General features: G+C 37.0%; 55 protein-coding genes, 1 tRNA gene and 2 pseudogenes (1 of these 58 running past the window's edge). 43 read left to right on the top strand and 15 right to left on the bottom strand.

The annotated features are described in order from the left end of the window. Positions 1-291: the start of a DeoR/GlpR family DNA-binding transcription regulator gene (locus CP367_RS04965; protein WP_023487972.1), read on the bottom strand. The gene continues 474 nt to the left of window position 1, outside the view; 291 of the gene's 765 nt are visible here — the first part of the coding sequence; the start codon lies at positions 289-291; its stop codon lies off the left edge, out of view. A 300-nt stretch (positions 292-591) separates the two neighbouring features. On the opposite strand from CP367_RS04965, the gene CP367_RS04960 reads away from it, so the two are divergent. Beyond that, the gene (locus CP367_RS04960) at positions 592-2,991 is read left to right on the top strand and encodes a phosphoketolase family protein (protein ID WP_089145885.1); all 2,400 of its coding nucleotides are present in this window, start codon (positions 592-594) and stop codon (positions 2,989-2,991) included. A 67-nt stretch (positions 2,992-3,058) separates the two neighbouring features. After that, positions 3,059-3,907 carry a patatin family protein gene (locus CP367_RS04955; RefSeq protein ID WP_089145886.1) on the top strand — a complete coding sequence of 283 codons (849 nt, stop codon included), beginning with the start codon at positions 3,059-3,061 and terminating at the stop codon, positions 3,905-3,907. Positions 3,908-3,962: 55 nt separating this feature from the next. Here the strand turns inward: CP367_RS04955 and CP367_RS04950 are convergent, their stop codons facing one another. Continuing rightward, positions 3,963-4,769, bottom strand: a complete 807-nt coding sequence (locus tag CP367_RS04950) for a Cof-type HAD-IIB family hydrolase (RefSeq protein ID WP_057726555.1) — start codon at positions 4,767-4,769, stop codon at positions 3,963-3,965. 611 nt (positions 4,770-5,380) lie between these two features. On the opposite strand from CP367_RS04950, the gene CP367_RS04945 reads away from it, so the two are divergent. From CP367_RS04945 to CP367_RS04905, 9 genes are all read left to right on the top strand, one after another. After that, positions 5,381-7,261, top strand: coding sequence for an alpha-glucoside-specific PTS transporter subunit IIBC (locus tag CP367_RS04945; protein ID WP_005724271.1), 1,881 nt, complete (start codon positions 5,381-5,383; stop codon positions 7,259-7,261). Positions 7,262-7,322: 61 nt separating this feature from the next. Then, positions 7,323-8,132, top strand: coding sequence for a MurR/RpiR family transcriptional regulator (locus CP367_RS04940; protein ID WP_005718549.1), 810 nt, complete (start codon positions 7,323-7,325; stop codon positions 8,130-8,132). Next, the gene (locus tag CP367_RS04935; RefSeq protein WP_013086011.1) at positions 8,119-8,616 is read left to right on the top strand and encodes a hypothetical protein; all 498 of its coding nucleotides are present in this window, start codon (positions 8,119-8,121) and stop codon (positions 8,614-8,616) included. The genes CP367_RS04940 and CP367_RS04935 overlap by 14 nt, the downstream gene beginning before the upstream one ends. Before the next feature lie 20 nt (positions 8,617-8,636). Continuing rightward, complete coding sequence (locus tag CP367_RS04930) at positions 8,637-9,122, top strand: PTS glucose transporter subunit IIA (RefSeq protein WP_005718553.1); 486 nt, start codon at positions 8,637-8,639, stop codon at positions 9,120-9,122. 118 nt (positions 9,123-9,240) lie between these two features. Further along, the gene (locus CP367_RS04925; RefSeq protein WP_005718555.1) at positions 9,241-9,507 is read left to right on the top strand and encodes a hypothetical protein; all 267 of its coding nucleotides are present in this window, start codon (positions 9,241-9,243) and stop codon (positions 9,505-9,507) included. Positions 9,508-9,578: 71 nt separating this feature from the next. Continuing rightward, complete coding sequence (locus CP367_RS04920) at positions 9,579-10,235, top strand: nitroreductase (protein ID WP_013086012.1); 657 nt, start codon at positions 9,579-9,581, stop codon at positions 10,233-10,235. A 102-nt stretch (positions 10,236-10,337) separates the two neighbouring features. Then, positions 10,338-11,696, top strand: coding sequence for a hemolysin family protein (locus tag CP367_RS04915; protein WP_057726554.1), 1,359 nt, complete (start codon positions 10,338-10,340; stop codon positions 11,694-11,696). A gap of 106 nt (positions 11,697-11,802) precedes the next feature. Next, a complete protein-coding gene (hpt, locus tag CP367_RS04910; protein WP_013086014.1) occupies positions 11,803-12,372 on the top strand; it encodes a hypoxanthine phosphoribosyltransferase in 570 nt (189 codons plus the stop codon). Between the two features lie 172 nt (positions 12,373-12,544). Beyond that, positions 12,545-14,314 (top strand): FAD-dependent oxidoreductase, encoded by a 1,770-nt coding sequence (locus CP367_RS04905; protein ID WP_089145887.1) that lies wholly within the window; start codon positions 12,545-12,547, stop codon positions 14,312-14,314. Positions 14,315-14,393: 79 nt separating this feature from the next. Here the strand turns inward: CP367_RS04905 and CP367_RS04900 are convergent. Next, a pseudogene (locus CP367_RS04900) lies at positions 14,394-15,225 on the bottom strand (transposase). A 322-nt stretch (positions 15,226-15,547) separates the two neighbouring features. On the opposite strand from CP367_RS04900, the gene CP367_RS04895 reads away from it, so the two are divergent. Next, positions 15,548-17,428 carry a flavocytochrome c gene (locus CP367_RS04895; protein ID WP_089145888.1) on the top strand — a complete coding sequence of 627 codons (1,881 nt, stop codon included), beginning with the start codon at positions 15,548-15,550 and terminating at the stop codon, positions 17,426-17,428. 51 nt (positions 17,429-17,479) lie between these two features. Here the strand turns inward: CP367_RS04895 and CP367_RS04890 are convergent, their stop codons facing one another. Then, on the bottom strand, positions 17,480-18,781 hold the full coding sequence (locus tag CP367_RS04890; RefSeq protein WP_089145889.1) for an APC family permease: 1,302 nt from the start codon (positions 18,779-18,781) through the stop codon (positions 17,480-17,482). 108 nt (positions 18,782-18,889) lie between these two features. On the opposite strand from CP367_RS04890, the gene CP367_RS04885 reads away from it, so the two are divergent. From CP367_RS04885 to CP367_RS04870, 4 genes are all read left to right on the top strand, one after another. After that, a complete protein-coding gene (locus CP367_RS04885) occupies positions 18,890-19,597 on the top strand; it encodes a GH25 family lysozyme (RefSeq protein ID WP_005724267.1) in 708 nt (235 codons plus the stop codon). Between the two features lie 2 nt (positions 19,598-19,599). Further along, the gene (locus CP367_RS04880; RefSeq protein WP_089145890.1) at positions 19,600-20,844 is read left to right on the top strand and encodes a DEAD/DEAH box helicase; all 1,245 of its coding nucleotides are present in this window, start codon (positions 19,600-19,602) and stop codon (positions 20,842-20,844) included. Continuing rightward, entirely contained in the window at positions 20,841-22,169 is a 1,329-nt protein-coding gene (locus CP367_RS04875; RefSeq protein ID WP_065988994.1) for a PTS sugar transporter subunit IIC, read from the top strand. Before CP367_RS04880 ends, CP367_RS04875 begins: the two co-directional genes overlap by 4 nt. 49 nt (positions 22,170-22,218) lie before the next feature. Then, positions 22,219-22,291, top strand: a tRNA-Arg gene (locus CP367_RS04870). A 70-nt stretch (positions 22,292-22,361) separates the two neighbouring features. Here CP367_RS04870 and CP367_RS04865 read toward each other — a convergent pair. Next, positions 22,362-22,550 (bottom strand): hypothetical protein, encoded by a 189-nt coding sequence (locus CP367_RS04865; RefSeq protein WP_005724266.1) that lies wholly within the window; start codon positions 22,548-22,550, stop codon positions 22,362-22,364. Positions 22,551-22,655: 105 nt separating this feature from the next. Between CP367_RS04865 and wecB the strand changes: the two genes are divergently transcribed. Continuing rightward, on the top strand, positions 22,656-23,798 hold the full coding sequence (gene wecB / locus CP367_RS04860) for a non-hydrolyzing UDP-N-acetylglucosamine 2-epimerase (RefSeq protein WP_005724265.1): 1,143 nt from the start codon (positions 22,656-22,658) through the stop codon (positions 23,796-23,798). 18 nt (positions 23,799-23,816) lie between these two features. Here the strand turns inward: wecB and CP367_RS04855 are convergent, their stop codons facing one another. Beyond that, complete coding sequence (locus CP367_RS04855) at positions 23,817-24,344, bottom strand: GtrA family protein (RefSeq protein WP_005718582.1); 528 nt, start codon at positions 24,342-24,344, stop codon at positions 23,817-23,819. Further along, on the bottom strand, positions 24,337-24,783 hold the full coding sequence (locus CP367_RS04850; RefSeq protein ID WP_005718584.1) for a flavodoxin domain-containing protein: 447 nt from the start codon (positions 24,781-24,783) through the stop codon (positions 24,337-24,339). Before CP367_RS04850 ends, CP367_RS04855 begins: the two co-directional genes overlap by 8 nt. A gap of 212 nt (positions 24,784-24,995) precedes the next feature. On the opposite strand from CP367_RS04850, the gene map reads away from it, so the two are divergent. The 6 genes from map to CP367_RS04820 all read left to right on the top strand — a co-directional run bounded on the left by map (position 24,996) and on the right by CP367_RS04820 (position 31,366). Further along, complete coding sequence (map, locus tag CP367_RS04845; RefSeq protein WP_005721525.1) at positions 24,996-25,823, top strand: type I methionyl aminopeptidase; 828 nt, start codon at positions 24,996-24,998, stop codon at positions 25,821-25,823. Between the two features lie 8 nt (positions 25,824-25,831). Next, entirely contained in the window at positions 25,832-26,755 is a 924-nt protein-coding gene (locus CP367_RS04840; protein ID WP_005725308.1) for a YihY/virulence factor BrkB family protein, read from the top strand. Positions 26,756-26,815: 60 nt separating this feature from the next. Next, complete coding sequence (gene galU / locus CP367_RS04835) at positions 26,816-27,718, top strand: UTP--glucose-1-phosphate uridylyltransferase GalU (protein ID WP_005718590.1); 903 nt, start codon at positions 26,816-26,818, stop codon at positions 27,716-27,718. A 110-nt stretch (positions 27,719-27,828) separates the two neighbouring features. Then, complete coding sequence (locus tag CP367_RS04830) at positions 27,829-28,992, top strand: thiolase family protein (protein WP_068813571.1); 1,164 nt, start codon at positions 27,829-27,831, stop codon at positions 28,990-28,992. After that, positions 28,989-30,200 carry a hydroxymethylglutaryl-CoA reductase, degradative gene (locus CP367_RS04825; RefSeq protein ID WP_089145891.1) on the top strand — a complete coding sequence of 404 codons (1,212 nt, stop codon included), beginning with the start codon at positions 28,989-28,991 and terminating at the stop codon, positions 30,198-30,200. Before CP367_RS04830 ends, CP367_RS04825 begins: the two co-directional genes overlap by 4 nt. Next, complete coding sequence (locus CP367_RS04820; RefSeq protein WP_023487986.1) at positions 30,200-31,366, top strand: hydroxymethylglutaryl-CoA synthase; 1,167 nt, start codon at positions 30,200-30,202, stop codon at positions 31,364-31,366. The genes CP367_RS04825 and CP367_RS04820 overlap by 1 nt, the downstream gene beginning before the upstream one ends. 27 nt (positions 31,367-31,393) lie before the next feature. Here the strand turns inward: CP367_RS04820 and CP367_RS11185 are convergent, their stop codons facing one another. Beyond that, positions 31,394-31,678: a hypothetical protein gene (locus CP367_RS11185; RefSeq protein ID WP_005722686.1), complete on the bottom strand. Its 285-nt coding sequence runs from the start codon at positions 31,676-31,678 to the stop codon at positions 31,394-31,396. Between the two features lie 93 nt (positions 31,679-31,771). On the opposite strand from CP367_RS11185, the gene CP367_RS04810 reads away from it, so the two are divergent. Beyond that, entirely contained in the window at positions 31,772-32,692 is a 921-nt protein-coding gene (locus CP367_RS04810; RefSeq protein WP_179210795.1) for an alpha/beta hydrolase, read from the top strand. Between the two features lie 439 nt (positions 32,693-33,131). On the opposite strand, the gene rlmD is transcribed toward CP367_RS04810, so the two are convergent. Next, positions 33,132-34,520, bottom strand: coding sequence for a 23S rRNA (uracil(1939)-C(5))-methyltransferase RlmD (gene rlmD / locus CP367_RS04805; RefSeq protein WP_089145892.1), 1,389 nt, complete (start codon positions 34,518-34,520; stop codon positions 33,132-33,134). Positions 34,521-34,644: 124 nt separating this feature from the next. On the opposite strand from rlmD, the gene recX reads away from it, so the two are divergent. Together recX and CP367_RS04795 are read left to right on the top strand one after the other, a co-directional pair. Beyond that, positions 34,645-35,457 carry a recombination regulator RecX gene (gene recX / locus CP367_RS04800; RefSeq protein ID WP_065990305.1) on the top strand — a complete coding sequence of 271 codons (813 nt, stop codon included), beginning with the start codon at positions 34,645-34,647 and terminating at the stop codon, positions 35,455-35,457. Positions 35,458-35,465: 8 nt separating this feature from the next. Beyond that, positions 35,466-35,948, top strand: coding sequence for a hypothetical protein (locus CP367_RS04795; protein ID WP_005722693.1), 483 nt, complete (start codon positions 35,466-35,468; stop codon positions 35,946-35,948). Here CP367_RS04795 and CP367_RS04790 read toward each other — a convergent pair whose 3' ends face one another. Beyond that, positions 35,949-36,410, bottom strand: a complete 462-nt coding sequence (locus CP367_RS04790) for a hypothetical protein (protein ID WP_005718600.1) — start codon at positions 36,408-36,410, stop codon at positions 35,949-35,951. A gap of 102 nt (positions 36,411-36,512) precedes the next feature. Between CP367_RS04790 and CP367_RS04785 the strand changes: the two genes are divergently transcribed. The 7 genes and pseudogenes from CP367_RS04785 to CP367_RS04755 all read left to right on the top strand — a co-directional run. After that, complete coding sequence (locus tag CP367_RS04785; RefSeq protein WP_005726242.1) at positions 36,513-37,379, top strand: hemolysin family protein; 867 nt, start codon at positions 36,513-36,515, stop codon at positions 37,377-37,379. Beyond that, the gene (locus CP367_RS04780; RefSeq protein WP_089145893.1) at positions 37,379-38,950 is read left to right on the top strand and encodes a peptide chain release factor 3; all 1,572 of its coding nucleotides are present in this window, start codon (positions 37,379-37,381) and stop codon (positions 38,948-38,950) included. Before CP367_RS04785 ends, CP367_RS04780 begins: the two co-directional genes overlap by 1 nt. 14 nt (positions 38,951-38,964) lie before the next feature. After that, the gene (locus CP367_RS04775; RefSeq protein ID WP_013086029.1) at positions 38,965-39,774 is read left to right on the top strand and encodes a helix-turn-helix domain-containing protein; all 810 of its coding nucleotides are present in this window, start codon (positions 38,965-38,967) and stop codon (positions 39,772-39,774) included. A gap of 101 nt (positions 39,775-39,875) precedes the next feature. Continuing rightward, the gene (locus CP367_RS04770) at positions 39,876-41,444 is read left to right on the top strand and encodes an ABC transporter ATP-binding protein (protein WP_013086030.1); all 1,569 of its coding nucleotides are present in this window, start codon (positions 39,876-39,878) and stop codon (positions 41,442-41,444) included. A gap of 123 nt (positions 41,445-41,567) precedes the next feature. Next, the gene (locus tag CP367_RS04765; protein ID WP_013086031.1) at positions 41,568-42,311 is read left to right on the top strand and encodes a hypothetical protein; all 744 of its coding nucleotides are present in this window, start codon (positions 41,568-41,570) and stop codon (positions 42,309-42,311) included. 366 nt (positions 42,312-42,677) lie between these two features. Continuing rightward, positions 42,678-42,842 (top strand): transposase, encoded by a 165-nt coding sequence (locus CP367_RS04760; RefSeq protein WP_089145894.1) that lies wholly within the window; start codon positions 42,678-42,680, stop codon positions 42,840-42,842. 51 nt (positions 42,843-42,893) lie between these two features. Beyond that, positions 42,894-43,411, top strand: a pseudogene (locus tag CP367_RS04755) (IS5/IS1182 family transposase); the annotation flags it as partial. A gap of 258 nt (positions 43,412-43,669) precedes the next feature. On the opposite strand, the gene CP367_RS04750 reads toward CP367_RS04755, so the two are convergent. After that, a complete protein-coding gene (locus CP367_RS04750) occupies positions 43,670-43,951 on the bottom strand; it encodes a DUF1827 family protein (RefSeq protein ID WP_089145895.1) in 282 nt (93 codons plus the stop codon). A 145-nt stretch (positions 43,952-44,096) separates the two neighbouring features. Then, positions 44,097-46,289 (bottom strand): ATP-dependent Clp protease ATP-binding subunit, encoded by a 2,193-nt coding sequence (locus tag CP367_RS04745; protein WP_089145896.1) that lies wholly within the window; start codon positions 46,287-46,289, stop codon positions 44,097-44,099. 204 nt (positions 46,290-46,493) lie between these two features. Here CP367_RS04745 and CP367_RS04740 point away from each other — a divergent pair, with 204 nt between their 5' ends. The 6 genes from CP367_RS04740 to CP367_RS04715 all read left to right on the top strand — a co-directional run bounded on the left by CP367_RS04740 (position 46,494) and on the right by CP367_RS04715 (position 51,181). Next, complete coding sequence (locus CP367_RS04740; RefSeq protein ID WP_005721524.1) at positions 46,494-46,676, top strand: hypothetical protein; 183 nt, start codon at positions 46,494-46,496, stop codon at positions 46,674-46,676. Positions 46,677-46,788: 112 nt separating this feature from the next. Further along, positions 46,789-47,055, top strand: coding sequence for a phosphocarrier protein HPr (locus tag CP367_RS04735; RefSeq protein WP_005718606.1), 267 nt, complete (start codon positions 46,789-46,791; stop codon positions 47,053-47,055). Beyond that, positions 47,055-48,788 (top strand): phosphoenolpyruvate--protein phosphotransferase, encoded by a 1,734-nt coding sequence (gene ptsP, locus CP367_RS04730; RefSeq protein ID WP_005718607.1) that lies wholly within the window; start codon positions 47,055-47,057, stop codon positions 48,786-48,788. Before CP367_RS04735 ends, ptsP begins: the two co-directional genes overlap by 1 nt. A 223-nt stretch (positions 48,789-49,011) precedes the next feature. After that, positions 49,012-49,410 carry a transcriptional regulator SpxA gene (gene spxA, locus CP367_RS04725; RefSeq protein ID WP_005718608.1) on the top strand — a complete coding sequence of 133 codons (399 nt, stop codon included), beginning with the start codon at positions 49,012-49,014 and terminating at the stop codon, positions 49,408-49,410. Between the two features lie 104 nt (positions 49,411-49,514). Then, a complete protein-coding gene (locus CP367_RS04720) occupies positions 49,515-50,261 on the top strand; it encodes an adaptor protein MecA (RefSeq protein ID WP_089143531.1) in 747 nt (248 codons plus the stop codon). 71 nt (positions 50,262-50,332) lie between these two features. Further along, a complete protein-coding gene (locus CP367_RS04715; RefSeq protein WP_089143530.1) occupies positions 50,333-51,181 on the top strand; it encodes a competence protein CoiA in 849 nt (282 codons plus the stop codon). Positions 51,182-51,188: 7 nt separating this feature from the next. Here the strand turns inward: CP367_RS04715 and CP367_RS04710 are convergent, their stop codons facing one another. Beyond that, positions 51,189-51,806, bottom strand: a complete 618-nt coding sequence (locus CP367_RS04710; protein ID WP_061204538.1) for a DsbA family protein — start codon at positions 51,804-51,806, stop codon at positions 51,189-51,191. Positions 51,807-51,892: 86 nt separating this feature from the next. Beyond that, on the bottom strand, positions 51,893-52,501 hold the full coding sequence (locus tag CP367_RS04705) for a CYTH domain-containing protein (RefSeq protein ID WP_013086040.1): 609 nt from the start codon (positions 52,499-52,501) through the stop codon (positions 51,893-51,895). A 76-nt stretch (positions 52,502-52,577) separates the two neighbouring features. Between CP367_RS04705 and CP367_RS04700 the strand changes: the two genes are divergently transcribed. The 4 genes from CP367_RS04700 to CP367_RS04685 all read left to right on the top strand — a co-directional run bounded on the left by CP367_RS04700 (position 52,578) and on the right by CP367_RS04685 (position 56,789). After that, on the top strand, positions 52,578-53,210 hold the full coding sequence (locus tag CP367_RS04700) for a GTP pyrophosphokinase family protein (RefSeq protein WP_005718615.1): 633 nt from the start codon (positions 52,578-52,580) through the stop codon (positions 53,208-53,210). Continuing rightward, positions 53,207-54,010 carry an NAD kinase gene (locus CP367_RS04695; protein WP_005718616.1) on the top strand — a complete coding sequence of 268 codons (804 nt, stop codon included), beginning with the start codon at positions 53,207-53,209 and terminating at the stop codon, positions 54,008-54,010. The genes CP367_RS04700 and CP367_RS04695 overlap by 4 nt, the downstream gene beginning before the upstream one ends. After that, the gene (locus CP367_RS04690) at positions 54,003-54,908 is read left to right on the top strand and encodes an RluA family pseudouridine synthase (protein ID WP_089145897.1); all 906 of its coding nucleotides are present in this window, start codon (positions 54,003-54,005) and stop codon (positions 54,906-54,908) included. The genes CP367_RS04695 and CP367_RS04690 overlap by 8 nt, the downstream gene beginning before the upstream one ends. A 105-nt stretch (positions 54,909-55,013) precedes the next feature. Further along, on the top strand, positions 55,014-56,789 hold the full coding sequence (locus CP367_RS04685) for an oleate hydratase (RefSeq protein WP_005722702.1): 1,776 nt from the start codon (positions 55,014-55,016) through the stop codon (positions 56,787-56,789). Between the two features lie 34 nt (positions 56,790-56,823). Here CP367_RS04685 and CP367_RS04680 read toward each other — a convergent pair whose 3' ends face one another. Continuing rightward, positions 56,824-57,516, bottom strand: coding sequence for a TVP38/TMEM64 family protein (locus tag CP367_RS04680; RefSeq protein WP_089145898.1), 693 nt, complete (start codon positions 57,514-57,516; stop codon positions 56,824-56,826). Positions 57,517-57,671 lie beyond the last annotated feature (155 nt).

Below are 57,671 nucleotides of genomic sequence, written 5' to 3'. Positions count from 1 at the left end.
GATGAAATCACATTGACCTGGATGAACAAATCTCTTTGCCATTCTAGCCATTTTCATCTTAACCGGTGATTGTACTTGATTTCTTGCTAAAAAATCAGGTACGCTGTTGCAATTAATTTCCATCAAACCACCATGAACTCTAATTGCTTGACCAGTTTCAGTTAGATGAATTACATCTCGTCTTGCCGTATCAAATGATACATTGAAGTGAGCTGCAATCTGTCTAGTTGATAATTGGTGCTTTTTTTCAAGTAACTGTTTAATTTGTATTAATCTTTCTTCTTGGGTCATCTCATGCCCTCCATTTAGTAATTTAACATGAATGAATAATTTTGCACTGATTATGTCAGTATTTGATATTTGTTTATCTGTACTTATCAGTATTTAAGCAATTAAATACTTATATCAAAGCATTAAAAGGTTGATATAGCAACAAAAAAGGGATGCAATTTTAAATTAAATACTTATTTTTTAAATTGGTAGGATCCAATTATAAAAATAGTTGAACTTTTTAGATAATTTGGTATGATATAAGTGTAAACAAAAGAACAAATGAACAAGAGCACTCTTAAATGCTCAAAGGAGAATAAGATGGCAGTTGATTATGACTCAAAAGACTATTTAAAGAGCGTTGATGCATATTGGCGCGCAGCCAACTACTTGTCAGTTGGTCAATTGTTCTTGATGAAGAATCCGCTTCTCAAGACTCCGTTGGTGGCAGAAGACGTTAAGCCTAAGCCAATTGGTCACTGGGGCACGATTGCACCACAAAACTTTATTTATGCTCACTTGAATCGTGTGCTTAAGAAGTATGACTTGAACATGTTTTATATTGAGGGTTCAGGTCACGGTGGTCAGGTAATGGTTTCTAACTCATATCTTGATGGTTCATATACTGAACGTTACCCAGAGATTACCCAGGACGAAAAGGGGATGGCTAAGCTATTCAAACGCTTTAGTTTCCCAGGTGGTGTTGCTTCTCACGCTGCTCCTGAAACTCCAGGTTCAATTCATGAAGGTGGGGAATTAGGCTACTCACTTTCACACGGTACTGGTGCTGTTTTGGATAATCCAGATGTTATTGCCGCTGTTGAAATTGGTGATGGTGAAGCTGAAACTGGTCCCTTAGCTGCTTCATGGTTTAGTGACAAGTTCATTAACCCAATTAAAGATGGTGCAGTTCTGCCAATCTTGCAAATCAACGGCTTTAAGATTTCTAACCCAACCATTGTTTCTCGCATGAGCGATCAAGAATTAACCGAATACTTCCGCGGCATGGGTTGGGATCCTCACTTTGTTTCAGTCTTTAAGGGCGGCCGTTTTGACGGTGAAAAGGACCCAATGCAGGTTCACGAAGAAATGGCTAAGACCATGGATGAAGTCATTGAAGAAATCAAGGCTATTCAAAAGCATGCCCGTGAAAACAATGATGCTACCTTGCCACATTGGCCAATGATTATTTTCCAATGCCCTAAGGGCTGGACTGGTCCAAAGAAGGACTTGGATGGCAACCCAATTGAAAATTCATTCCGGGCTCACCAAATTCCAATTCCAGTTGCTCAAGGCGATATGGAACACGCTGATATGCTTACTGATTGGCTGGAAAGCTACAAGCCAGAAGAATTGTTTAATGAAGACGGTTCACCTAAGGAAATCGTAACTGAAAACACTGCTAAGGGTGAACATAGAATGGCCATGAACCCAATCACTAACGGAGGTCTTGATCCTAAGCGGCTTAACTTGCCAGACTACCGCAAATTTGCTTTGAAGTTTGACAAGCCAGGTTCAGTTGAAGCCCAAGACATGGTTGAATGGGCTAAGTACTTGGATGAAGTTGCTAAGCTCAACCCAACTACTTTCCGCGGCTTTGGTCCAGATGAATCTAAATCAAACCGCTTGTTCCAATTACTTGATGATCAAAAGCGCCAATGGGAACCAGAAGTTCATGAACCAAATGATGAAAACCTGGCTCCAAGTGGCCGTGTGATTGACTCACAATTGTCAGAACACCAAGATGAGGGCTTCCTTGAAGGCTATGTTTTGACTGGTCGTCATGGCTTCTTCGCTACTTATGAAGCCTTTGGCCGAGTAGTTGACTCCATGCTCACGCAACACATGAAGTGGTTAAGAAAAGCTAAGGAACAATACTGGCGTCATGATTATCCATCACTTAACTTTGTCGCAACTTCAACTGTATTCCAACAAGACCACAATGGTTACACTCACCAAGATCCAGGTATCTTGACTCACTTGTATGAAAAGAACCGTCCAGATCTTGTTCATGAATACTTGCCATCAGATACTAATACGCTTTTAGCAGTTGGCGATAAGGCCTTGAAAGACAGAGAATGCATCAATGTCTTGGTAACTTCTAAGCAGCCTCGTCCACAATGGTTCTCAATTGAAGAAGCCAAGAAGTTGGTAGACAAGGGCTTAGGCTACATTGATTGGGCTTCAACTGACAAGGGCGTTAAGCCAGACGTTGTCTTTGCTTCAACTGAAACTGAACCAACTATTGAAACTTTAGCCGCAATCGATATCTTGCACAAGAAGTTCCCAGATTTGAAGATTCGCTACATTAACGTAGTTGATGTTATGAAGTTAATGGATCCTAAGGACAACAAGAATGGTCTTTCAACTGAAGAATTTGACAGATTATTCCCTAAGGATGTGCCAGTAATCTTTGCATGGCATGGCTACAAGAGCATGATGGAATCCATCTGGTTTGCTCGCAAGCGCTACAATGTTCATATTCACTGCTATGAAGAAAATGGTGATATTACTACCCCATTTGACATGCGTGTCTTAAACCACCTTGACCGCTTCGATTTGGCTAAGGATGCGGTTGAAAGCATCGATAAGCTAAAGGGCAAGAATGCGGACTTCATTAGTCATATGGATGACTTGCTTGAAAAGCACCATCAATACATTCGTGACAATGGTAAGGATATGCCAGAAGTAACGGAATGGCAATGGTCGGGCTTGAAGTAAAATTAAAATAAGAATAAATTAGACCTATGCGAAAAGCGTAGGTCTTTTTTTGATAAAGAGGGAAAATATGAAAAGTGGGTTAGTACTTGAAGGTGGAGCAATGCGTGGGCTGTTTACAGCTGGCGTAATTGATGTGTTTTTAGAAAATGACATAACCTTTGATTTAGCAATTGGCGTTTCAGCCGGTGCTGCCTTTGGCGTAAACTTGAAGTCGGAGCAAAAGGGAAGAGTATTGCGCTACAACATGCGCTTTGCGGGGAAACCATATTATGCTAGTTGGAAGTCATGGCGGCGGTCAGGCAATTTGTATGCGGCTAACTTTTGTTACCATATTTTGCCTGATAAGTTGGATGTTTTTGATAAAGAAAAATTTATGACTAATCCAATGGACTTTTGGTGTGTTGCAACTGATGCTGCAACAGGTGAGCCGGTTTATCATCAATTACATGATGCAGGTTATGTTGACTTAGAGTGGATTAGAGCCTCGTCGTCGATTCCATTTTTTGCTCATCCAGTTGCAATTCAAGGGCATTATTACTTTGATGGCGGTGTATCTGATTCAATTCCGTATGATTTTTTAGAGCAGCAAAACTGTGATAAAAAGGTAGTCATTGCTACACAGCCGAAGTCTTATCGCAAAAAGCAGAGTAAGCTCTATCCACTGGAAAAAGTAATTTTAAGGAAATACCCCGTAGTAGTAAAAAAATTGGCTACTAGAGCTGAGGATTATAATGCGGTGCTTGATCAGATGGTAAAAGATGAAGCTGCTGACCAAGCTTTTATTATTCGTCCACCGTTTCCGCTTGAAATTGGCACTTTAGAAACAGATAAAAAAGAGATGCGACGAGTGTATGAGGTCGGACGAGTTGAGGCGGAGAAAGTTTTGCCAGCTTTGCGTGAATATTTGAACAAATAATAAAACAAGTATCTAGGAAAGATTAATCACTTCTCAGATACTTGTTTTAGGTTGTTCATAAAAATTTCTCAAAAGCATTGCTGATGCCATCTTCGTCATTTGAAGTGGTAACATAATCAGCATGCTTTTTCGCTTCTTCGGAGCCATTACCCATGCAAACAGCTGTTCCAGCAAAGTCAAACATGGTAATATCATTTCTTTCGTCTCCAATTGCCATGACCTCTTCTGGAGTAATGCCAAGTTTTTCAGTTAATTCTTTTAATCCGGTTCCTTTATTAACATTAGGGTGAAGTAGCTCTAAGAAGCAATCGTCGGCACGAACAATATACAGCTCTTGCCCAAATTCTTGGCGAATTTTATCCTCCCATTGGTCTAACAACTTAGCTTTAGTGGCAAAACAACCTTTAGCAATTTCAAAATCACTAGGCAATTCATCTGGCTCTCTAATGTATAAAGTCGCACTATTTTCGTAAGCTTGAGTATAAACCATTAAATCAACATCATGATCTCCTGTAATTATTTTTGAATCAGGGGAAACAACGTTAAAAGGTAAATGATGCTCGTTAGCAAAAGCATACATTTTACGATAAAGTCGATTAGAAACTAGATCTTTAGTCATTATCTTGCCATCTGCTGTGCGGGTAATTGCGCCATTAAGAGTGATAGCATATTGATCAGGTCCAATAATTCCTAATTCGTCCATAAAATGTTTTAATCCTGCGATTGGCCGACCAGAACATAAAGCAACTTTTATTCCTTGGTCTAAAGCTGTTTTAACTGCCTTTTTTGTACTGGGCAAAATCTTACCTGTTGAATTAAGCAAGGTACCATCGGTATCAAGTGCAATAAATTTGATTGTCATAATAATTCCTCCTGTGCATTTAACTTACCGTTAATTATGCCAGACTTTGTGTTATTTCAGTAAGCAAAGTAGTTCATCTTGGAAAGGAAAAAGGTTTTATCACTTGTTTCGTTTCATGAAATGAAATATATTGCAGAGGATTTTATGTGTATAAATAGAGAATGTCTATAGCATATTTATTGACATGTTATTTTTGTATGTAAAGTAAATGATTAAACATAGGCGCGACAAGCAAAATAAAGGGGGGTATAAATATTGGTATATACATCATTGAAGGGCTGAAATAAATTTCATGAAATGAAATATCATCTTAACTTTATGAAACAATAAGTCATAGTTTTAAAAAACGCTTACATTAGCTTAAAACTATGGTATAAATAAAAATGTAAGCTAGCTACTAAGATAGAGTTAAGTTCAGAATTTGATATCAACTGGACGTTTTATCTTAAAACATTTTTGAGGAGTAAATATTTGTGTGAAGCACAAATGGCAAAAGTCAATTGTATGAGCACCTTGCGGTTGACTTGATCTGATGAAATAAAGATGTAGATGCAGGTGTAGATGTAAGAATAAGTTATTGATTTAATTTTTTTCTTCAGAGGTAAACGATTATGATGCAGAAAATACAGCGGTTTGGGGCCGCTATGTTCGTCCCAGTTATGCTGTTCTCGTTTGCGGGTATTGTCGTAGCTTTAGGTAGTTTGTTCAATAACCCGACTCTGTTTGGTTCAATTGCCAACCCGGGAACTACATGGAACTCAGTTTGGGACACAATTTCAGCTGGTGGTTGGACAGTGTTCAACCAAGAAGGTATTTTGTTTACTGTAGGTTTGCCAATCGGTTTAGCCAACAAGGCTAGAGGTAGAGCAGCCATGGAAGCAGTTATTGCTTACTTGACTTACAACTACTTCATCGGTGCAATGCTTACCCACTGGGGTGCAGCATTTGGTATTCCTAACTTTGACAAGATTCAAATTGTTGCTAACGCTACTAACCACGGTTTAACTAACATTGCTGGTATCAAGACTCTTGACACTAGTATCTTAGGTGCCTTGGTTGTTGCTTTGATTGTTGTATGGCTACACAACAAGTACTTTGACAAGAAGTTGCCAGACTGGCTTGGTACTTTCCAAGGTTCAACTTATGTCTACGCTTTAGCATTCTTCGTAATGATTCCTTTAGCACTCATTACCTGCTGGGGCTGGCCAAAAGTTCAAATGGGTATCACCAGCATGCAACACTTCATCGTAGATAGTGGATTTATCGGTGTTTGGATTTACCAATTCTTGAACCGTGTATTGATTCCTACTGGTCTTCACCACTTGGTATACATTCCATTCCAATTCGGTCCAGCCGTTGTTGCCGGCGGTTTGCAACCATACTGGTTGAAACACCTTGCTGAATACGCTGCAAGTACTAAACCACTTTCACAAATCGCTTCAGTTGAAGGATTCCAACTTTACGGTAACGAAAAGGTATTCTTAGTACCATTTATCTGTCTTGCCTTCTACGCAACTGCTAAGAAGAACAAGAAGAAGCAAACTTCAGCTTTGCTTATCCCAGCTGCTTTAACCTCAGTATTAGCTGGTATTACTGAACCTATCGACTTTACTTATTTGTTTGCTGCTCCAGTTCTTTGGGTAGTTTACTCAGTATTGTCAGCCACGATGAACACAGTTATGTGGGCCTTTGGTTTAAGAGGATTCATGTCAGATGGTGCGATCGGTATCGCTTCAATGAACTGGATTCCACTTTGGCAAAACCACTGGAAGACCTACGTCATGGAATTTATCGTTGGTATTATTTTCGGTATTATCACTTACTTCGTCTTCAAGATCATGATCGAGAAGTTCAACTACATTACTCCAGGTCGTGAAGCCGATGATCAAGATGTTCACCTTCTTTCAAAGAAAGAATACAAGGCTAAGAAAGCTGCAGAAGCTGCTGGTAAGGACGCTAATGACCCTTACATTGAAAGAGCAACTGCTTACCTTGAATTATTAGGTGGTCCTTCAAACATTACAGAATTGAGTTCATGTGCTACTAGATTACGTGTATCTGTTGCCGATCCAAATAAAGTTGCTTCAGATGCCGCATTTAAAGCAAACAAGGCTGTCAATGTCGTACACCACGGTAAGGCTATCCAAGTTATCGTAGGTTTGGACGTACCTCAAGTTCTTGATGAAATGAACACTTTAATGCAACAACAAGGTGGCGACGCTAAGGTATCAACTGAACAAGATAATCCTTATATTGAAAGAGCTACTGGTATCGTTGACTTGCTTGGTGGTGACTCCAACATTCAAGATGTCATTGCTTGCTCAACTAGAGTAAGAACTCATGTCGTTGATCCTAAGAAGGTCGCTCCAGATTCAGAATTCAAGAAGATCGCAGATTCTTACGAAGTACAACATAAAGATAACAACGAGGTTGACATCGTTGTCGGATTGGATGCCGATCAAGTTGTTGATCAAATGAAACAATTGCTATAATCTGAAAGCGCTTGTGTTATCATTAATATATAAATTATATATTGATAAGGGCACAGGTATTATGGCAAATTTGAGATCAATGGTCTATGACAATAGTCATAAATTGAACGATTCTGAAAAACAGATAGTTCAATATGTTCTAAATAATCCGAGAGACTGTAGCAAATTAAGCTTAGCCAAATTAGCTAAAAAGCTTTATGTATCCGAATCCGCAATTTTCCGGTTATGTAAAAAGCTAGGACTAAGTGGCTACAGTGAGCTTAAATTTGATTTGGTTGAATTAGCCGAATCGAAGCAAAAACCAATCAAAATTGAAAATAATTTTGCGCGGGAACTTAGTAAAGTAAATTCAGACGTGTTGAAGTATTTCAAACAACGTGATTTCAATAGCTTGTATCGCGATTTAGATAATGCAGGGACAATTTACATTTACTCTACTGGTTGGCAACAAGAGTTAATTGCACAATATTTGGCTCATGAATTGTTTGTAGTTGGCAAGCATGCAACTGTTTTGCCATCAGCATTAGAGGAGTTAAAAGCTGCGGGACGCTTTGCTCAAAAAGGCGATGTTTTGTTTATTATCTCGTTTACGGGTGATAATAAAACGATCAATGAGGAAATCACTAAGTTGGAACTAGTGAATGATAAATTCAAATATGTTTCGTTCACTAACCTGAAGCAAAATAAATTAGCTTCATTAGTGCAGCACAACATTTATTTTCCAACGATTGCCTTTACTGATGATGCCGACTTTAAGAGTGGGAAGGTTGCCTTTACCCCAGCGTACTTCTTAATTGATTTGGTAATTAGTGAATATGTAGCTTGGCAACAGAGTCAAGGAGAGGATGTAGAGATCAATGTGGGCAATTAGTAAACGAAAAGTTGGCAACTTTATCGATCGAATAACCGAAAGCATGCACTTGGATACTAAGAAGATTTTGACTTGGTATTCATACGTACTTTTCATTGCTCCACTATTGTTTTGGGCGATGATTGCACTACGAAGCGGTGCTTCTGGTCAATCGATTCGGATGATGATTATGAAGCAGCCGATGATTGCGATTAGTACAATCGTTGCTATCGTTGACTTCATACTAGGCTACTATATGTTGTTAAACCACAAGCAGTTTTTAATCAATCGACAGACTTATCGCTTCTTGATGGGAAGTCAGATGATTGCTCAGCTCTTTGTTGGCAACTTGCTTTGCGTAGTATTAGCTATCTTAGGTTTTTATCGAGCAAAAGCTTTGAAGAAAACGCAAGATGGTGTTAGTCGAGTAATAATCGCAATTTCACTTACTGCAGCTGGTTTATTACTCGCAAGCTTTATGTTGATATTATTACTTGAATTTTAGAAATCCAGAGGTTATTAATTATGTTTAATTTCTTTAAGAAAAAGAATAAGGGTATTGAAGTAGATGCGGTAGTTGATGGCGACATTATGCCAATTACTGATGTAAAAGACGATGTCTTCTCAACTAAGATGTTAGGTGATGGCTATGCTATCAAGCCTAAGGATAATCATATCTATGCACCAGTTGATGGTAGTATTTCCACACTTTTCCCAACTAAACATGCTATTGGTATCACGAATGACCAAGGTATTGAGTTTTTGATTCACTTGGGTCTTGATACTGTTGAACTAAAAGGTGCTCCGTTTACAGTGAATGTTAGTCAAGGCGATAAAGTTAAGAAAGGTCAACCCTTAGCCACAATGGATTTCCAAATGATTACAGACAAGGGATACGATGACAGCTGCATCGTTGTCTACACCAACATGGACCTGATTAAGTCAGTTACTCCGATTGAAAAAGGCAGTGTTGAACATTCCCAAAAAGTACAAACTATCGAACTTAAATAGTCAACTTTCCCCTCTCTCATGTAAAAATTTAACGACTATTTCTCTAGTTTTCGGCTTAGCTTCTACGTTGAAGCTAAGCTTTTTCTGTTAGAATGTTAATTAAGAAAGAAGGGCATTTATGAAAAGATATCGACCGAACACTAAGGCAGTCATTGTGGGTATAGTTTTGATGTTAATTGGTATAGCATGCTGGGTAATTAAGGCATCATTTATTCCTAAGGGAGCAGACTTCTTGTTTCCGATTGGCTTACTTGTGATTTGTCTTGGCGGATTAACTTTAACCATTACTGCGTTTATTGCTATGCGAAAAAATGATCTTGCAATGAGTGCTTATTTAAAAAAACAGGCAGCAGAAAAGAAAAAGCAAGAAAAGAGCAATAATTAAGCTTTTTAACAGTTTTTTACTATAATAAAATATAGATTGTTATTATATAAGCAAAAAGGAATTGAGGAAAAATGAATTTTAAGGATGTTTATGAAAAGGAACATGTAACGCGGAAGTTTACTAATAGAAAATTACAAGAAAAAACAATTGCTGGAATCGTTAAAATGGCACAGCAATCACCTTCATTGCTTAATTCTCAGCCATGGCGTGCATATGTTTTGATGGGGGATGCTTTAAGCAAGTTTAAGGCTGCTTCAGCTAAAAAGATTGATGATAAAGAAGCTGCACATGAAGATTTTGCTTCAATGCTATCACTAGACTGGGATACTTATCCAAGTCGTAATATGGCTACGATGGGTGCATCCCAAAGTTTCTTTTTCAGAAATAAGCTTCAATTATTTAATGATGCGAATAAAACAATGTTCAATGCACCAGCAATTATCTTTTTAACGGTTCCGAAGAAATCTCCAGCTTGGTCCGTTTTTGACTTAGGAATTTTTGCACAAAGTATCATGCTTTTAGCCATTAACCGTGGCTTAGGTGTGATGCCAGCTCACTCAATGGTTTCATACCCAGAATTGGTTAGAGAATATGCCCAAATTCCAGATGATGAAGCTGTCGGAATGGCAATTGCAGTTGGCTATATCGACAAGAATGCTGAAATTAATGATCCTAAATTTATTCCAAAGCGTGTACCGTTTAATGAAATTTACAAGGTGGTCGAATAAATTACAAAAAACCGTTATCCCTTGTGTAAAACTGCACTATTTTAGGCAAGAAATGGTAAAATAGGTTTTAGTAATATATTTGTAAAAAAAGGTGATAATACTTTGAGTCCAGCTCAAATAGTAACTAATTTAGTTGCAACATTATTAATATTTATCGTTGCATCATTCTTTGTTGCTGCGGAATTTGCGTTAGTTCAAACTAGACCAAGTCAGCTCGAAGATATGCTTGCTAAGGGTCAAGGAAATAAGAAAAAGTTGCGTCGTGCTTTGCATATGACGCACAACTTGAATGAGTATTTGTCAACTACTCAGGTTGGTACCACTTTGGTTGGTGTAGTCTTGGGTTGGTTCTCGGCTGATACATTCGCAACCATCTTGGAAGATCTTTTCCATTTGACGCCAATGAATGAATCACTCATCAAGTCAGTTAGTGCAATCTTAGGCGTAGTTTTATTAACTTATTTGGAAGTTGTCTTAACTGAAGTTGTGCCTAAGAATATTGCGATTGACAAGCCAGTACCGATGATGATGGGGATCGTTACGCCACTTCATATTTTCCATACGATTGTTTATCCATTCGTTTGGCTATTAAATACTAGCTCCAATGGAATCTTAAAATTGATGGGCTTTACTCCAGCTGATGAAGAAAATGAAGTTTATTCACAATCTGAAATCATCAAGTTGTCGCGTAATGCGGTTCATGGTGGTTCGCTTGATAAAGAAGACTTAACTTATATGGAAAGAGCCTTCGAATTAAACGATAAGGTTGCTAAGGACATCATGACTGACAGAACAAGATTGTCAGTACTTGATTCAACTGATACAATTGCCTATGCCTTGAAAAAATACTTGGAAGAAGGCTACAGTCGTTTTCCAGTTGTGCGTGATAATGATAAAGATGACGTTGTGGGTTATGTTTATGCGTACGACATTGTGCAACAAAGCCAAATTGATGGCAACGTACCAGTAACAAGAATTATTAGAACTATTATCACGGTACCTGAATCAATGCCAATTCAAGATATCTTGCACTTGATGATTTCTAAGCACACACCAATTGTCTTAGTAGTTGACGAATATGGTGGTACTAGTGGGATCGTTACTGATAAGGATATTTATGAAGAGCTTTTCGGTTCTGTTAAGGATGAAATTGATGATGTTTCAGATGATTACATTATCAAGGACAAGGATGGTCAAGTTCATGTTTCAGGTAAGACGACTTTATATGACTTTGAGCGTTTCTTCCATACAGATCTGAAGGCCTTTCAAGATAGCGATATTATTACCATTGGTGGTTACATGATGGAACATTATCCTAACTTGAAAAAGGGTGAATCAATTGAACTTGAAGGATATAAGTTTACCTTAGACAGTATCGAACAAGGCTTTATGCGCTGGTTTATCGTTGAACCGATTAAGGATAAAGATCAAAAAGGCGATCAATCAAAGGATGAAAATTAGAAATTATTCAGAGGAAGCGTTGAAAATGACGCTTTTTTTGTTTAAAGATGTTATAATTCTTTTTATTAGGAATAATATATGTAAATTGAATTGAAGGGTAGATTAAATGGCAAAAGGCGACAATATTGACCAAATTATAGATCACAAATTATTCACAGAAGATGACATTCATGAGATGTGCGTCCGTTTAGGTAAGCAATTAACTGAGGACTATGCTGGTAAAAAGCCGGTAGTTGTTGGGGCTTTGAAGGGTGCAATTTACTTCTTGACTGACTTAACTCGACAAATGGACGTAGCACATCAACTGGATTTTCTCGATGTTTCTAGTTATGGTGATGGCTTTGAGTCAACTGGTAAGGTCAAGATAGTATCAGATTTGGTAACTGACGTGAAGGATCGCGATGTTTTAATTGTCGAAGATATCGTTGATACGGGTTTAACTTTGAAATTCATGAAAGAACACATTATGGCACGTGGCGCTAAGAGCGTTAAGTGTTGTGCAATGCTAAATAAGGAAGCCAGAAGAACTATCGATGTTGAATTAGAATATTATGGTTCAAAGGTTGGCAATGAATTCGTAGTGGGTTATGGTTTGGACTTTTTAAATATGTATCGTAACCTTCCTTATGTTGGGGTATTGAAGCCAGAAGTTATTCAACATTACGCTAATAAATAAGGATGAAAATTAGATAAAGAATCAAGCGAGTGAGAATGATCACTCGCTTTTATTTACTGCTTTTGATAAAAAATTTTATTAAAATATCAAATTAAATTTATTTTTTTAGATTTAATATTGTGGTTATAATGTAGGCGGTTTAGTAAGAAGAACAAGTAAAGGAGTAGTTTTTATGACCAAACAAACTATTAAAGCTCAAGCAGATGGTCGCAATGGTCAAATTGATTTTGAGATTGATTTAGAAAACAATAAAATTAGCGATGTCAAAGTAACCAAGAATTCGGAAACTCCTGCAATTTTTAATCAAGCTTTTGGTAAATTAAAGAAAAATATTATTGATAATCAAAGTTTTGACGTGGACGCTGTTTCTGGGGCATCATTGATGACTCAAGCAATGCTAGATTCTGGTAAAAAAGCATTAGCCGAAAATAACATTGCTCTTGACGGAAAAAAGCCAGAAGTCGTACATGAAGAAAGGCAACTAAATGTTGATGTGGCTGTAATTGGCTCCGGTATGGCCGGGTTAATGGCGGCAAGTCGTGCTCTTTCGATGGGTAAAAAAGTAGTTGTACTTGAAAAAAATGGCTATTTAGGTGGAGCAACTATTTTAAATGGCTCAAATGTTGTAGGAACTGGCTCTAAAGTTTCTGCAGAATTATTTGGTGAAACGGCAAAGAAGGATTCGCCAAATAGACTAGTTCAAGATATTACTCGTGAATGCCGCGGTACCAATTATCCAATGTTGTCAAAGTTATTAGCTAACAATATTGGTAGGGCCGTAGACTTTATTACTGAATTTGCAAATTTGACTTATCAAAAAGCGGAAACCCAAACAGTTGAACATAGTGTAAATCGTCAAATTGAAATGCCTAGTGAAAGCTCATATGAATTAGTGACTAAGGTGGCTGAGGCATTTGAAAAAAAAGGCGGACAAATTATCTTAGATGCCCGTGTTGAAAAGTTGAATAAAGATAAGGCTGGCAAACTGGTATCTTTAACCGCTGAAGGCAAGCACCAGACAATTAATGTCAATTTCAAGTCACTTGTTTTAGCTGCTGGTGGTTGGGGTGCACGTGATTATCAGGCTCATAAGACTGATATTCCATATTATGGTCCAATGACTTCAACTGGTGATTATTTTGATTTTGCCAAAAATATGAATTTGGTTACTCGTAACTTAGACTGGTATAAGGTATATCCACATGGATTGGAAGTTGAACCTGGTATTGCTAAGCTAACAACTTATTCAACTAAAGAAGCGACCGATATGGGGGCTATTTTTGTTAATACTGATGGCAAGAGAATAGTTAACGAATCTGCACCTTATACGCATTTTAGGGATGCGATTGCCGAACAAAATGGTAAGGTAGCTTACATTGTCATGGATCAAAGAACCTGGGACCGTTTCTATGAATTAATGCTTAAGTATGGCTTTACCAAAGAAGAAGTTCAATCATTCTTTGATTTGGATGGCGAGAAGAGTCCAGTTCTGGTCAAAGGCGACTTGAAGACCGTGGCAGAAAAAGCAGGTATTGATTATCAAACGCTGAAGGAAACTGTTGATAACTATACTGAAGATGTTAAAGCAGATTATGATCCTGAGTTTGGTAGAGACAAGAAGTTTATGCATGAGTTCGAAGGCGATACATATTATGTAATTGAACAAAAACTTCTGTTCTGCACAACTTTGGGTGGATATGAAACTACTGATCAAATGCAGCTTCTTGACAATGATATGAATCCCGTAAGTAACTTCTATGCTGCAGGAGAAATTGTTGGTGGTGCTAATGGTCATGATTCAATGCCAAGTATGATGAATTCTTGGAGCTATGCTTCTGGTTTTGTTGCAGGTACGACTGCTGCAGATAATACCAATTATAATTATTCTACTGTTTCAAATGAACAAGAAGCAGATGCTGTATCAGGCGCCTCTGAAGCTTAATTTAAATACTGAAACTTGAAAGTACCAAAATCAAGCTCAAGTCCTGTCACTATTGAGCTTTCTTAGACGTAATTAGTTTTTATATGATCTGTTTCAGTGCAATTTGTATGAATCGTGGCAGTTGGTTAATAAAGTCATTGATTGCTTCATCTATCTTTTCAAAACTAGTCTGCTTAAGCTCTTTTAATTCTGAAATCAAGTAGACCAATGCATCTACGAATTTAATATCAGGCAAGGATTCGTTCATTAGATAGAATAAATCTCCGATTGTCCTATCATCTGTATTTTGTCTTTCCTGCCAGGCCAATAGATCATAAGTTATTACTGTAACTGCGATATAGCCACATTATCCATCATAGCTTTGAACTTGAGATTTATCTAAAGCAAGATATTGCTTAGACGTCTTAAAATATGTTTCAATTTGCCATCTACGACCATAGAGCTGGATGATTTCTTCAGGTCTAAGCTTTGTCTGAGTAGTAGCTAAAATCGAATGCTTGTTCTTGCTTCTACGGTTGGAGACAAAGACGAGCTTTAATAAAAAGCTATGTCCATGATATTGAGCCTCAACTATGCTTGAATAAAGATAATGTTTCTTTTTACGGATGTTTGAAGCAGCCAATGAGCCAAGCTGCAATCAAGCATAATAGTTTTTGCCAGTTGATTCTTCCATCGTTAAGTACATTGCGAGCAGTTCTAACGGAAAAACGCTTGTCACTCTTAGCTCTGAATAAGGAAAGCCGAGCAAAGTGTACTGACATCAACCAAGAGATGATCATGGTTAATGAAACGGTAGATTTACGCTTAAAGTTGACTTGTTTAGTTAACTTAGCTAGACCAATTAGTTTAATAAATGAAGAAATTAAGGATTTGGTATCGTTTTCTGTGTCGATTTGTTCTATACTGTTCATTGCGTAGGATTTTCAGGTTGACATTTAAAGTATAACGCAGAGAGATCCTGCGTTTTTATTTTTGATAAGAAAAAGCCAAGAGGCGCGGGGAAGGAGCGTTAATCTTAGCTTTCAAGTTTCAGTTTATTAATTAAAGCATGCAATTAAAAAGTTTAATGTGGATAACTATTTGCATTAAGCTTTTTTTATTTGGAGAACGAAACATAGTTATTTCATAATAATTTTGTTATGAAAGTATAGTGAAATTGATATTTGATACATCAACAGATGACGCACTAATATTAACTTGTGGATAAAATTAAACTTATTAGAGGTGTAAACAATGAAGTCAGGAAAATATCAAGTAAAAGCTAAAGGTCATGGTTCCGAATCAATGCCAATGGAAGTTGACATTGATGGCGATAAAGTTACTTCAATCAAAGTAGATTCATCAGGTGAAACTAAGGGAGTAGCCGATGAAGTATTTAGACGTTTGCCTAAAACAATTGTGGAAAATCAAACTTTAAACGTTGATGCGGTCAGTGGCGCGACTATTTCCAGTCATGGTGTGATTGATGGCGTAGCCGAAGCAATTGATGAAGCAGGCGGCGATTCAACCGAATGGAAAAACCGTGAAAAGCCCGCTGCTACAAAGGTAGAAGATGAAGAAATTACTGTTGATGTAGCTGTAGTTGGTGCAGGTGGCGCTGGTCTAGCAGCTGCAGTTCGCTCAATTCAACATGGTGAAAGGGTGGCTGTTCTCGAAAAGTATCCACAGATCGGTGGTAATACTAGCCGTGCTGGTGGTCCAATGAATGCGGCTGAACCAGAATGGCAAAGTAAATTTAAGGCTCTTCCTGGTGAAAAACAGACTTTAGAAGACTTGGCTAATACGCCAATTGAACAAATTGATTTAGAATACCGCTTTGATTTTGAAAAATTACAAAGACAAATCAAAGAATATATTGATTCTGGTACAGATTATTTATTTGATTCGACTTTACTCCATGAAATTCAAACTTATTTAGGTGGTAAAAGGACGGATTTAAAAGGTAACGAAATTCATGGTAAATATGCTTTGGTACATGAATTGGTAACTAATGCTTTAAATTCTGTTAAATGGCTCCAAGATTTGGGTGTTAAGTTTGATAATTCTCAAGTTACAGAACCAGTTGGTGGTTTGTGGCGCAGAGGTCATAAGCCAGTAGAGCCATTAGGTTATGCCTTTATTCACGTTTTGGGTGATTGGATAAGAGAGCATGGTGTCGATCCATATCTTGAAACTCGTGTTGAAAAACTAATTATTGAAAATGGCAAAGTACGCGGTGTAATTGCGACACGCGCTGATGGTAGTACTTTGACTGTGCATGCTAAGGCAGTAATTTTAACGGCAGGTGGCTTTGGTGCCAATACTAAGATGGTTCAAAAATACAATACCTATTGGCCAAACATTGCAGACGATAGTACAACAACTAATTCACCTGCAATTACTGGCGATGGGATTAACTTAGGTCTTGAAGCTGGTGCAGACTTATTCGGTATGGGCTTTATCCAATTAATGCCAGTAGCTGATCCAAAGACCGGTGAGCTTTTCACTGGTGTTGTAACTCCGCCTGCTAACTATATTATGGTTAACAAAAAGGGTAAGAGGTTTGTTAATGAATTTGCGGAACGGGATGTTTTGGCTAAGGCAGTTATCGAAAATGGTGGTTTGATTTATCAAATTGCGGACGATAAGATTAAGGACACTGCTTACAATACAACCCAAGAGTCACTTGATGCGCAAGTTAAGGCTGGAACCTTGTTTAGAGCTGATACGCTTGAAGATTTGGCAAAACAAATTGGAATGAATCCAGCAGTTTTGGTTAAAACTATCCAGGATTATAATTCTTACGTTGATCGTGGCGAGGATCCAGACTTCCATAAGAATGTATTAGGCCTCAAATGTGAAGTTGCACCATTCTATGCTACTCCGAGAAAGCCTGCTATTCACCACACTATGGGCGGCTTAGTAATTGATACTAAGGCACATGTTTTGAATAAAGATGGTCAAATTATTGATGGTCTATATTCTGCTGGTGAAAATGCTGGTGGCATTCATGCTGGTAATCGTTTGGGTGGTAACTCCTTGGCAGATATTTTCACTTTTGGTCGAATTGCTGCCAATACTGCCTATGAAGATCATCAAGAAAATGATGCAACTAGCGGTGCTTCACAACATTAATAAATATATTTACTTAAACAAAAAGTCGCCCAAAATCGGCGGCTTTTTTCGTTAATTATTTTTCTTTTGCATGTAATAGTAAGTTGGCAGTCCTAACAATGTTAAACCAATACCAATAATTGAAAGAACAAATTGATTGATAATTGTTGAGACAACGATGAAGATACCACCGATCACGGAAATAATTGGAATGATCGGATACCATGGAACCTTAAATGGACGTTTTAATTCTGGCTCACGCTTTCTCAAAATTATTACGGCAACTGACAACATTGTGTTGAAAGTCCACATAACGAAGACTAGCATGTCAGTTAAAACAGTAAAATTACCTAGTAGAATCATGACAATTGCAATAGCATCAACAATAAACGCGCCAACTACTGGAACACCGGTATGGATATTAGCCTTGCCAATTTTATTGGAGAATGGCAATAAATTGTCTTGAGCCAAGATATAAGGCGTGCGCATCCCTGTCAGCATGAATGCGTTAACCGCACCGTAAACAGAAATTAAAATTCCCACAGTGACTAGTTTTCCACCAAATTGACCAAACAATTTCATTGAAGCTTGAAACGCGGCATTATTGTTATTAGTTAATTGATCAATAGGTAAAACGGTCATGAAAGTATAATTGATTAAAACATAAATCAATGTAATTGCTGAAAGACCTAAAATAATTGCCCGTGAAAGGTCTTTTTCTGGATTTTTGACTTCGTTAGCCAAATTAGTCACTACAATCCAGCCTTCGAAGGCGAATAACGCAGAAAGTAACCCTTGACTAATAGCGGTTGGAAATGAATGTCCAGTGCCGACTGTTAACGGAATAATTGGTGCAGGTATTTTGACAGGATTAAATAATCCCCAAATAATAATTAAAGCAATTGGAATGATTTTTAGGATAGTGATGACCGACTGCATTTTGCTAGAAAATTTAGTTCCGATTAGATTAATTCCTAAGAGAAAAAGCACTAGCAAGATAGCTATTAGGTTAGAATACCTCGCCTTAATTCCAAATAAGGAGACAAACTGAACGCCAAAAATTGAGCTTAGGGCACCAATTTGAGCTGGAAAATAAACAATCATTTGTGCCCAGCCAAAAAGAAAACCCCACACGCGGCCGTAAGTGTAATCAAGATACTTAATGGCACCATTAATTTTTAAGCTGGCGGCGATTTCTGAAATGGTCAAACCTGATGCAATTGAAATGATCCCAGCTAAAATCCATACAAACAGGGTCATTGAAGTGCTGCCAGTTTGTGCAGTAATTGTTCCGATCTTGAAAAATACGCCAGCTCCGATGACAGAACCGACTACGGTAGCCAATGCTTGGCCGAATGAGATTTGTCGTTTCATATTTATTTGTTGCCTTTCGTTTACATTATTTAAATTTTAGCACATCGACTGGAAATGTTTGTATTGATAGGCTTTTCGGTTAAAATAATTAAGGGAGGAATTTAGCCGATGAAAAGATTTCAGCATAAGTATACTTTGCCAGCGATTTTGACTTTATTAATTCTGGCGATTGCATTTCTTTTGATTGGCTTTTTCAATTTTAAGCGGCAAACAACTTTACCGCCAGATGCTAATTCAAGTGCGATTGGGATTGAGTTAAATCAAGATATTGACTATGTTGATTTACATAAATTGCAATCTAATGGCGTTTCCTTTATATATTTGAAAGCAACCCAAGGCAGATCATATTTTGATGAAAACTATCTGTCTTATCGTGACCAAATTTTAGGAACGAACTTGGCATTTGGTAGTGAGATTTCCTATAGCAATGAATCGACTCCGATGCAGCATTACCGCTACTTTTTTAAGCAAGTAGGACAAAATACGGGCTCGCTGCCAATTCTAATTGTACCGGCAGTGACTACTCGTTCAGCGAGATATTTGCGGTCAATGGGGCAGTTTGCGGCTTTATTGCAAGCAGCTGGCAAAAGAGTCATGGTGAAAGTTGATCATAAATATCAACATTACTTTAATCCGCAAACGTTATTTATGTCATCAGATAGTAAGGCACCGAATAAATTAAAGTATTCATTTTGGTGCTACACTACTAACGGACGCGTAAGGAATGTTTCAGGCTTAGAAAGCCAGGTAACGATGTACGCGTATAACGGGACCGTTGGTCAATATAAGCAAAAGTATGGGCAATTAACACAGTAATAATGTATCAAGAAAAAATCAAACAAGTTTTAATTAGAGAACACAAGGACCAGCCAACTTTAATTCAAAAAGAAAGCTATGATGCCATTCGCAATGGTGCGAGCCTGGTTGGATTGGCTAAGACAGGTACGGGTAAGACATTGGCTTATGCACTTCCTAGTTTGGAAAAAGCACAGCCAGGTAATGCTAACAGCGTGGTAATTATTGCGCCAACGACTGAATTAGCTGTACAAATTCGTCATGCAATTAATCCTTACATCCACGCTTTAGGATTAAAAGGCGTCAGCTTGGTTGGTGCTGGCAATAGAAAGAGACAAGAAGACAATCTGAAGAAAAAGCATCCTGAAGTGGTCGTAGCTACACCAGGCCGTTTTTTTGACTTCTTCTCAAGTGGTCGAATTAAAGTAAACCAGATCAAGACTTTGATTATTGATGAAGCCGATGATATTTTAGAATTTACTAAAATGGAATTGTTATCAGCATTAGGGCAAAATCTGGGTCCAGACAGTCAAATCTTATTATTTGGAGCAACAGATTCTGAGATTACACGGGATGCGGAGCAAGTTTTTAACCGTCATTTCTTGTTAGTAGATGTCAGAAATGAACAAGCTTCAGCGACTAAACATTATTTTTTGCAAGTAGACAATCAACACAAGATTGAATTTTTGCAGCGAATGACTAAGTTGGATCACTTTAAGGGAATTTTGTTCTTTGATTCAAATAAAACGATGATGCGCTTTGCTGGTATTTTTGGGCATACTAAGACTAAGTTCGAATTATTAGCTAATGAATTTGGTAAAGAACGCCGTGAAAAAGCCTTAAATGACCTAGCTACTGGTAAGACGAAATTGCTGCTGGCAACGGATTTGGCTGCGCGTGGGTTGGACATTCCAGGCCTTACCTATGTGATTAATTTTGATATTCCGAGCGAGACTAATACTTACATGCACCGGGCAGGAAGAACAGGTCGAATGAACGCTGAAGGTTATGTGGTTACTTTAGGCGATGATCACGATTTTCGTGATTTGAAGAAATTATTGGCAGATCAATTACAAATAGAGCGTGTCTACTTTGCAGGCTATCATTTAACAACTGAAAAGCCTAAACTCAAGAAGGAAAAGAAGCAGGCTAAAGAGCAGCCCATTAAGACTTCGACTAAGAAAAATAAAACTAAAAAACGCAAGAAACGCAAGAAACGTAATAAGAACAAGGGATATCATCCACATTACTTGAAAGGAAAGAAATGATTCGTTTAGTTAGATGGCTAGAGGACTATGTTTTGCCGCTAGCTAGTAGATGGGGTCAGATAAGATGGCTAGTTGCTTTACGGGATGCATTTGTCTCATTAATGCCAATTACAATGGCAGGATCATTAGCAGTTTTAATTAAGAGCTTAATTGAAGCAGCTCATGATCATTTAGGCTGGTATGCCTTTGCTTTTGCGATGCAGCCATTGGTAGCAATCAGTAATTTAGTTTGGCGAGGAACATTTTCATTATTTGCCTTTTTCTTAGCATTGGCTTTAGGCTATCAACTAGCAAAAGCTTTTGAAGGAAATAGACTTGCTGCTTCAATTGTGGCATTATCTTCTTTTGCACTAAGCATTGCCAATATAGCTAAGATTAAATTTCATGGTGATAATGTTACACTGCATAATGCATTTGACATTAGTCAGTTCTCAACTACTGGCCTCTTTACTGCTATTTTGTTTGGCTCATTAGGCTTTTTTATTTATTATGCTTGCTATAAAGCAAGGATTATGTTGCATGTGACATCGAACTTGCCCCATGCTGAACAAGCTGCTTTTGATTCTTTATTACCTGCAATGATTGCAATATTTGGTGTAGGCGGAATTAATTATTTGTTCCAAATTCTTACCGGTAAATATTTTGGAAATTGGTTGCTTACCACAATTCAAACTCCATTAGTAAAGTGGGGACAAGGCTTTGGTACGGTAATTGTCATTACTTTATTAGTGCAGTTATTTTGGTTTTTTGGAATTAATGGTATAGGGGTTCTATCACCAATTTTGGATTCAATTTGGATGACTGCTCAAAATGATAACATCACAGCGATTAGTAATGGAAATATTCCACCATATGTATGGGTACGTGGCTCATTTGATGTCTTTGCCTGGTTTGGCGGTGCTGGTGGAACCTTAATGCTAATTGTGGCGATTTTAATGTTTTCTAAACGCAGTGATTATCGCACAATTGCCAAAATCTCACTAGCTCCAGGAATTTTTAACATTGGCGAACCAATTCTCTTGGGCCTGCCTGTAGTGCTAAATCCAGTGTATCTAATTCCATTTGTATTAGCGCCACTAGTTAATGTTGCCTTTTCTTATTGGGTTAGCATTATGGGATTGGTTAATCCAGTTCAAGTGGCAGTACCTAGCATCATGCCACCAGTTATTGGCCCATTTCTGGCTTGCAATTATGATTGGCGTGCAATTGTTTTAAGCATTTTAAATATGATTGTTGCTTTGCTAATTTGGATGCCTTTTGTTAAAGCAGCTGATAAGATTGCTGATACCAACCATCCGAAAACATTTTTTAATCCACAATTCTAAAAAAAGGTTAACTATTACCACTTTTTTTGGTAAAGTTAATCTTAGGTTTGACCCCGTAGTTCATCTGGATAGAACAATGGTCTCCTAAACCGTAGAGGTGAGTTCGAATCTCACCGGGGTCATAGAAAAAAGCCTGCAAGTATTTAACTTGCAGGCTTTTTACATGCTTTGGTTATCCAAAAGATATCTTTATTATCCTAAGGGTTGAAGCATAATTGCAGTAATTAAGCCCCAAACTAGGAAAACACAGATTAGTGCAGTATAAAGTAAATATTTTCTAGTTTTAGCGGGTCTGTTTTTGTCCATACCAAAAACAAGGCAAAACGTTCCAATCAAAATAATTAAACCAGTTGTAATTAATAATAGTAATGATGAATTCATGCATCGACCAACTTTCAATTTAATACTTCCATTAAAACACAGAAAGCGGGTGCAAGATAGTCTAAAATCAGGTATAGTAAAATAGTTAAGCGGAGGAATTTTTTAATGAGGAAAATTAAGGTAATGACTGTTTTTGGAACGCGTCCAGAGGCAATCAAGATGGCACCACTTGTTTTGAAACTAAAAAAAGATGATCGTTTTGAAGAAGTAACGGTCGTTAGCGCACAACACCGCGAAATGTTGGACCAAGTGCTAGATATTTTTAAAATTAAACCAGATTATGACTTTAATATTATGCACCAAAATCAAACTCTAGAAGAAATTACTTCTAAAGTGATGATTGATTTATCTAAGGTGATCAAAGAAGAGAAACCAGATATTGTCTTGGTTCACGGTGATACGACGACTAGTTTTGCGGCTTCTTTAGCTACTTTTTATCAGCAAACTACATTGGGACATGTGGAGGCAGGTCTGAGAACTTGGAATAAGTATTCACCATATCCTGAAGAAATGAATCGGCAGATGACTGATGATTTAGCCGATTTATATTTTGCACCGACCGAATTGAGTAAGGCTAATTTACTGAAGGAAAATCACCATTCTGATTTTATTTTCGTTACTGGAAATACGGCAATCGATGCTTTAGCACAGACTGTACAACAAGATTATCATCATGAGGTAATGGACGCAATTACTCCTGGTAATAAGGTGATTTTGGTTACTATGCACCGTCGAGAAAATCAAGGTGAGCCAATGCGCCGAGTATTTAAAGTAATGCGGCAAGTAATTGATTCGCATCCTGATGTAGAAATTATTTATCCAGTTCACTTATCTCCACGAGTACAAAAAGTGGCTAATGAAGTGCTTGGTGGTGATCCAAGGATTCATTTGATTGAGCCGCTTGATGTAGTAGATTTCCATAACTTAGCTAAACGTTCATACTTTATCATGACTGATTCAGGTGGCGTACAAGAAGAAGCTCCTAGTTTAGGTAAACCAGTTTTGGTTTTACGTGATACGACGGAACGTCCTGAAGGCGTAAAGGCCGGTACCTTGAAGTTAGTTGGAACTGAAGTCGACAAGGTGCGTGAAGAAATGCTAGCTTTGTTAGAAAACAAAAACGAATATGATCGGATGGCGAATGCCAAAAATCCATATGGAGATGGACATGCAGCTGATCGAATTATGGATGATATTTATTATTACTTTAATCAAGATAGTGAAAGTAAACCAAAAGATTTTGAGTAAAAAAATAAAGAGACAGTTTTAATTTTTGCTATCTCTTTTATTTTTTTGTTCTTGAATGCGCATTTTTGCACGTTCAATCATAGTATGTTCTTGCTTTTGAAAGACTGATCTAGTAGTTAAGTAATTGAATACACCGACTAAAATTTGGTCGATAATTTTGACTAGTAATGCGTTTAAATGCAGCCAGGATAAGCCGACTAACATAATTAATGTATCAGGGATTAAACTGATGACGCGATAAGTGAAAAAGACGATTAGTTTATGCCACGTGCTGTGTTCATGATCGACATTATTGATAAAAACAGCCTTTTGGTTAAACCAGAAAGATGCCAGGTTGGAGACGATGAAGGCGATGGTGTTAGAAATTACCATCACATTATGCCACCATGAGTGTAAGACCATGAAGACTAAGGTATTGATTAATGCAGCGACAAAGCCGAAAACCATGTAAACCCAAAGATTACGGTGTCGCTTGATTAATTTTTGACCTAGACGGCGTATTTGTGCCTGATCAACAGCTGTGACGTCTTTTTTGTTATTAGCCATTTAACTTATCGGCCATTTCCTTTGCAGCTTGATCGATTGCAGCGACTGCATCATCATCTGGCGCATTTTCAATTGTTACGGGTTTAGTAATTTCAGTTGCGCCGCAATCCTTGAATGCTTTTTCATAGTCAAAAACATTTTCACAAAAGTGTTCACCGTAGGTCTTATCGCCAGAACCCATCACAGCAAAATGTTTGCCTGTTAGATCCAAGTCTTTTAACTCCCCATAAAAGTCTGCCAATTCATCAGTCATTACGCCTTCACCATAGGTATAGGTGATAAAAATGCAAAGATCACTATCTAAGTAGTCATTGGCATCAGTGAAGCCGACATCACTTGTTTCAACGTCAAAGCCATAATCTTGAAGATCTTCTTCTAAAATATCAGCCATGTCTTCATCGTTACCAGTCATGCTGGCATAAACAATTCTTGCTTTCATGATTTTTCATACCTTTCACTGCATTATACGACACCTTATTATACATGAAACTATTGCAAAAACGTTTAGTTTTAGCAAACTTTAAAAATATTTCAGGTATTTCTAGAGTTTTGTTTTGATTCTACAAAAACCCGACCTTTTAAAAGTATTTTGGAAAACGGTATAATAGAAATATCTGAAACTAAATAAAAATTTATAAAGGAGAAATTATTTTGATTACAATTAAATCAATTCGTGAACTTAAAGGCATGCAAGCTTCAGGACATCTTCTTGCAACTATGTTTGAAGGCTTACGTGATGTGATTAAGCCAGGCATTTCTACCTGGGAAATTGAAGAGTTTTGTCAAGACTTCGTATCAAGTCGTGGCGGTCGCCTTTCAGAACAAGGTTTTGAAGGTTATAAGTATGGTACTTGTATTTCGGTTAACGATGAAATTGCCCACCAAACTCCAAGAAAAGATCGCATCTTAAAGGAAGGCGATATCGTTAAGGTTGATGTAACTTGCAACTTGAACGGTTATGAATCAGATTCATGTACTACTTATCCAGTTGGCGAAATTTCCGAAGCTGATAAGAAATTAATTGAAGTAACCAAAAAAGCAATGTATCTCGGAATTGACCAAGCTGTTTTAGGTAACAGAATTGGTGATATCGGTGCTGCTATCCAACATTATGTTGAAGATGAAAATCATTACGGTGATGTACGTGAATTAATTGGCCACGGTATTCAACCATCAATTCATGAAGATCCAGAAGTTCCTCACTGGGGCAAGGCAGGTCATGGTCTTCGCTTGCGTGAAGGCATGACTATTACTTGTGAACCTATGGTAGAAGCTGGTGGCGACTGGCACATCGACCAACGTACTGTTGACGATCCTAACGATGATTGGGTTTACTACGCAACTCCAGATGGTTCTAATGCTGCTCAATTTGAACACACCTTTGCAATTACAAAAGATGGTCCTAAGATCTTGACTCTGCAGCATCCTTACGATGGCTTAGAAAAGTACATCCCTCACTTTGATGAGATGGATGATTAGGATAATGGATGAAAAATGGTAAAAACCATTTTGGTTTAAAAATTGGGCAATTTATTTCTACATTACGAACCACCTTATCTCAAGGAGAGATATTTGCTAGTTCAATTATTATTGCCTACTACATTTTGTTTTCTATTTTTCCGATTATTATTATCATTGGTAACGTGTTACCGTTGTTTCACATTGATACTGCGCCTATTGCTGAATATTTGAACTTGGTTTTTCCAGACCAAGTGTCAAAATTCATTATGCCAATTATAAATTCTTTATTGAAAACTACATCAACAGGCTATATTTCTTTTGGTATTGTGTTTGCAGTTTGGTCATTATCAAATATGGTTAATGCAATTCGTCTTGGAGAAAATAGACTTTATGGGGTTCATCAAGTTGAATTAAAATTATCAATGCTTAATTTTCTTTGGACTAGAACTATTACTTTTGTTTTTACAGGATTGATGATTCTAGTATTTACAATTGCTACATTGGCCTTGGTTTTTGGGCAACAAGTACTCAACTTTTTAGGACCGATTTTTCAGCTACCACTTAATGAAATTAGCAAGATCTTTAGTTATCGCTATCCAGTATTAATATTGGTTATGATGCTAGCATTATGGTATTTGAACTATGTTTTGCCTAATATAAAACTCAAAAAGAGAGTAATTTGGCCAGGAGTTTTTGTAACTGTTGTAGGCTGGTTAGCCCTATCATTTCTTTTTAGTTTCTATTTACACCATTTCCCGATTACTTGGGAGAATTATGGCATTGTTGGTACGTTTATCATCTTTATGCTCTGGTTGAATATTGCAGCAGTATTATTTTTATTTGGCGTTGGTGTTAACGCTGCTATTGTGCGAAACCGTGTTGGACAAGTTGAATATTCTGCTGGTCGTATTGCCAGTTATATTCAAAAGAAAAGACGAAAAACTAAGTAGCTGGAAAATGCATATTTTGTTATGATGAACTTATAAAATTGAAATAGAAAGTGTGCTTTTATGAAAGTAAGAAAAGCCGTTATCCCATCAGCTGGTTTGGGTACTAGATTTTTACCTGCAACTAAGGCTTTACCTAAGGAAATGTTACCTATCGTTGATAAACCAACAATTCAGTTTATCGTTGAAGAGGCTAAAAAGTCAGGAATCGAAGATATTTTAATTGTAATTGGCAAGAACAAACGCCCAATTGAAGATCACTTTGATTCTAATCCAGAACTAGAACAAGATTTGGAAGAAAAGGGTAAAAAAGAATTGCTTCGCCTAACCGAAGGAATTACTGATTTAGGCGTTAACTTGTATTACACTCGTCAACCGCATCCAGCAGGTTTAGGAGACGCCATCTTCCGTGCTCGCAGTTTTGTTGGGGATGAACCATTTGTAGTTATGTTGGGCGACGATTTAATGGAAGATAAGGTGCCATTGACCAAGCAATTGATCGATCGCTATAACAAGACGCATGCTTCTACAATTGCAGTTATGCCTGTGCCACATGAAGAAGTTTCTAAGTATGGTGTCATCGAACCGGAAAATGAGATCATGCCAGGACTGATCAATGTTAAGTCATTCGTTGAAAAGCCTGATATTGATAAAGCACCTAGTGATTATGCCATTATTGGTCGTTACTTATTAACACCTGAAATTTTTGATATTTTGGCTAACCAAAAACCAGGTCGTGGCGGTGAAATTCAATTGACTGATGCGATTGATACAATGAACAAGACTCAACGTGTCTTTGCTCATGTCTTTAAAGGCGAACGTCATGATGTTGGTAACAAAGAAGGCTACCTTGAAACTTCAATTGAATATGGTTTGAAGCACCCAGAAATTAAGGAACAATTGCGGGCATATATCATGCAATTGAGCAAGAAGTTTGAAGCCGAAGGTAAGCAAAATAAAAAATAAGCTTAATTATTAGGGAGACTACGCTGCGGCGTAGTCTTTTTATGTTTTTCTTAATATTTTTTTGCTATTATCATATTTGTTAAAAAATACACATTATGGAGAGAAAATATATGAAGGACATTTATATTGTTGCAGCTAAAAGAACACCTTTTGGCAAGTACCGAGGATTTTTTAAGGATGCTTCTGCAATTGATTTGGGTGTAATGGCCTTGAAAGGAACAATGAAGGCGGGCAATATTAAGCCAGCTGATGTTCAAGCACTGTTTATGGGGAATGTTTTGGATACCGGCTTAGGTGAGAATATGGCTCGCCAAGTTGCCTTACATTCAGGGATGAGTGAAGCTTCTGCAGCCGTTACAATTAATGAAGTCTGCGGCTCAAGTCTGAAAGCTTTACGTCTAGCTCAAGGACAGATGGAACTAGGCGATTTGGATCTAGTAGCTGTCGGCGGTAGTGAGAGCATGACTAATGCGCCTTATTTTGTTAAAAAAGAAAACAAAAATGATCCAGCAGATCACCTAGTAAGTACTATGCTTAACGATGGTTTGATGGATGCTTTTTCTGGCAAGCATATGGGAATTACTGCCGAAAACGTAGCAGAAAAATATCATGTTAGTCGTCAGGATATGGATGAATTTGCATTGCAGTCGCATAAAAAGGCAGCTGCAGCAGTTAAATCCGGATTTTTTGATAATGAGATCCTGGATGTGGAGATTGATGGTCAAAGTTTAGATCATGATGAACCAATTCGTCCGGATACAACGCTTGAGGCATTGAGTAACTTAAAGCCTGTTTTTAAGGCGGATGGTGAAGTGACTGCCGGAAACTCGTCTCCTTTGACTGATGGTGCAAGTATGTTAGTTCTGGCAACTAAGGAGAAAATGAAAGAGTTAGGCTTAACGCCAATTGCCAAGTTAGGTGAATTTGCGGAAGCTGGCTTTGATCCTGCACTGATGGGTTATACTCCATATTATGCGGTTAAAAAACTGCTTAAGAAGACGGGACGTAATTTTGATGACTATGATATTATCGAATTAAATGAAGCTTTTGCGGCCCAAAGCGTAGCGGTAGCTCGCGACTTACAAATTCCAACTGATAAATTGAATATTATGGGTGGCGCAATCGCGTTAGGTCATCCTTTAGGTGCAACGGGTACACGCTTAGTTGTTAGTGCAATTAGTGGATTAAAGAAGAGAAAAGGCAGACGTGCCCTGGTTACTTTGTGTATCGGTGGCGGTCAGGCGATTGCTTATGAAATTGAGAATGCAGAATGAAATTTTATCAATTAGAGCCTGAAGCTAGACGTAAGTTATTACAGGACGAAGGTATTGCATTAGGGCAAATCGATGATACGGTTTTGAGACGTCTAGATGAATTGAGTGAAAATGTTGTAGGGCAGCTGCGTTTGCCTTTAGGCGTAGTACAAAACTTAATAGTCAATGGACAAAAATACTGGGTGCCAATGGCTGTTGAAGAACCCTCAGTAGTTGCTGCCGCCAATCATGGAGCTAGTATCTTTGCTAGAAATGGTGGTGTGACAGCTAGCAGCGACCGACAAGGGATTTATGGTCAAATCGTTTTGAAGGTCAACAATTCTTTTTCATTAATTGAATTAGAAAAAGAATTTCCGCACTTAGTCGAATTAGCTAATCAAAAGTTTTCCAGCTTAGTCCGTCATGGTGGTGGTACTAGAAAAATAACTGCTGTGCAGAAAGAGGATTTGCTTTACTTAAAAGTATTGGTTGATCCAGCTGAGGCGATGGGCGCGAATAAAACCAACTCGATTTTGGAATTTTTAGCGGCTAAATTAGAAAATTATGCTGGTGTTGATGAAAAATTATTTGCGATTTTATCAAATTATCCTAGCCAATTGGCCACGGCTAAAGTGAAGATTGATCCACAAACGATTGGTGGGATGCAAGTTGCACGGCGTGTTGCTCTACTGGGGAAAATAGGGCTTGATGATCCTTATCGCGCAGTTACCAATAATAAAGGAATTATGAATGGTGCCGACGCCGTATTGATTGCGACAGGCAATGATTATCGGGCAATTGAAGCAGCCACTGCAGTTTTAGCCAATCATGATGGCCAATATCGCAGTTTATCAAAGTGGACGATGCAGGGTAGTTATTTAGTTGGCGAATTGACTTTGCCAATGGCGATTGGAGTAGTTGGTGGCTCAATTAAGGCCCGTCATGATGTCCAACAAAGTTTTGCTATTTTAGGACAAAAAATCACGAGTAAAACTCTAGCTGAGATTATTGTTAGCGTGGCTTTAGCCAACAACCTAGCCGCTTTACTGGCAATTTCTACTGTCGGCATTCAAGCAGGGCATATGAAGTTGCAGGCTAGAAACGTAGTCACTGAATTAACCGATGACGAACATGAGCGCAAGCAGCTACTAGCTGCGATGATTAGTGAAAAAAATTATTCTGAAAGTCATGCTAAGGAGCTTTTAGCAAAAATAAGAAAGGAAAAATAATGCAAGTAGGTATTGATCAAATTGGACTTTTTACGCCAGACAAGTACGTTGATATGGTCGATTTGGCGAACGCAAGAAAGCAAGATCCAAATAAGTTTTTAGTTGGCATTGGTCAAAGAGAGATGAGTGTTGCGGATATTACGCAAGATGCAGTTTCAATGGGAATTAATGCGACTTTAAAGTTTATTGACAAGATTGATAAGAACAAAGTTGGTCTATTAATTTTTGGGACTGAAAGCAGTATTGATCAATCAAAGTCAGCTTCTTTATTTGTAAAAACAGCCTTAAAGTTGAAGCCAGAAGTAAGAACTTTTGAAGTAAAGGAAGCTTGCTTTGGTTTAACGGCAGCCTTAATGATGGCACGTGATTTTGTTCGGGTACATCCTGAACAAACCGCAATTGTCATCGGTAGTGATATTGCTCGCTATGGTGTTAATACTGCTGGTGAGGTAACACAAGGAGCCGGTAGCGTGGCAATGCTCATCAAAGCTGACCCAAGCATTTTAGCCCTAAATAATGGTCATTCAGCTTACAGCGAAGATATTAACGACTTCTGGAGACCAAATTATTCTCGCACCGCTTTAGTTGACGGCAAGTATTCGACTCAAGTTTACTTGGATTTCTTCAAGAAGACCTTTACTGATTATAAGAAGCAAAAAGGATTGAAGACTAGTGATTTTGATGCAATTACTTATCATTTACCTTTTACTAAGATGGGCTTAAAAGCTAATAATATTGCTATTGAGGGGCAAGATCAAGCAACAATGATCAAGTTGGAGCGTAGTTTTGCGGCTGCTAAACAATTATCAAGCCGAGTAGGTAATATCTACACCGCTTCACTTTATATGAGTTTACTTAGTTTGCTAGAGAATGGTGAATTACCCGCTGGCTCATTAATTGGCCTGTTTTCATATGGTTCAGGTGCAATGGCTGAGTTTTATAGTGGCAAGTTGGTTGAAGGATATGAAAAACAAATTGATCCTACAGCTGATCAAGCAATGCTTGATCGGCGGAAGAAGCTGACAGTTAAGCAATATGAAGACGTCTTCAATACGGCTTTGTTAGATCCTGAGGATGGTTTAGAATTAACTAGCGACGATGAAGTAGGTACTTGGTATTTTGCTGGTACTAAGGATCATATTCGTCAATACCGCGTAAAAGAATAAGAAAAAGAGCACATTTGTGCTCTTTTTTTACATTAAAATTGCTTGTCCAGTATCTTCGCGAATCTGTAGGCCGAAAATGGAATATTCTTTTTGGTCAATGACCATTAACAAGGGGATGCCGCGACCACGCATGCGGCCAACTAATTTAATCAATTTTTGTTTGGTCATTGCTGTTTGCCCGGGTAGCAGCAGACATTTTCCTTCGGCAATAGTGAGTTTTCCCCACTTAAGTAGTTTGTCATCATGCTTTAGATAAAATTTAGTATTCAGGTTCAGGTCATCGATTAATTGAAGTAAGTCTGTTAAGCGCATTTTTCAGTATAATTAAGTCATAAGGATTGTAAATTTTCAGCAATTTAATTATAAAATGAAAAGTGAAATAATTGAATTTGGAAGTGTTAAAAGATGAAAAAGAAACTATTATTGTCTTCCGCATTAATTGCTGGAGCTGGCTTGTTTGCGGCAAGCGAGTACTTTTTCAAGATGGCGATGACACCGTTTAATAAAAAAGCTGACTCCAAAGAATTATCAGGCAAGGATCCACTTTATCGTGATAAGGTTTGGTTTAGAGATTTTTCTAAGAAAAAATGGACTTTAAAAACTGATAGCGGCATAACTTTGTTCGCCCAGTACCTTGATCAACATGCCAAAAAAACCGCAATTTTATTACATGGCTTTATGAGTGATGGAGATAGTATGGCTGGTTTTGCCAAAATGTTTTATGATTTTGGTTATAATGTTCTCGTTCCAGACGCACGTGCCCAAGGGCGCAGCGAAGGTAAGTATATCGGCTATGGCTGGGTTGAAAAAGATGATATTTTGCGTTGGATCTATCAAGTAATTGATCAAACTGGTACAAATGCCAAAATTGTAATTATGGGTCAAAGCATGGGTGGTGCAACGGCAATGATGGTAAGCGGTATGCTTTTGCCACCACAAGTGAAAGCTTTTATTGAAGATTGTGGTTATTCAACCGTGAAAGGTGAAATTAACTATCAAGCTCAAAATTTATTTCATATGAAGGCTTTTCCACGGTTTCCAATAGTTGATTTGGTTAGTGGAATTAATAGAGTGAAAAATGGCTTTTATTTAAAAGATGCTTCTGCGGTTGCTCAGTTAAATAAAAATACGCGACCATTTTTATTTATTCATGGCGGCAAGGATCACTTTGTGCCAACTAAGATGGTCTGGCAAAATTATGCGGCAACAGCTGCTCCAAAGCAAATTTGGCTTGCGTCACTTGCAGGGCATGCTTTGTCTTATCCAATGTATCCAAAGCAATATCGACAACAAGTAGAAAGATTTTTGCAAAAATATGTGGGTTAGTTCTTGTAAACGGTTTCACAACTAGATATAATGAATAGTGTGGAAGAGGTAGAAATAAAAGTTAACAACTATAAAAAAATATAAGTAAGTTTTTATCTCCAGAATTGTATTATTATTGGAAACTTGAAAGATTCTCTATACGTAGAGGTGTCAGCCATAAATAGCTTAATTAAAAATTATTTGATTAATTATCATTGGCTGTTCGCAAAAACTCCAATTTATTAAAAGTTACATTTTATGTAAAGACCCGAACAAGTGAATGTTAATATTGGTTGCGATAATGCCATTGTTTAAATACATACCAAACAACTAAAAATCGTGACTATCAATTGATGAGCTACCTCATCCACTTGAAACTGCGGCTACTAAGGGACAGGATTGTCCAGTAGCCGCTTTTTTATATACAAAAACAACCTAGCCCAAGACTAGGTTGTTGGATTTATCTATCTTTTCTGAGCACCAACTTAGCAATTGCCTCACAGCGTGGGGTTTGTGGTAACATGTCTACATTTTGGATGACCCGAACATCATATGCCTCGCTAAGTAAAACTAAGTCTTGAGCTAAGGTTGAGGGATTACATGAGATGTAGACAAAAGTTTCAGGTTTAACCCGCAAGAGGGTTTTGATCAAGCTTTTAGCTAAGCCCGTTCTTGGTGGGTCTACGATTAAAGCATTGATTGCAACACCACTATTTTGTAATTCTGGCAAAATCTTTTCAACACTGCCTTGAATATAATCAGCATTTTTGATGTGGTTAAGCTCGACATTATGTTGTGCGTCTTTGACTGCCTCTGGAATGGTTTCGATTCCAACAACTTGCTTAACGCGGTCAGCTGCCAAAATACCTAAGGTACCAACACCACTATAGGCATCAATCAAGGTTTGATCGGGGGTTAGGTCTAAGTATTTCAATGCTTCTGAGTAAAGATTGATGGTTTGAACTGGGTTCAATTGGAAGAAGGCACGTGGTGATAAGGCGAATTTTTTACCTAAGATTTCTTCGGTGATTTGATTCTTGCCCAAAAGCTTTTCGGTTTTATTTCCCCAAACTTGTGGATTCTGCCATTCGGTTTCATTCTGATAGACAGAAACTACATGATCAAGTTTCATAATTTCTTTAGCAAGAGGGATTAAGTTCTTAATCTTGTGGCCGATCGTGATCAAGGTTACCTGGATTTCCTTAGTTGCTTCTGATTGACGGACAACTACGGTCTTAATGCCAGGTAAATGACGACGATAGTTGGCAACAGGAACATGCAATTTTTCAATTAAAACCTTGATTTTACGTTCCGTTTTTTGTGTATCTTCACTTTGAGTTGGCATCTTTGGTAAGTCAATCAAGCGGTGAGAATTTGGAGCAAAAAGTCCAAGCTTAAGTTGACCATGATCTTTTTCAATTTGATATTGAGCCTTGTTGCGATAATGCCATGGGTCAGGAGCAGCGATAGTATTTTTAACTTTATACTTATTGTAATTACGAGGATGGTACTTGCGTAATGATTCAAGCATATTGTTCTTTTTGAATTCAAGTTGTTTGTCGTAAGACAAGTGTACTAATTCTAAGCCACCAATCTCGGGATCAACACCTTCAGGGAAGTCTACGCGATCTGGACTTTTTTCTTTAATTCTAACCAGTTCGCCTTGGATGTAGTGTGGATATGATTTAACAATCTTGGCAACTACTACTTCGTCTGGCAAGGCACCAGGAATGAAGATAATCTTTTTCTTGTAGTAACCAATTCCTTCACCATTAATTCCTAAACTTTTAATAGTGATGATGACGTCTTTTTCATGTTTTGGTTTATTATGGGTAAATTTTCTGTTCATCGTTAATTCTTTCTACTAAAAACTAAATTGTGTTCAATTAATTGTACTACCTGGAAAAAGTTCTTAGCAAGCTTTAGCAAAATTTGCTAGCATGGATGTAGAAAAATATGCGAGGTGAAACAAGTTGATCATAACCAAAGTAAGTGCACAAAAACGACCAGGTCGCTATAATGTTTTTATTGATGGAAAATATGCTTTTTCTGCCGGAGAGAAAACGTTGGCAGAATTTGTGCTGCTTAAGGGTAAAGAATTAAATGATGAGCAGGTTGAAAAGATTAGGCAATTTGATGCTGATGCTAAGGCTAGTGATTTAGCGGCTCATTTTTTGAGTTACGAGCCTCGGACCATCTTTGAGGTGCTGCAATATTTAAAAAAACACGAAATCTCTGATGAAGCAGCCAATAGTGCTGTTAGTCAATTGAATGAATTAGGCTATCTTGATGATCGTCAATATGCCAAGCTGTTTATCAAAAATGATTTGCGTGTTGGCTCTGATGGCCCTAAAAGTTTATTACGAAAGTTGACGCAAAAAGGCGTTGATCCTGAAATTAGTCAGGATAAGTTAGATGAAATTGATGAAGAAGATTGGCTCGAAGTGGGCCAACGCGTGATTAAGTCGATGAGCCATCAAGTTGGCAAGATTTCACAGCGTGAATTAGAGCGTAAGATGCGTACTAAATTATTAACGCATGGCTTTGATAGCGGGATTAGTAACGTTATTATTGATGCAATGGATCTTAAAGAAGATGGGAATGCACAAACAGAAGCTTTGAAGAAACAAGGAATTAAGGCTTACAAACGTTTTAGAAATCTTCCAGAAATTGAACGCAATTTTAAAATAAAAAAATATTTGTTTAGTCACGGTTTTTCATCAGGTGAGATTGATGCCTTTTTAAACGGTGAAATAATTGATTTAGACGAATTAGTAGAATATTAGGAGAAAAAATGAAGAAAAATATTGAATCAAGATTATTTATTGGTCGTCCATTTCCAGCTGGTTTGATGAATGCTCAAAAGAGCTTTATGGAAGCTAATCAGCAAATGGAAAATGATGAAACTTTTCAAAAATTTTTAGCTGATCATAATTTAGAAAATAAGCGTTCTGTCCTAGTGGTATCAGGTGAGGACAGCTTTATGTATTGGTATGGCGTTTTAGCAGATGTAGCAAAAGATGAAGTGCCAACGGGTTTAATGAAGTTTGAATTACCAGCTGCAGAGGTAGCGGAGGAAGTAGAAGAGAATCAAACTTTAGTCTTTTTCAACTTACCGTTGACTAGTACCGTGCCAAATTTTGCCAAAAAAGTAGTTGCTAGCGGAATTGAAGTACATGAAAATTTGGGTGACAGTGACACGCCATATATTACTTGGGATCTTGACATGGATACAAAAAAACTGGCCCAAGTAATGTACTTGAAGGCCAGCAAGTAATTAATGCTGCTCAGGGTCGATTGACAGGTTATCGTATTCAACATAAGCGCCAAGACAAGTTGAAACAAACATGATTAACAAAACAAAGCCGATGGAGCTACCTACGATTTGATCAAGTGTTAAAAGAGCACGTATTATGTAGGTAGCAGCAAAGCAAAGAACAAAGTCTAAGATAATATTAGCTGCTAAAAGCCAGTAGCGTCGTCTGATACTGAAGAAACGTAAAAGCTGCTTCAGTAAGCCATCGTTGGTTTGAACAGCTAATAAATCAACAGGCCGTTGAATAGTAGCCTTGACAGCAAACATAATGATTGCGCCAACTAATGAGCCGATTAATGTGCGATAAAGTTCAGCTGAATGTAAAACTAATGCATTATAGCCGATTCCAATAATAGCTAAGCTACAGATATAGGGAATTAGCAAAAGAAATGTAAAAACGAGTAAGACATGACTTTTTTTCATGACGAACCTCCTAGTCTTATGTGCTATTTTAACATAATTGTTATTGGCTCTATGCTATAATAGCTATATTTAGATAACTTTTTTAAGAAAGAGAGTACGAAAATGAATAGTGATCCTGGAGCGGGAACTCTGTTTGGTCGCTTAAAAAATAGATTATCCGGCGATAAAAAAGTGGGGACTAAAGATCATTTAGAAAAAGAAATTGTTACTTTACATGAAAGTCATAAAATTGATGATACAGAATTTTCAATGCTAGAAGGTATTTTGGACTTTCAGGGTAAGACAGCCCGTGAAGTAATGGTACCTAGAACGGATGCTTTCATGGTTGATCGAGAAGTCAGTTTTCAAGACAATCTAGATGAAATCCTTCGTGAGCCATATTCTAGAATTCCCGTTTATCAACGTGATAAGGATAAGATTGTAGGGATTATTCATATCAGAACGGTTTTACGAAAGGCTAAACAAAAGGGTTTTGATAATCTTGACTATAAAGATGTCATGACTGAGCCGCTGTTTGCACCAGAAACTGCCGAGCTGGGCGATTTGTTGATGGAAATGCAGCAAACGCAACGACAATTAGCAATTTTGACAGATGAATATGGCGGTGTAACTGGTTTAGCTACAATTGAAGATTTGGTTGAAGAGATTGTGGGCGATATTGATGATGAAGTTGATCACACTGAGATTCTTTTTAATCAAATAGCTCCAAATAAGTACATTATTTACGGTAAGATGCCATTAGATGATTTTAATGAGCAATTTGGTACTAATCTTCAAATGGAAGATGTTGATACGATAGCAGGCTATGTGATCAATACTTTAAAAGTGATTCCAGCTAAGGAAGAAAAGTTAACAGTTGATATTGGTGATGGGATGACTTTGACCACTAGAAGGATGAAGGGGTCACGCTTGTTGACGGTATTATTAACGATTGATGAATCAAAAAAGGAAGAAGATAGCGAGGACTAATGGACAAAGAGTTAGCAGATAAAGTAAAAAAGAGAAGAACATTTGCAATTATTTCTCACCCCGATGCAGGTAAGACAACGATTACTGAACAAATGCTTTTGTTTGGTGGGGTAATTCGTAAAGCAGGTACGGTTAAGGCACGTAAAACTGGCAATTTTGCTACTAGTGACTGGATGGAAATCGAAAAGAAGCGTGGGATTTCTGTTACTAGTTCGGTTATGCAGTTTGAATATCAAGGCAAACGTATCAATATTTTGGATACGCCAGGACACCAGGACTTCTCAGAAGATACTTACCGTACATTAATGGCCGTTGACTCAGCTGTCATGGTAATTGACTCTGCTAAAGGTATCGAGCCACAGACAAAGAAGTTGTTTAAGGTTGTTAAGCAACGTGGTATTCCAATTTTCACGTTTATGAACAAGCTTGATCGTGATGGACGTCCACCATTAGATTTAATTGCGGAATTGGAAGATTTGCTTGGTATCGAGGGTGTAGCAATGGACTGGCCAATTGGTTCAGGTCAAACTTTAAAGGGTCTATATGACATCGCTAATAATCGTGTTGAGCTTTACCGCAAAAATGATCAAGATCGCTTTTTACCATTAGATCAAGATGGTAAGTTGCCTGATAGTGAGCCACTTAGTCAAGATCCTCAATTCCAGGATACTCTGGATGAAATTGATTTGATTAAAGAAGCTGGGAACAAGTTTGACCGCGAGAAGATTGCTATGGGTGATCAAACTCCTGTCTTCTTTGGCTCAGCTTTGACCAATTTTGGGGTTGAGACATTCTTGAACAGCTTTGTTGATTTGGCTCCAGCACCAGAGAGTCACACAGTCAATGGGGATGAGGAGCTAAGTCCAGAAAATCCAGAATTTTCAGGCTTTGTCTTCAAGATTCAGGCTAATATGAATCCTCATCACCGTGACCGAATCGCCTTTGTTAGAGTCGGTTCTGGTGAATTCAAGAAAGGCTTGGATGTAACTTTAGCTAGAACTGATAAGCCAATTCGTTTAAATAATGCGACTGAATTCATGTCAAGCGAGCGAGTACAAGTTTCTGATGCGGTAGCTGGCGATATAGTTGGCTTATACGATACTGGTAATTTTCAAATTGGTGACAGTATTTATGCTGGTAAGCGCAAGATTGTTTATCCACCATTACCAGAATTTACACCTGAATTATTTATGCGAGTAACTGCTAAGAATGTGATGAAGCAAAAATCATTCCATAAGGGTATGAACCAGCTAGTCCAAGAAGGTGCAATTCAGCTTTACCGCAATTATCAAACGGATGAGTATATTCTTGGTGCTGTTGGTCAATTGCAGTTTGAAGTGTTCCAATTCAGAATGAAGAATGAATATAATTCTGAAGTTGAAATGAACAGTATTGGTCATCGTGTTGCGCGCTGGATTGATCCGGAACAGCTTGACCCACGCATGTCTAATACTCGTAACTTATTAGTTAAGGACCGTTATGGTAATCCATTATTCTTATTTGAAAATGAATTTGCGGAACGTTTCTTCCATGACAAGTATCCAGATGTTGAATTAACAGAAAAACTTTAGGCAAAATAAAAGCTATGGGAATTAATGCGGCACTAAAAAAAGCACGTCAATCGCGGGGACTGACACAAGAACAATTTGTAGCAGGAATTTTATCACCAGCTCATTATTCTAAAATTGAGCGTGGCTTGCATGACATATCAGCTAAGGACTTAATGGCAATTTTGCAGAAAAATAAAATTTCATTTGCTGAATTCTTTAAGCAAAATATGATCTCACAAGCTGACGATGAAAACAGTTTAGGTGATCAATTACAGATTGCTTATTATAATCAAGATCTTAACCAAGTTAGAAAATTGGTAACAAAAATTCAACAACTGCCGCATCATGATCTTCTAAAAATCAAAGCTAAGTTGATTTTTACCTTACTTGAAGGAAAACGTAAATTTGATGTCAAAGATAAAAATATAATATTGCAGCGTTTATTTGCAGGCGATAATTGGCTTCAAGATGAATTTAGTTTAGATTTGTTAGCAAATTTTGGTGCTTCTATCTTTACTCATGATGATTTTACTTTTTTCTTTCAAAAAATTTTCACTACTTATAATGATAAAATGTCTGAGCAGACAGAAAAAATGCAAACAACAATTGCCACTATTTGTGTGAATTATTTATATACTTGTGCTGAAAATAAATTTGTAAAAGATAATAAAGAGCCTATTTATTTACTTGGGCAATTAAGTCAAACGCCATCTTTAGTCTTATATAAAATCATTGGTCATTTTTATCAATGCTATTTTGCTGGAGATACAGAGCAGGTATTAGCTATTAAGAAATTGATCAAGGCAAGTAATTTAGAAAATATTCTGTCTATTCTTCCAGAATAATTTGCATATATGCAGATTGAAGATCATTTTTGCAGAAAGCTATTTTTATCGTGAACTAAAGCAGATAATGAATCCAACTTAATTGAAAGGGAGATTCATTTATGAAAAAGTTTATTGACCTCAAATGGTTTTCGCTCAGTATTATTCTGTCATGTTTAAGCGGATTATCTTTGCCTTTTAGCACATGGTCATACTCCGAAATTTTTGCGTTAATTACAGGTAAAAGTATTCCAAATACGGTGAGAATGATTATCGTAATTACAGTATTGCAAATCTTACTTGTAATTGTAGAATACTTAAATAATCGAGTAATTAATCGTAATGTAGCACTATTTAATCAAGAAGTTCGTGAGTATCTGATGCAGACGGATTTTGTAAAAACAGGAGAAAAAGAAATTTCTAATCGAATTTCTTTCATTAATAATGATCTTAACCTGATTGAAGAAAAGTACTTTAGACAGTTATTTTCACTAGTATCTACTGTGGTTAAAATTGTTGGTATCGTTACTGTTGCGCTGATAAATAGTGTAGTCCTGACATTAGTCTTTGTTGCTTTTGCCAGTCTTTCAAGCCTTATTCCTAGTTTGTTTAGCAAGAAAACAGCCAAGCAGTCATCCAATTGGAGTAAATCAACAGGTAGTTATGTAACGTTTATGTCGGATTTACTCAAAAATATCAATACGGTTTTAAATTACAATGTATTATCTCTATTTGTAAAGAAGGGTAGTAAAGTAATTAAAAATTCTGTTGAGAATAAACGTGAACGTGACGATACAATTGCTAAAAGTGATTTTTACGTTGATTTATTAGCTTACTCACTAGACTTCTTACCAATTGGAATCGGCATTATTATGGTAATTCAAGGACACATTGCTTTGGCTTCTTTTGTGGCCGTGCAATACTCTAGTGCTTGGATTGTAAATAGTTTCTTTAGTATTAATAGTATTCGTAATCAGATTGCTGCTACTAAACCAATGACCGCTAAGTTGTTATCTTTCAAGCCTTTAACGACTAAGCAAGATGAAGCTCCAGTCAAATTTAAGCAATTAAATATGGACAATGTAACTTTCGGCTATCAAGCTGATAGTCCAGTGCTTAATAATGTGAGTTTATGTGTTAATAAAGGAGATAAAATTCTGTTAACTGGAAAGTCTGGTGAAGGTAAATCTACTTTACTTAAGGTGTTAATGGGTAAATTATCTCCGCAGAAGGGAAGAGTTTTGGTTAATGATCAGGCTGTTGAAACGCAAATTTTTAGTGAAGTTCAACAATCTTCGCAAATTTTTAATGAGACTTTACGCTTTAATTTAACTCTTGGTAAACAATTTGATCAAAAGCAAATCGTGGCTGCGGCTCAACAAGCAGGATTAACTAATTACCTTCAAAAACATGGCTTAGATACCGTAATTGAAGAAAATGGGCATAATCTTTCAGGTGGGGAAAGAAAGAGAATTGAATTAGCGCGTGCTTTTCTCTTCCAAAGAGAAATTTTAGTAGTTGATGAAGGAACTGCTTCACTTGATCCGCAAACTGCTGAGCAAATTCATAATGTCTTTTTGAATTCACCATTAACAGTAATTGAAATTGACCACCATATTTCATCAACGACGATGAAGAAATTTACGCATCATTTTGACTTAGAAAATGGAAAATTGGTAAATATTTTTTAACGTAAATTGCAATAATAAATTGAACATTTAGGTTATCCTTCTGCACGTTTATTTTATACAATTAAAATTTTTGTTGGAATATCTAATAGAGAGTTAGTAGGATTAATTCCAGGAACTTCAAATGTGGGTCATTATGTAAGTAATAGTTTAGAGTTTGAGAAATATAGAATTTACATAGTAAAAGAACGTGAAATAGCACTAAGTACTTATAGTTCTATTCATAATTCACTGCAAGTACTTGAAAGTGGGCATGTTTTAGGATGTTATAATTATATTAGTACTTTATTTGATTGTAGTTTTGTTTTTAAAGACTATGATGATTATAATACTGTTACATTTACAAATATTTCAAAATTAGCTAATATTTATGATAAATTTGGGTTCGTAATAGATAAATTTAAGCATCGCTCTAGTGGTAGATACTATGGGATGCTTTCAAATTGGAATTTAAATCGTAATAACTATAAGTTTAATGAAATTTCTAATTTTGATATAGCTAGAATTTCAAAATTAACAGATGAAAATGTTCAAAGTGTAATTCCTATTTCTTATACGAATCATAAAGATTCAAAGAATTATTTAACCGATGAATTTATTCAAAAGGAATATCCATTTTTGCATCCCACTTTCGAATCTGTAATTACAGTTTTAGCATTAAACTTAAGTGTATGTAATACTCACAATTTGGAAATTTACCTTGAAAAAATAGGTGCTCTTGCACAGACTATATGTATGAATAATTCTAGTAATCATGTTGTAAATAGACCGGTTAAGCAAGTTATACCAAAAAATTGGGAAAAGATAGACAAATTTAAACGTAATAAAAATTTATTACCATTTTATGCAGTAATAACTACCGTAGTGTAAGATTTCTTAATTAGATTTTAGTAATACTCAAATCGGTAATAACGGACCGCAAGTAACTGTTATATCAAGTACTGCAATCCACTTTGCTTGAAATAGAAACTTTATTCAGTACGACTTCAGGCTATAATTACTGGAAAATAATCGAGTACTGTCCTCACTGCAATTTAGTGCGGCAAACAGAAGAAGAGAATCTTGTTAACTGGCTATTAGATTTAAAGGGCTTTGGTACAAGATATGCACGAAATACTGCTGCTAAGCTAAAGAAATGTTAGAGGCTTACCCTGTGGCTGCCAGTTATAGCGTAGAAATCTTGCAGGTAAATATTATGTAACAAGATTGATCAAGCTCAGTCAAAAAAGAGAAAGCTTGGAAAGCATACCTGTTTTTGCCCAAAACATGGCAGTCAGAGTCCTGGCTGAACTAGGCGATGTACGCGGATTTTCTAATCTAAATAAGATCAGTGTCTTTATTGGGATCGATCGTGAGCGGTATCAATCTGGAGAGATGAACTCTAAGTTTAAGCATTACTAAACATGGCAATACAATCGCGTGTAAGATACTTTACCGGCTAATTGGACAAATAAATCAAGCAATCATGCCAATGAACTGATTAAAAAGAGCTTCATCTACTTTACCAACCTTTTGGAAGATGAAGGCTTAATCAATGAAGGTGCTGTCTTTATCGATGGTACGAAAATCGAAGCTGATGCCAACCGCTATACTTTTGTTTGGCGCAAAGCGGTTGAAAAGTATCATGAAAAGCTGAAAGGTCAAGCAGTTGAGCTTTACGATGAATTGATTACTAAAGAAAAAGAAGTAGTCAAAAAAATGGAAAAAGAAAAGGTTCAAACTAGTCAAGGCTTGGAGAAATTGGCTCGAGAAACTGAAGCAGAAATTAACCAGCTGACTGAAGAATTTCTGCTAGGCGTAACAGCTACTCTAAGACCGATCATGACGCTACCTTTATGCATATGAAGGAAGACCACATGAAAAACGGTCAGTTGAAGCCAGGCTACAATATTCAAGCAGCGACTACTGATCAATATGTAGTAGATTATGCCATTTTTCCTAACCCAACAGATTTTAAAACCTTAGAGCCAGTTTTCGGGCATTTGAAGAACGTATTTGGCATGCGCAGAACGCATCTGCGAGGCAAAAAGAGGTCGAAACCGATATTGGCCTTTATGATGGTTTTGAACAAATATGGGCAAAGAAGATGGATGAAGGACCATCTTTTATTGTTAAAAATTTAAAGAGACCGAAAAAACGATCAAGATTCTTGAAAAAGAAAATCTTGATCGTTTTCATTCATCTGGAAGTTATTTTTTCCAGACACTTTTGATACAACAATATTTGGATTACTTGTCAACGTGAATTTCGATTACATGACGACTCTTGTCTACAGTCAAAGTGTATGAAGAATCATAGTTTTTAATTAAACGCTTGATTACAAATTCAATTTCATCTTCACGAACACGGCGGTCATGGTTTTCAAGTGCGATACCGATAGCATCTTTACTTTCAGTATAGATAACTGAAGTATTACCAAGAGAATAAACTTTAACAAAGTTAGCATCGGTAGTATTGAGCTGACTGTGAACCAAATTAGAGTAGTTGTTGGTTACATCAATTAAATGCATGGAATTCACCTGTTTCTGTTAGCTTTACTTGTTCTAATTTAGTATACCTCAAATTGAGGAGTATATTTTTATTTTTAAGAAAAAAGATTTCTAATATTGCTTCGAAATCTTTTGGTATAACTTGGACTTTGTCTTTTATTAAATCCTATTCATTATTTGCTTCATCACTGATTACAATTTTACCATCAACAACATCGGCTTTTAAATTCTTAGCCTGTGCATGATCAAGTTTGAAATCAGCCACATTATCTTCAATCTCTTCTTGGATGGTACGACGAAGAGGACGAGCACCTAAGGCAGGATTAAAGCCATCTTCAACTAATTTATCTTTTGCAGCAGCAGTTACATCAATGTGTAGGCCTTGATCCTTAACCATATTGTTGGTATTTTGCAACATTAAGTCAACAATCTTAAGCAAGTCCGGCTTAGTCAATTCATTAAATTCGATTACATCATCAAGACGGTTCAAGAATTCTGGCTTAAAGAATTGGCTCATATTATTTCTAGCAGATTCATTAGCTTCATCTTCGTTTTCTGCTGTAAAGCCAACGCTAGCGTTCTTAATGCCTTGTCCTGCATTAGAAGTCATAATAATGATGGTATCCTTGAATGAAACTGTTCTACCTTGTGAGTCAGTTAAACGACCATCGTCAAGAATTTGCAAGAAGAGGTTCAAAACATCTGGGTGAGCTTTTTCAATTTCATCAAGCAAGATCAAACTATATGGGTTGTGTCTAACTTGTTCAGTTAATTGACCAGCTTCTTCGTAGCCTACGTAACCTGGAGCAGAACCAATTAATTTGGAAACTGAGTATTGTTCCATGTATTCAGACATATCGAAACGAATCATTGCATCTTCTGAGCCAAACATTTGCTTAGCCAGTTGCTTAGCTAACTCAGTTTTACCGACACCAGTTGGACCAACGAAGAGGAATGAACCAATTGGACGGCCTGACTTGTTGAAACCGATTCGGTTACGACGAATGGCACGAGCTACTTTTTCAACAGCCTTGTCTTGGCCGATAACGTGAGCCTTTAAATCAGCAGCTAGATTTTGCAGTTGGTTTTCTTCTTGCTTTTGAATATCACCAACAGGAATGCCTGTTTTTTCTTCTACGATCTTGTCCATGATCTTATCAGTAATAACAGGGGACTTGTCAGGATCTACCTTTTGATCTTTAACCTTTTCATATTTTTCAATTTGATCACGGTAGTAGGCTGCTTTTTCGTAATCTTCGTTTTTTAAGGCTTCTTCCTTCAATTGCTCTGCGGCATTAATTCTTTCTTGCATTTTATCCTTATCAATATAAGGAATGGTTAAGTTCATTCTAGAACCTGCTTCATCAAGAAGGTCAATAGCCTTGTCTGGTAAAAATCTATCTTGAATATAACGTGCTGAAAGTTTTGCGGCAGCTTCAATGGCTTTATCAGTGTAGTGAACATGGTGATAGTCTTCGTAGCGTTTTTGAATACCTTTTAAGATGCGAATTGTTTCGTCAATTGAAGGTTCTTTAACTTCAACTGGTTGAAAACGTCTAGCTAAAGCAGAGTCTTTTTCAATATCGCGGTATTCTTTGATGGTAGTAGCACCAACTAATTGCAATTCGCCACGAGCCAAAGCTGGCTTAATAATGTTACCGGCATCCATGCCACCTTCAGCATTACCGGCACCAACGATTTCGTGAATTTCATCAATAAAAAGAATGATATCGTCGTTTTGTTGTAATTCTTTAATTAATTGTTCCATTCTTTGTTCAAATTGACCACGAATACCGGTACCTTGAACAAGTGAAACAACATTTAATGAAATAATTCGTTTGTTCTGCAATTTTGCTGGTACTGATCCATCTACGATTTCTTGAGCTAAGCCTTCGACAACGGCAGTCTTACCAACACCTGCTTCACCGATTAAAACAGGGTTGTTCTTAGTTCTTCTATTTAAAATTTCGATAACCCGAGCAATCTCTTTATCACGACCGATTACTGGGTCAATTTTGCCTTTTTTAGCAAGGGCAGTTAAGTCTGTTCCGTATTGGTCAAGTAGGCTTCTGCCGTTTTGACCACCATTACCAGCGCCTCCCCCCATTTGCATTCTAGGGTCGTTATTTCTCATTTCATTATTATTGTTTGCGGCATTGTTGTTATTTCCGTTTAATGCGTTGAATAAATCATCAAAGTCGCCAAAAAATTCATTATTATTCATTTTTCCTTGATTTCCTTGTTGATTTTTTAATTCTTGATAACAGTGTTGACATAAATCTATTTCGCGGCTTTGGCCATTAACCTTAGTGAAAAGGTGAATAGAAGCGGGCCGCTCATGACAATTTTGGCAAAGCAAAATATAGTACCGCCTTTCTTTTCAACTGTACCAAAATTATATTATTAGCACTCTTGGTAGTCAAGTGCTAAGACTCAAACACTTATTTTTTGTAAGAAATGCTTTTGTTACCGCAAACAAAATATTAATATTTTTGAAAATTGAATATAAATAGTAGAATTAATAGTGGAAAAATTATAAAATTTTAAAAGAGTGGTGATATTTTTGGATTATCAGAAAATTCTAGATCAATTAGTCTCAGGTGAGATAAAAGAGTATAAAGTTGAGCCAAAAGATGCGTTTGATCTTCAAAAGACTATTAGAAATTATGGAAAAAGACAATATATTACCGGTAGGGCAGAAAGAGGCGGCGCGATTGTGTATACCGCTACGAATACCGATGAATAAATAATGTAAACTGTTACATTGCAGTTGTCTAATCTGTAAAAACATGATAATCTAATACTCGAATGGGTATTTATTACCAGTTTAATTTTTCAATTTAAAGGAGATATTTATAATGGAAAAACGCGATTTTCATATCATTGCAGAAACAGGTATTCATGCACGTCCAGCTACTCTTTTAGTACAAGCTGCTTCAAAGTTTGGCTCAGATGTTAACTTGGAATACAACGGTAAGTCAGTAAACTTGAAGTCAATCATGGGTGTTATGTCACTTGGTGTTGGTCAAAATGCTGATGTTACTATCACTGCTGAAGGTGATGACGAAAAGGACGCATTGGACGCAATTGCCGACACTATGAAAAAAGAAGGTTTAGCTGAATAATGACCAAGACTTTAAAAGGAATTGCTGCAAGTGATGGTATCGCTATTGCTCCAGCATATCTTCTTGTGGAGCCTGATCTTTCATTCTCTAAATCTTCAATTGCTGATGTTGAAGCTGAAGTAGCTCGTTACAACGATGCAATTAAGACTTCAACTGCTGAAGTTGAAAAGATTCATGATATTGCTAAAGAAAGCTTGGGCGATGAAGAAGCTCAAGTTTTTGAAGCACACTTAATGATTTTAAATGACCCAGAATTTACTGGTGCCATTGAGAATGAAATTAAGGATTCAAAGATCAACGCAGAAGCTGCTCTTGATGAGACTGCTAAGAAGTTTATTGCTATTTTTGAAGGGATGACAGATAATCCTTACATGCAAGAACGTGCTGCTGACGTACGTGATGTTTCAAAGCGTATTATGGCTCACCTTCTTGGTAAGGAATTACCAAATCCTGCTTCAATCGATCATGAAGTAATTGTTGTAGCTCACGACTTAACTCCAAGTGACACTGCTCAACTTAACAAAAAGTATGTTAAGGGTTTTGTTACTGATATTGGTGGTCGTACAGCACACTCAGCAATTATGGCTCGTTCACTTGAATTGCCAGCTGTTGTTGGTACTGACTCAATTACTAAGGATGTTAAGAACGGCGATATGTTAATTGCTGATGGTCTTGACGGGGATGCAATTATTGATCCAAGTGACGCTCAAGTAGCTGATTACAAGCAAAAGAGTGAAGCATTCCTTAAGCAAAAGGCAGAATGGGCTAAGCTTAAGAATGAACCATCAGTTACTGCAGATGGCAAGAAATTTATCATTGCTGCTAACATTGGTACACCTAATGATATGCCAGGTGTAAAGGATAATGGTGCGGAAGCCATTGGTTTGTACAGAACAGAGTTCTTGTACATGGACTCTAGTGACTTTCCAACTGAAGAAGCTCAATTTGATGCCTACAAGGAAGTTATTGAAGGTATGAATGGTAAACAAACCATTATCAGAACCTGTGATATCGGTGGTGACAAGCACCTTGATTACTGGGATCTTCCAGAAGAAATGAACCCATTCTTAGGTGTTCGTGCTATCCGTCTTTCTATGCAATACAAGGATATCTTTAGAACTCAATTAAGAGCTTTACTTCGTGCATCTGCATACGGTCCATTAGGAATTATGTTCCCAATGATCGGTACTTTAGCAGAATTACGTGAAGCTAAGCAAATTTTAGCTGAAGAAAAAGATAAGCTCGCTAAAGAAGGCGTTAAGATTGGTGATGACTTGCAAGTCGGTATGATGATTGAAGTACCTGCTGCAGCCGTTTTAGCTGATCAATTTGCAAAGGAAGTTGACTTCTTCTCAATTGGTACTAATGACTTAATTCAATATACTATGGCTGCTGACCGTGGTAATGATAATGTGTCATACTTGTACCAACCATATAACCCATCAGTACTTCGTTTGATTAAGCACACTATTGATGGTGCTCATGAAAACGGTATTTGGTGTGGTATGTGTGGTGAAGCTGCTGGTGATAACACTATGTTCCCAATCTTACTTTCAATGGGACTTGATGAATACTCAATGAGTGCAACTTCAATTTTGCGTATCAGAAGCTTAATGAAGAAATTGAACACTGCTGACATTAAGGAATTAGCTAACGAAGCTTGTTATGTATCAGAAACTGCTGAAGACAACGAAAAATTAGTTAATAATTTAATGAAAAAATTGAACAAGTAGTTTTAATTTGCAAAAAGAGACTGTGATGTCTCTTTTTTTATTTTTAATAATTTTAAACAAAACGAACGAAATCTTCACAAATAATTCACGTTTTATCTTTAGTATTAAGTATATAGCAGAGGTAAACGATAAATTAAGCACTTACGAAAAAGAAGCTTATATGGTATACTAGCTATGAGTAAAGAAACGTATACAAATATTTGTTCTGAGGAGCGTGATTTTTATGGTAGATTTATATGTCTCTCCTAGTTGTACTTCATGTCGCAAGGCAAGAGCGTGGCTTGAAAAACATAATATTCCATTCAAGGAAAGAAACATTTTTTCTGAACCATTGACTAAAAAAGAATTATTAAAGATCTTGCGGATGACTGAAAATGGTACTGAGGAAATCATTTCTACCCGCTCAAGAGCTTTTCAACAATTGCGAATCAATTTAGACGATTTATCAATTGATCAGTTACTTGATTTAGTAGAAAAGAATCCTAGCTTGTTAAGAAGACCAATCATTATGGATGATCGTCGACTTCAAGTTGGTTACAATGAAGATGAAATTCGTCGATTCTTGCCACGAAAAGTTCGTCGGTTGGAATTGGCTGAAGCACAAAAGATTGCAGATTTATAAAATGATTGAAAAGTGTTAGTTAAGGCTTTTGTTGAGACTAACACTTTTATTTTAAACGAAAAATACGCTACAATAGATATATTAATTCATGGAGGTGAGATCCTGTGCAGGTAGATCATATTGATAAGAATACTATCAGAGTTCGAATTGATAAAGCTGAATTGGCTCGTCGTGGGATGGGAATGCTTGATTTATTAGGTAATAGACAAAAGATTCAAGACTTCTTCTATAAAATTCTTGATGAGGTCGATGAAGACCATGAATTTGCCAATGGTGATCCAGTATCATTTCAAGTAATGCCTAATAATGGGGGATTAGATTTGATGATCACCAAAGTTAAGCCGGACGATGCACAGAATTTAAGGAAACTAATGGGTGATAGCTTTCCTAAGGATGAGCAATCATCAACGAATTCGGATGATTCAAAAAGTTTCTTTGATTTAGATGAGGAGAGTACGAATTCAAATTCGGCTCCTCAAGGACTAGCTACTCACAACTTTTTTAACCAAGATGATAAAAACAATGAGCCAACTGATTGGAGATCGCGCAAGACTCAGGCTTACTATTTTGATGATTTAGGTAGTCTAATTGAATTAGCTGATAACCTTAAGGCAAATGATTTAGCTTCTAGCTTGTATTACTTGCATGGACAATATTTCTTAAATTTGGCATTTCTTGATGAAGAATATGAGGAGCTTAAACCAGCAGATGCGTGGACAATAGCCAACGAATTTGGTTTTAAGGTCGATAGTGATAAGATGCGTGTAGTTGAAGAAACAGGCAAATGCTTATTGATGCAAAATGCTTTAGGCCAGATTCGACATTACTTTTTAAAAGCAGCTAATTATTAAGATTCTTTAAAGAAAAAGAGACGGGACAAAATTCCGTCTCTTTTTTACGTAATAAAACATGGGTGAGAAAAATGTATGCAGCCATGTTAAATAAGAAATTAGTCCTTGCAGTTGACGAAGCATGTTTAGTTAATGCAAGGCAAAAGAAATTGAATCGTGATAATTATCACTGTCCACATTGCAATAAAAAAGTAATTTTGGTTATGTCGGAGCAAAAAGCAGCCTTTTTTAAGCATCTTGTGAAGTACAGTAACTTAATGGGTGAAAAAGAGGAGCATCACCAATCGAAAATGCTGTTGAAGTCAGCTTTGACGGCAGCTGGTTTTCCGGCAGAAGTTGAGATTCCATTAGCTGAAGGACAATTGCGTGCAGATGTCTTAGCAACTGCTAAGTTAGCGTTTGAAGTTCAATGTGCGCCGTTGAGTCAACAAGAATTTAACCATCGGCATCAGCTTTATCAAAAAATTGGTGTAAAAGATATTTGGATTGTGGGACAGCGACACTATTTGAAACGGCGATTGAAACGCACACAGTTGATTTTCTTTCGACAAAATAAAGCTTGGGGGAATTACTATTTAGAAATTAATCCACAGAGAAATCGTTTTTGCTTAAAATATAATGTTTTAGAAGAACCGGTAGCTAATAAATTGGTTTATCAAAGTAAATCATTTATCCTTGATGAATTGGGGATAAAAGATTTTTGGCGCTTTAAGCCATTCAAAAAAGAATATTCTTTGAACATTGCAACTCAAAGAAAATATTTACGCCAGCAAATTATGCAAAAAACAAAGTTAGGATTGAAAATAGGAGAGATGCTTTATGAACGCAAATTAACTCTTGATGATTTACCTGATAAAGTTTTTGCTACTTGGCGTAACCCAGGTGAAAGAGATCGGGTTAGTGATTTTTTGCAAAAATAAAACGCCTTTAGATAAGGCGTAAATGATGCTCCGCAGGTAAATAGTCTGAAAAACACTTTTGACAATCTGGAAGCATTAGATTAACTAAATCCTGTTGATTGATTGGTCCCTCTAGCAATACTCCATTTTGCTCGTTGTCTTCGTTAAAGATAACGGTGGTAGGAGTAGCTTTAATATTCCATTGGTTGGCTAGTTTTTGATCTTCTTCAATAGAAGTACGCAGGTAATCAGTTTGTTTGATTGCCTGAATATCCGCATCCTTGATATGTAATTTGTTTGCGATCCGCTTAAGCAGCTCAGGTGTATAAGCTGAAGCATCTTTGCTCAAGTTTTTTTGTAATTCATACAGGTATTGACGGGCTTTTTTGTTGCCATAGGCCAGCCTAATCGCGTGGTAATTTTCTAATGCTTCATAAGTTGCTCTAGAAAAATTACTAATATCAGGCAACTTCTGGTCATCTTTGCGTCGGCGAATCGCATCATCATTGATTAAACAAACATTTGCAATTGGAATATAGTGATAACAAACGTCGACCCCTAATTCATCAACGGTTTTACGAATCTGTTTTTCAGTGTTATAACAATAAATCCCTATTGGATTGATGAATAGAAAAATCTCAAACATAATCTCGACCTCTTTGGTGATTTACTATTAGTTACTTTAGCAAGAAAAAAAATAAGTGACAAAAAATATGCCTTATTTTCTATATACTATTTTTGGTGAGCGCTTGCACGAGCTATTTTGCTTTGATTAGTGTTAGCAGCTGTTTGTTCAAAGTCATATTCTTGTTCAAGTTTAGTTAATACTGTTTGAATTAAAGCAGGATTAGTATTTTCGATTTCTAATTCAAAATCTTGATAGTTATCTGGATAAGACGTAGCATCTAGAGTTAATTCACAGTTTTGTGGCCCGTTCATCAAAATTCTGCGGGTTTTGCTCCAGGTGAAAAGACGTAGCTTTTTTTGGTCATTGGCAAAATGATTATCTAGATATGCGCCAATATTACCAGTGAATTTAAAATGCTTTTTTGCTACTAATTTTTTAGCTTGAGCGTGAGTTAATTCATCATTAATTTCAATTACTTCATGGAAATTCTTTTGTACAGGATTAGGATCCGGTACCTTCATTGTTTGCTCTGCGTGAGTAGCATAGATTCGAATACGCAAGCTAATTTGATGATTTTTTAATAAATCATCTGCTGTATCAAAATAATAATTTTCTTGGGTAAAGTCACTTTTGATTGGAAAAGCGGCAGTGATCTGATCATAAACGCTTTTATTTAAAAGAATTTTTGCTTCAATTTCTCGATTTTTACTCATCTGTTTTTCCTCCGAACTGTTTAACTTAATTATATGGTAAAATGAGTTTGTTTGCTTAAGAAAGGAATGTTTTCTCATGGAATTAGATTGGGATAACTTCTTGTGGCCTTATAACGAAGCTGTTCGCGAGTTAAAGGTTAAATTTCGTTCCCTTAGACAAGGCTTTTTAACTAAGGGAGAACATTCACCTATTGAATTTGTAATTGGCCGGGTAAAGACAGTTGATTCTATCAAGGAAAAAATGAAACGGCGAGTAATTAGTCCTGATGTCATTGAGACTGATATGCAAGATATTGCAGGGATTAGGATTGTTACTCAATTTGTAGACGATATTTATAAGGTAGTAGATTTGATTCATGCTCGAGATGATATGGAAGTTGTTGAGGAGCGTGATTATATTCAAAATGCTAAGCCGAGTGGATATCGGTCATACCACATGGTGATTAACTATACGGTTTACTTACCAGAAGGTCCGAAAAAATTAATTGCGGAAGTTCAGATTAGAACTATGGCAATGAACTTTTGGGCTACTGTCGAGCATACTTTAAATTACAAATATCAAGGTGTCTATCCTGATGACATTTCAGCTAGATTAAAATCAACGGCTGAAGCCGCTTATAGACTAGACGAAGAAATGTCGTCAATTAAGGATGAGGTCCAAGAAGCTCAGAAAATTTTTACCAAAAATAAGGGCAAAGAAAAATTATGAAAGTAACAATAGCGCATAATAACTATGATGAAACGTTAAAGACAGTTGCGCAGCTTAAGAAGCTGCTTCAGGAAAAAGGTTTTATCTTTGATGCTAGATATCCTGATGTAGTGATCACTGTTGGCGGTGATGGCACCCTCATCAATGCCTTCCACCGCTATGAAAATCAAGTAGATTCTGTGCGCTTTATTGGGATTCATACTGGCCACTTAGGCTTTTATACTGATTGGCGTAACTATGATATTGAAAAAATGGTTGATGCTTTAGCAGTAACCAAGGGTGAACCAGCGAAGTATCCTTTACTAGAAATAAAGATGCTTACTGAATCAGGTGAAACTCATTACCATTTAGCCGTCAATGAATCAGCGGTTAAAAGAGTTTCACATACATTAGAGGCCGATGTGTACATTAATGATCAATTATTTGAAAACTTTCGAGGCGATGGTCTTTGCGTTTCAACACCAACAGGTTCGACTGCTTATGGCAAATCACTAGGTGGTGCAGTAATTCATCCCCGGCTAAAAGCGTTGCAAATGACTGAAATTGCCTCAATTAATAATCGAGTTTTTAGAACTTTGTCATCACCAATTGTGATTGCGCCTGATCAATGGATTTCGATTGTTCCTAATGCAGATCATTTTGTGATGACAGTTGATGGAGCAAGAATTGATGTACGTAATGCTAAGAAGATTGAATATCGAATTTCGCGGCATTCGATTCAGTTTGATCAATTTGGCCACCATCATTTTTGGTCACGCGTACAAAATGCGTTTATTGGAGATAATGAAAAAAATGACTAGTTTATTTAAACTAATTGTGCAAGAAAGAGACCCCAAAAAGCTGGGTCCTTTTTTGTTAAAAAATGGTTTTTCGCATCAAGCGTTAAACAATGCTAAACACCATCATGGCATGATTTTAGTAAATCATAAAAGAAGATATACTAGCTTTAATTTGCGTGCTGGGGATGAAGTGATTTTTATCAGTGGTGAAGAAAAGAAAAATGATTTTTTAAAGCCATCGAATAATCCAGTATCAATTGTGTTGGAGAATAAAAATTATCTTGTAGTTAACAAACCTGCAGGTGTGTTGTCAATTCCCTCACGCTATGAAGATGATGATGCGGTGGTCAATCGATTGTTGGGTTATTTTGCCCAAAAAGGACAGAAAAACTTGAAGCCGCATGTTATTACTAGATTAGATCGAGATACATCTGGTTTAGTATTGGTGGGGAAAAATGCAATTGCCCATGCTCGTTTTAGTAAAATTGGCAAGGAGAAATTTGTCAAAAAATATCATGCAATTGTACATGGCAATTTTGCTCCGAATGAGTTAACTGGTTTAATTGATCAACCGATTGGCAAAAAGGGTAGTGGAGTTAAACGTGCGGTAGTGGCAGATGGAAAGGACGCTCAAACCGCGTATCGAGTCCTAGATCAGGTTACAGGTGCTAGCTTGGTAGAGTTACGCTTGCTTACCGGTAGAACCCATCAGATCCGTGTTCACATGGCTTATCTGGGACACCCCTTATATGGTGATCCTTTATATGGAATTCAAGATGGGTTTTCACGCCAAGCCTTAAATTGCTTTTATTTAAATTTTCCGGATCCATTTAGCCAGCAAAAATGTAAAACACTTGAGTTGAATGATCCAAAAGATATGCAAGAACTGTGGCAGAAACTAATTAATAAAGAATTCTAAAGTTATTAGCTAAAACTTCTAAAAAACTAGCATCTAGTAACCGCTTTCTTTATAATTAAAGTGTAATGTTAAAAACTATACTTATACAGAAAAGAGGATATCTTTATGTACTATTCCAATGGTAATTATGAGGCTTTTGCGGATGCCAAAAAGCCCGCAGGCGTAGATAAAAAATCTGCTTATATTATTGGTAGTGGTTTAGCCGGTCTTTCTGCAGCTGTCTTTTTAGTTCGTGATGCACAAATGAAGGGTGAAAATATTCATATCTTAGAAGAGCTACCCGTAGCTGGTGGTTCACTTGATGGTGCTAAGCGTCCTAATGCAGGTTTCGTGGTTCGGGGCGGCCGCGAAATGGAGAACCACTTTGAATGTTTGTGGGATATGTACAGATCGATTCCAAGTTTGGAAATCCCTGGCGCATCATACTTAGATGAATATTATTGGCTTGATAAAGAAGATCCTAACTCATCCAATTGCCGTCTAATTTATAATCGCGGTGATCGCTTACCAAGTGATGGTCAATATGGTCTAGGTAAGTGCGCTAATGAAATCGTGAAGTTAATCATGACACCGGAAAAGGAACTCCAAGGTGAAACAATTGAAGAATTCTTCAGTGATGACTTCTTTAAGACTAATTTCTGGACATACTGGGCAACAATGTTTGCCTTTGAAAAATGGCACTCAGCAGCCGAAATGCGGCGTTATGCAATGCGCTTTATTCACCATATTGATGGTTTGCCTGACTTTACCGCATTGAAGTTTAACAAGTATAACCAATATGAGTCCATGGTTAAGCCACTTTTGGCATATTTAAAAGATCACGGTGTTCAATTTGAATATGATTGTCACGTTGATAACGTGGTTGTTGATCATGAGGGCAAGCAAAAGGTTGCCAAGAAGATCGTGATGACCAAGAATGGTGAGCAAAGTGATATTGATTTAACCCCAGATGATATTGTCTTTGTGACTAACGGTTCAATCACTGAAAGTTCTACTTATGGTGATCAAAATACCCCAGCACCAATTACTCACGACAAGGGCTCTTCATGGAAATTATGGGAAAATTTGGCTAAACAAGATCCTGACTTTGGTCATCCAGATGTCTTCTGTGAAAACTTGCCAGAGCGTAGTTGGTTCGTATCAGCTACAGCTACCTTGGAAAATAAGAAAATAGCTCCATACTTTGAACGCTTGACTAAGCGCAGCCTTTACGATGGTAAAGTTAATACTGGTGGAATTATCACTGTTGTTGACTCTAATTGGGAACTTAGCTTTACTATTCACCGTCAACCTCACTTTAAGAGCCAGAATCCAGATCAAATCGTTGTTTGGATTTATGCTTTGTATTCTGATACTGAGGGTAATTACATCAAGAAGAGAGTCGTTGACTGTACTGGTAAAGAAATTGCCGAGGAAATGCTCTATCACTTAGGCGTACCAGAGAGTCAAATCAGCGAATTGGCTAGTGAAGAAAATATGAATACCGTACCAGTTTACATGCCATATATCACTAGTTACTTTATGCCTCGTCATGATGGGGACCGTCCAGATGTTGTTCCAGAAGGATCAGTTAATATTGCCTTTATTGGCAATTTTGCCGAATCACCAACTAGAGACACTGTCTTTACCACCGAATATTCTGTCAGAACTGCCATGGAAGCTGTTTATACATTGCTTAACGTTGACCGTGGTGTACCTGAAGTATTTGACTCAATTTATGATATTCGTCAATTGCTTCGTGCGATGTACTACATGTCTGACAAGAAGAAATTAGTTGATCAAGAGATGCCATTACCTGAGAAGTTAGCTCTCAAAACAGGGATGAAGAAAATCAAGAGAACTTGGGTCGAAGAACTGTTAGAAGAAGCTAACTTAGTTTAAATATGCTAGGCATAATAAAAAAGCTTGAGTAAATTCAAGCTTTTTTTGTACGCTTTTTGATTGCTCTCAGACTAAGCAAAATAGCTACTGCAATTAAAGCGATGACAACGAATGAGATTACAACTTTAATCAATCGTGGTCCGTCTAAGTGCAAGATTGAATCGCCACCATAAGCATATAAGTAAGCGAAGGGGATGACACCGATAATGATTGGTATTAGCTGTTTTTTACGTTGCCCCTTATTAATCATAATGTTGACATAGCTAACTGTCGCACTCGGAATAAATGGAATCATATATCCAATAATTAATCCAAGCATTGGTGATTTTAATCCAGTCAATAACTTATAAACTTTACTGTTAGACATCTTTTTCATGTCATAGAGTTTTTGCAAAAGTTCCATTAAAATTATTTGGCCTAAAATGTCACTGATCCAATTAACAATAAATCCCCAGGCAGGGCCATAAAGGATTCCGTTGAGAACACAAAAGATTCCGTTGGATAAGCCAGGAATTGCTACACAGGTCGCATTAAGTAAAAATAAAAAGGCTAAGTCTTCAATACCATGGCTACGGACCATGTTAACGAGTACTTCTTCATTATGGTGATCAAAATGAAGTAATAAATTCAATTCAGGACGGTAATTTAAATAGAGTTTATACAGAAGTAGTAACCCTAATATCCCGCCAAGAATGAAAAGTAATATTCGAATTATTTTTCTTTTCACTTTGTCACCTTCTCGTATTATATAAATTAAATCTGTGTTGATTGTCTTTTTAGTTTGTTTATTCGATCATCAGATGCTAGTCTCTAATTGTCATTGACCTTGGTCAATTGGTATAGGTTTTCACCTCCTGTAGCTTGACTACTTTGTAAGTCTGC

The organism is Lactobacillus sp. UMNPBX16 (assembly GCF_002553775.1).
GTDB lineage: Bacteria > Bacillota > Bacilli > Lactobacillales > Lactobacillaceae > Lactobacillus > Lactobacillus crispatus.
This window is presented reverse-complemented; position numbering and strand designations above follow the sequence as displayed.

Coding starts and splice junctions, on each gene's coding strand:
- CP367_RS04960 (WP_089145885.1), top strand. CDS start 592: ATGGCAGTTGATTATGACTCAAAAGACTATTTAAAGAGCGTTGATGCA.
- CP367_RS04955 (WP_089145886.1), top strand. CDS start 3,059: ATGAAAAGTGGGTTAGTACTTGAAGGTGGAGCAATGCGTGGGCTGTTT.
- CP367_RS04950 (WP_057726555.1), bottom strand. CDS start 4,769: ATGACAATCAAATTTATTGCACTTGATACCGATGGTACCTTGCTTAAT.
- CP367_RS04945 (WP_005724271.1), top strand. CDS start 5,381: ATGATGCAGAAAATACAGCGGTTTGGGGCCGCTATGTTCGTCCCAGTT.
- CP367_RS04940 (WP_005718549.1), top strand. CDS start 7,323: ATGGCAAATTTGAGATCAATGGTCTATGACAATAGTCATAAATTGAAC.
- CP367_RS04935 (WP_013086011.1), top strand. CDS start 8,119: ATGTGGGCAATTAGTAAACGAAAAGTTGGCAACTTTATCGATCGAATA.
- CP367_RS04930 (WP_005718553.1), top strand. CDS start 8,637: ATGTTTAATTTCTTTAAGAAAAAGAATAAGGGTATTGAAGTAGATGCG.
- CP367_RS04925 (WP_005718555.1), top strand. CDS start 9,241: ATGAAAAGATATCGACCGAACACTAAGGCAGTCATTGTGGGTATAGTT.
- CP367_RS04920 (WP_013086012.1), top strand. CDS start 9,579: ATGAATTTTAAGGATGTTTATGAAAAGGAACATGTAACGCGGAAGTTT.
- hpt (WP_013086014.1), top strand. CDS start 11,803: ATGGCAAAAGGCGACAATATTGACCAAATTATAGATCACAAATTATTC.
- CP367_RS04905 (WP_089145887.1), top strand. CDS start 12,545: ATGACCAAACAAACTATTAAAGCTCAAGCAGATGGTCGCAATGGTCAA.
- CP367_RS04895 (WP_089145888.1), top strand. CDS start 15,548: ATGAAGTCAGGAAAATATCAAGTAAAAGCTAAAGGTCATGGTTCCGAA.
- CP367_RS04890 (WP_089145889.1), bottom strand. CDS start 18,781: ATGAAACGACAAATCTCATTCGGCCAAGCATTGGCTACCGTAGTCGGT.
- CP367_RS04885 (WP_005724267.1), top strand. CDS start 18,890: ATGAAAAGATTTCAGCATAAGTATACTTTGCCAGCGATTTTGACTTTA.
- CP367_RS04880 (WP_089145890.1), top strand. CDS start 19,600: ATGTATCAAGAAAAAATCAAACAAGTTTTAATTAGAGAACACAAGGAC.
- CP367_RS04875 (WP_065988994.1), top strand. CDS start 20,841: ATGATTCGTTTAGTTAGATGGCTAGAGGACTATGTTTTGCCGCTAGCT.
- CP367_RS04865 (WP_005724266.1), bottom strand. CDS start 22,550: ATGAATTCATCATTACTATTATTAATTACAACTGGTTTAATTATTTTG.
- wecB (WP_005724265.1), top strand. CDS start 22,656: ATGAGGAAAATTAAGGTAATGACTGTTTTTGGAACGCGTCCAGAGGCA.
- CP367_RS04855 (WP_005718582.1), bottom strand. CDS start 24,344: ATGGCTAATAACAAAAAAGACGTCACAGCTGTTGATCAGGCACAAATA.
- CP367_RS04850 (WP_005718584.1), bottom strand. CDS start 24,783: ATGAAAGCAAGAATTGTTTATGCCAGCATGACTGGTAACGATGAAGAC.
- CP367_RS04840 (WP_005725308.1), top strand. CDS start 25,832: ATGAAAAATGGTAAAAACCATTTTGGTTTAAAAATTGGGCAATTTATT.
- galU (WP_005718590.1), top strand. CDS start 26,816: ATGAAAGTAAGAAAAGCCGTTATCCCATCAGCTGGTTTGGGTACTAGA.
- CP367_RS04830 (WP_068813571.1), top strand. CDS start 27,829: ATGAAGGACATTTATATTGTTGCAGCTAAAAGAACACCTTTTGGCAAG.
- CP367_RS04825 (WP_089145891.1), top strand. CDS start 28,989: ATGAAATTTTATCAATTAGAGCCTGAAGCTAGACGTAAGTTATTACAG.
- CP367_RS04820 (WP_023487986.1), top strand. CDS start 30,200: ATGCAAGTAGGTATTGATCAAATTGGACTTTTTACGCCAGACAAGTAC.
- CP367_RS11185 (WP_005722686.1), bottom strand. CDS start 31,678: ATGCGCTTAACAGACTTACTTCAATTAATCGATGACCTGAACCTGAAT.
- CP367_RS04810 (WP_179210795.1), top strand. CDS start 31,772: ATGAAAAAGAAACTATTATTGTCTTCCGCATTAATTGCTGGAGCTGGC.
- rlmD (WP_089145892.1), bottom strand. CDS start 34,520: ATGAACAGAAAATTTACCCATAATAAACCAAAACATGAAAAAGACGTC.
- CP367_RS04795 (WP_005722693.1), top strand. CDS start 35,466: ATGAAGAAAAATATTGAATCAAGATTATTTATTGGTCGTCCATTTCCA.
- CP367_RS04790 (WP_005718600.1), bottom strand. CDS start 36,410: ATGAAAAAAAGTCATGTCTTACTCGTTTTTACATTTCTTTTGCTAATT.
- CP367_RS04785 (WP_005726242.1), top strand. CDS start 36,513: ATGAATAGTGATCCTGGAGCGGGAACTCTGTTTGGTCGCTTAAAAAAT.
- CP367_RS04780 (WP_089145893.1), top strand. CDS start 37,379: ATGGACAAAGAGTTAGCAGATAAAGTAAAAAAGAGAAGAACATTTGCA.
- CP367_RS04775 (WP_013086029.1), top strand. CDS start 38,965: ATGGGAATTAATGCGGCACTAAAAAAAGCACGTCAATCGCGGGGACTG.
- CP367_RS04770 (WP_013086030.1), top strand. CDS start 39,876: ATGAAAAAGTTTATTGACCTCAAATGGTTTTCGCTCAGTATTATTCTG.
- CP367_RS04750 (WP_089145895.1), bottom strand. CDS start 43,951: ATGCATTTAATTGATGTAACCAACAACTACTCTAATTTGGTTCACAGT.
- CP367_RS04735 (WP_005718606.1), top strand. CDS start 46,789: ATGGAAAAACGCGATTTTCATATCATTGCAGAAACAGGTATTCATGCA.
- ptsP (WP_005718607.1), top strand. CDS start 47,055: ATGACCAAGACTTTAAAAGGAATTGCTGCAAGTGATGGTATCGCTATT.
- spxA (WP_005718608.1), top strand. CDS start 49,012: ATGGTAGATTTATATGTCTCTCCTAGTTGTACTTCATGTCGCAAGGCA.
- CP367_RS04715 (WP_089143530.1), top strand. CDS start 50,333: ATGTATGCAGCCATGTTAAATAAGAAATTAGTCCTTGCAGTTGACGAA.
- CP367_RS04710 (WP_061204538.1), bottom strand. CDS start 51,806: ATGTTTGAGATTTTTCTATTCATCAATCCAATAGGGATTTATTGTTAT.
- CP367_RS04705 (WP_013086040.1), bottom strand. CDS start 52,501: ATGAGTAAAAATCGAGAAATTGAAGCAAAAATTCTTTTAAATAAAAGC.
- CP367_RS04700 (WP_005718615.1), top strand. CDS start 52,578: ATGGAATTAGATTGGGATAACTTCTTGTGGCCTTATAACGAAGCTGTT.
- CP367_RS04695 (WP_005718616.1), top strand. CDS start 53,207: ATGAAAGTAACAATAGCGCATAATAACTATGATGAAACGTTAAAGACA.
- CP367_RS04690 (WP_089145897.1), top strand. CDS start 54,003: ATGACTAGTTTATTTAAACTAATTGTGCAAGAAAGAGACCCCAAAAAG.
- CP367_RS04685 (WP_005722702.1), top strand. CDS start 55,014: ATGTACTATTCCAATGGTAATTATGAGGCTTTTGCGGATGCCAAAAAG.